Raw genomic sequence first — 56331 nt, 5'->3', positions numbered from 1 at the left:
TGATGGCCGATCGCCAGGCTGTAATAAATCACTTCCTGCGCTTTTTGCGGGCTGCGTTTGCGGGCACTTTTTTCATCAACAAACTTGCTGCTCAGCGAGTAGAAAATGACTTTGTTCTTTTCCGCAGGCTTGCCCGTATACGGCTGATGCCGCGCATAGCGCTGGTCGTTGACGGAGGTCATCACAGGCGAACCTCCCCGCGAAGAACCTGCTGATAAATGTGCTGCAGGTTGCCGACTATCTCGCTGAGGCGCAGATCACCTTGTTCTTCCAGATACGTTGAAACCCGCTGTTCTACCGGCTGCAAACCGGGGGCGGCGACCATATCCATGAACTGGTCGGCAATCTGGCGGCCATAGCGGTAACCGGCCATGCGGCGGGCTTCGCGATCGAGTAATACGCGCAGCGGTTGGGGTAACTCAGGGTGCAGCAGGGCAGCCGGTTCTGCGGCGGCTTCGTCGTGTTGCTGGCCTTTGATTTTTTGATCCAGCAGCCCCAGCGCCATAGCAAAACCATAAATCGTTGCGGCGGGCGTTGGCGGGCAGCCGGGGATATATACGTCCACGGGCACGATTTTGTCAGTACCGCCCCATACGCAATACAGATCGTGGAAAATACCGCCGCTGTTACCGCAGGCGCCGTAGGAAATACAGATTTTCGGATCCGGCGCTGAATCCCAGGCACGCAGCGCCGGGATGCGCATGGCGCGGGTAACGGCACCGGTGAACAGCAAAATATCGGCGTGGCGCGGTGACGGAACAACTTTGATACCAAAGCGCTCGGCATCAAACAGCGGTGAAATCGCGGCAAAAATCTCAATCTCGCAGCCGTTACACCCCCCGCAGTCCACGCGATAAACGTAGGCTGAGCGCCGGATGCTGCCAAGCAATGTGGATTTCAGTTTGGCAATGCTTTCATCAAGCGTGACGGGAACCGGCAGGCCATTTTCATCGCGTGGCCCAAGTAATTTCTGGCTCATGAATGGGCCTCCGTAGTCATATGGCGGCCGATATCAATCCGGTCGGTGGAGGAAATACCGTGCATTTTTTTGCACTCCGGGCAGGTTTCATACTGCACGCGGCGTTCATCGGTCTGACGGTCACTCAGCGCAGCGCTTTCTTGTAACAGGTTCAGTGCAAAGTCGATTTCTTTTTGTACGGCATAAGGTTTACCGCATTCACGACAATGGCAAACAGGGAAGTCTGCCGTTTCAAACAAATCTTCCTTACGCCATACCGCCAGTTCAAACTCCTGCGACAGTTTGATTGCCGCGGTCGGGCAAACTTCTTCGCAGCGGGCGCAGAAAATGCAACGCCCCAGAAACAGCGACCAGCGAATGCTTTCGCCGTCTTCTGCGGTCGTCATGGTCAGTGCGTTAGACGGGCAGGCATTGGCGCAGGCTCCGCAGGCGATACATTGCCCGGCGGTATATTGCGGTTTGCCGCGAAAATGAGGCACCAGATCCAGCGGCTTGAACGGATAAGCCACCGTGGCCGTGCCGGTTTTCAGCACTTTTTTAATCAGTTTCAGCATGATGATGGCTCCTTAAAGCGGCGAATTCTTACGTTCGATGCCGTAACGTTCGATCTCTTTGTAAGGCACGACGAGGGTCGTTTTCTTACGCACATCAACCACTGTCATGCGGTCGGTGCAGGAATAACAAGGATCGAGACTGCCGATGATCAGTGGCGCATCAGACACCGTATTACCGCGCAACATGTAGCGCAGCGTTGGCCAGTTGGCGTAGGTCGCCGCACGGCAACGCCAGCGGAACAGCTTCTGGTTATCGCCCGTCATGCTCCAGTGCACATCATCACCTCGTGGTGCTTCGGCAAAACCAAGTGCGAAACGGTGCGGGATATACTGAAAACCTTCTACGGCCAGCGGGCCGCCAGGCAGGGTTTGCAGGCCGAACTCAATCATATCCAGCGCGTTGAACACCTCGCGGATACGCACTTTCAGGCGTGAATAAACGTCGTTACCGGTTTCGCTGCACAGCTCAAAGGGTAATTTCGCATAACCTGCATACGGGTGATCTTGACGCATATCACGCCGGTGGCCGCTACCGCGCACCATCGGGCCGACATTACTGAAATCGCGAGCTACCTGCGGGTCAAGAATGCCGACACCCACGCTGCGTTGTTCGGTATTTGGCGTGCTGAGCAAAATATCGACCAGCTCGTTAAGGTCACGCCGCATGCTGCCAGCCAGCGCAATGGTCTGGATCATGTCGTCTTTCAGGATGTCCCGGCGCATGCCGCCAATCAGATTCATTCCGTAGGTTTTACGGGCGCCGGTGAGGATTTCCGCCATCTTCATGGACTGTTCGCGTACGCGGAAAAACTGCATAAAGCCGGAGTCGAACCCGACAAAGTGGCAGGCCAGCCCGAGGTTTAGCAAGTTACTGTGCAGACGTTCCACTTCCAGCAGCACGGAACGGATCATCTGAGCGCGTTCCGGCACAACAATGCCCATTGCGTTCTCAACGGATGAGGTATAGGCCACGCTGTGTGTGAAACCGCAGATGCCGCAAACCCTGTCAGACAGGAAGGTGACCTCGTTGTAACCCATACGGGTTTCTGCCAGCTTCTCCATACCGCGGTGCACGTAAAACAAGCGGTAGTCGGCGTCAATAATGTCTTCACCGTCGACAAACAGACGAAAGTGTCCGGGTTCGTCAGAAGTGACGTGCAGCGGGCCGATCGGCACTATTTTGCTGCCTTCTTTGGCTTCGGAAATAAACGGGTAGGTTTCCTCGTCGGTGGTCGGCGCAGGGCGCTGACGATAATCCATCGAATCTTTACGCAGCGGATACAAATCGTCAGGCCAGTCGTCTGGCAGCACCAGACGGCGTTCGTCGGGCAATCCGACCGGGCGCAGGCCATACATATCACGCACTTCGCGTTCACCCCAGACGGCTGCCGGGACGCGCGGTGTCACCGACGGGAATTCCAGAGACACCGGATCCACTTCAGTACGTACCGTGATCCAGCACTTCACGCCTTTTTCCATAGACAGCACGTAATACAGCGCGTAGTTGCCACACAGTGTGCGTTCGTCATTGCCGAACAGCACGGAAAGCCAGCCACCTTGCTGGTAATACAACCATTCGACGACTTCCGGCAGTGCGTTCAGTTTGATGGTCACTGTGGCCTGGGTGTCGGTCTGCCATTCACTGCCTAAAATGGCTGACGGAAACTGCTTCGCCAGCGCGGCCAGATAATGTTTGCCGACCGGGTTTTGATTTAATGCGGTATTGAACTCACTCATTGCAAAGCCTCTTCCCGCCGCAGCGGGATAAGAAAAATGTCAGGTCAGCCCGCGACCAGCCAGGAAACCAGTGCCAGAAACGCCAGACCGAACCCCGCCCATGTGGTGCGGGAAGTTTTAAGAAAGCGTAAACGCGCGACGCTGTTCTCGATGAGGGCGACAAGAAAAACGGCGATCAGTAATTTCACCAGACAAAGCACCACGGCGGTCAGCAGCGCGACAGGGGTGAGGCTGGTCGCCATACCGAACGGGAAGAACAGGCCGAGAAACAGTTGCAGAACAACCAGCTGTTTCAGGCTGATGCCGATTTTCAGCACGCCCAGCGCCGCACCGGAATATTCGGTCAGCGGGCCTTCCTGGAGTTCCTGCTCGGCTTCTGCCATGTCGAAGGGCAATTTGCCCATTTCGATGTAAGTGGCAAAAGCACAGGCCAGACCTGCCAGAACGAGGGTTAATGAAGAGGAAAGAGGCCAGTGCAGGACGCGGGCAGAAATCGCCCCCAGTGACGTGGAACCTGCCACCAGCGCGGCGATCCACAGACCGAGCAACAGAATCGGCTCGACCAGTACGCCTAAGACGGCTTCACGGCTGGCACCAATACCGGTGAAGGTACTGCCGGTATCCAGCCCGGCAATGGCAAAAACAAAACGCACGACGGCGAACAGATAGATGACGGTGATCAGATCACCCGCCGCCCCCATTGGCGAGGCCAGCGTCACCATCGGCAGGGCCGTGGCAATCACCAGTAATCCACCGGTCAGCAGATACGGCATGCTGCGAAACGCCACGCCGGACGCCGCCGGTGCCACACTCTGGCGTTTGAACAATTTGGCGATATCGCGATACTCCTGCAAAACGCCAGGCCCCTGCCGGTTATGCATCCGGGCTCGTAATACGCGGCTTATCCCGGCAAACAGCGGGGCGACGGCCAGCAGCGCCACCGCCTGTATCAGTGCCAGCGGCCACAGTGAGCCGGCAAGCAGGTAGGGAAAGTTCATAATCAGTTCCTCAGGCAAAAGCCACGACCAGCAACACGGCCAGTTCGATGAAAGCCAGACGGCGACAAAAAGCCCCCAGCCAACCCTGATGTAATGCACCCACCAGCGCATCCGGCGTTACGCGCTGACGCAGGCGGTAAAGCGGTGCAAACATAACGCGCAGGGGTTGAGCAAAACCGGTGGCCGTCACCACCATGTCGGCGGAATGGCCGTAACCACAGGCCCAGGCCTCTCCGCGCAAACGGTTTGGCAGGCGGGCACCGCGTAACACACCGGCAATAACCCACGGCACTAACGGCATCGCCAGCAGTAAAATCGCGACCATCGGCGCAGAAACTGCAGAGACCGGAGTCAATGCCGCGCCGTTTTGCGCGGCCTGCAAAGCAGGGATATTCAGCACTGAAGCGGCAACGGCGGCAAAGTGAGGGATAATCCACGGCGAGGCGATACCGAAAATCACGCAAAGAAAAGCCAGCAACACGCTGCTCAACGTCATTGCCAGTGGGGCAGGCGTTGCGTCTGCCGCCGCCTGGCAACGTGGTGCACCCAGGAAAGTGACGCCAAACACCTTCGCTATGCACATCAGCGCGAGTGCGCCGGTCAGTGCCAGGCCGACGGCCAGCACCGGTCCGGCTAAGCGGGCGATAAACACATGGCTGGCGCTGAGCTGGAACAGCGACTGGTACAGTAACCATTCACTGGCAAAGCCGTTTAGCGGCGGTAAAGCGGCCATAGACATCAGTGCAATCAGCATGGCTACGGCAGTCCACGGCATGAGACGCGCAAGGCCACCCAGTTTTTCCATGTCCTTAATACCGGTTTGCATTTCTATTTCACCGGCACCGAGGAATAACGCTGTCTTAAACAGGCCATGGTTGAACAGGTGGAACAAACCTGCCAGCAGCGCGAGGGACGCCAGTACGGGCAGATTTAGCGCGACACCGACCATTGCGCCGCCAATGCCAAGCAGAATAATCCCGACGTTTTCCAGCGTGTGATACGCCAGCAGCCGGCGGATATCGTGTTCCATCAGTGCGTACAAGCCGCCGATAAACGCGGTCAGGATTGCCAGAAGCAACACCACCAGTCCCCACCAGAGTGGCGGTACTCCGAGCAGATCCAGACCGACTTTTAAGATGCCAATGATGCCGATTTTCATCAGTGTGGAAGAGAACAGGGCTGCGGCATGTGCGGGTGCGCTGGAATGCGACTGGGGAACCCAGGCATGCAGCGGAATAATCCCGGCGTACAACCCAAAACCAGCCAGCGCCAGCAGGAACGCCACAGACCGGATACCCGTCGTAAACGGTGTATGTCGCAATACATCGAAGCTCAGACTGCCACCCGCATGATGCAGCAGGGCAAACGCCAGAATCAGGCAAACCGTGCCGAGGCGGCCAGACAAAAACTGATTCAGCCCGGCGCGGCGGCTTTTTACATCATCTGCCTGCACGATCATGAAATAGGCGCATAGCGCGGCCATTTCCATCATCAGGATCAGCTCAGTTGCGCTGGCGGATATCGCCGCTGCGCTCAGTGCTGCCAGCAAGAGATTACATAACAGACCCGTGCGGGCGCGTTTACGCTGATGCGCATTTGCCAGCCATGCACAGGCATACAGGCTGCTGAAGAGGGCCGTCACCGACATCGCCAGTAACAGCAGCGCATTCAGCGGGCTGAGTTCTGCGGTGAAAGGCAATACGGGCAATACGAGCGTGACGGATGTCCCACTTTGCAATATCCGGGTCGCAGCCAAAATGACGGCTGCCGAGGCAAGTATGCCGCCCAGACCTGAAATCAGGCTGCTCACTCTCGCTGCACCGGCCAGGATCCATCCGGCGATCCCGCTCAGTAACCAGACTAACAGTGCCAGCGTCAGCAATGGCGCAGGGGGCAAAGCAAATAAAATCATCATCATTTTGCTTCCTTATCAGAGGAAGGGAATGCCGTCAGTCCGTCAGAAAATACGTTCATGGCATTGAGACGTTTTTGCTGGCTGGCCTGCTCTGACAGGCTGGCCGTCACCAGCGTAATCGCCTGCGTCGGGCAGGTTTTTATGCATGCCGGCCCGTCCGGGCTGAAGCTGCACAAATCGCATTTCACCGCCACTGCGCGCAGCCCTGGTACACAGTCCAGAAACGGGCTGATGCCGCGCGGAGCACGAGGCGCTGGCAGGGCTTTTGACGTATTGCAGTCACGGGGAATATCCAGCGGAGTACTGCCGGAGAAAGTGATGGCACCAAACGGACAGGCAATTCCACACAATTTGCAACTCACGCAAAGGCTTTCGTTCAGATGGATAGCCCCGTTTTCATGGGTGATCGCGTTCACCGGGCAAACCTTCGCGCATGGCGCGTCTTCGCACTGATGGCACATCACCGGAGCGGAAGCCAGACGGTTGCGCATCACCTGCAAACGGGGTGCAGATTGTAAGCCGTGGCGCTGATGTTCCTGCGAGCAACTGGCCATGCAGGTATTGCAGCCGATGCAGAGTTTCGGGTCGGCTATCACATATTGATTCATGGCGGCTACGCGACTCATGAAGTCTCCTCGGTATTTCGTCAAAGGTGACGAAATCGGCACTTAAATTGACATTTCGACATTTATGTCGGAATTGAACCCAGTAAAAAAAACGGCATTCAAAAATATTTACGGTATGCCGAAGTAATAATGTATTTCCGGATATGTATCAGACGTGACTGAGCAATTTCTCAAGTTGAGAATGAATAGGCTGATTACTTTGAAGTGAATCAAAAATGCACTGATAAATCGCCGATATTTTATTAAGGTAATGCTCCATGACGGCATTTTTATCGCGAATATCCACAGTGCTGTCCACTTTGCCTTCTTCACTCAGGGTGGCGTGGGCAAATGCTCTGAAGTCGGGGTCTTCACCGGTGTGCGCCATGTTCAGGCTGTAGATGATATCCTGGCTGTAGAAGTCATCACTCAGGTGGATACTGACAGTAAAGTGATTGAATAGTGTGAAGCGAATATCCTGTTCCTCGCCACAGCTGAATTCATGATTTATCTTTTTATTTGAGTTTGTTACGGCCTGGGTCAGGCTGTTCTGGTACGTGCGCCACTGGGATTTAAGATGGCTATTTTTGCTGGCAATATAGTCTGCTTTACTGGTCAGTTCGCTGAGAGTGCTCATAATCATTACCCGTTATTGAGTTGTGCGTAGGTGCCAATTTCGTCCTCTTTTCCGAAGATGTGGATGACGAAAATACGGCGCATGGGGTTCTATTGGCATAAAGCGTGCCAATAATGATTTCTCTGTAGCATGTTAAATTTAATCAATGAGTTACGTTTGATTTATCTGTGGGCGGATATCTGGTACTGAAATGAATGACATGTCGATGACACCTTATTTCGACAGATATGACGCGGGTGCCGATCTTATTTCGTCACGTTTTTTTATCCTCATTTGAATAGTGTCAAAAAATTCTGGCATTAATATTGCTACTCTCCCTTTATTGATTTCCTGACGGAGGGGAAATAATGCATGAAATTACGTTGTGCCAGAATGCGGTGGAAATAATGCAGCAATTTGGACAGAAAAATAATGCCCGGAAAATTACGGCTGTGTGGATGGAAATTGGCGCATTTTCCTGCGTTGAGCCGGAAGCCGTGCAATTTTGTTTTGAGCTGGCTTGCCGCGAAACGTTAGCTGAAGGTTGTGCGCTGTATCTGGATACGCCTGCTGCGGAAAGTTGGTGTCACACCTGTCAGCAGCACATCACTTTGCTCAGCCCTGCCGTATTGTTGTGCCCGCAATGTGGCGGACGTAATTTGCGGGTTGTTGCCGATGATGGAATGAAAATTAAACGTATCGAAATCGAATAACGGGCGTCCAGGATGCCCAGGGAGAAAGTTATGTGCAGTACCTGTGGTTGTGCCAGCGGCGAGCTTCGCATTGAAGGCGTCAGCAGCGAACACTCTCATCATTCTCACGATCATTCTCACGATCATTCGCATGATCACAGCCATTCGCACGGTTTGCCGTTTGCACCGCGCCGTCTGGTCGACATCGAAATGGATGTTCTGGCAAAGAATAATCATATTGCCGCACACAACCGTGAGCACTTTGCCGCCGCCGGCATTCTCGCGCTGAATCTGGTCTCAAGCCCGGGTTCTGGCAAAACAACATTGTTGACCAGCACCCTGAACCGGCTGGTACAATATTTTGACTGCGCAGTCATAGAAGGCGACCAGCAAACCACCCATGATGCTGACCGGATCCGCGCGACAGGTGTCCCGGCGATCCAGGTGAATACCGGGAAGGGTTGCCATCTGGATGCGCAGATGGTGCACGACGCGCTGCACCAGTTGTCACCGAATAACAACAGCCTGCTGTTTATCGAAAATGTCGGCAACCTGGTGTGCCCGGCGAGTTTTGATCTTGGCGAGTTGCACAAGGTAGCAGTGTTGTCAGTGACAGAGGGTGAAGATAAACCGCTGAAGTATCCGCATATGTTTGCAGCATCGCGCCTGATGATCCTTAACAAAATCGACCTGCTGCCCTACCTCAGTTTTGATGTCGAAGCCTGTATCGCCAATGCGCGGCAGGTTAACCCGCAGATTGACGTGATCCAGCTGTCAGCGACCACGGGTGAAGGTATGGATCAGTGGCTGGCCTGGCTGGAGCAACAACGATGTGCATAGGCATTCCGGGACAAATTGTTGCGCTGCATGAACAGCAGGCCGATCACGCCTGGGCTGAGGTCTGCGGCCTGCGCCGTGAAGTCAATATTGCTCTGGTGTGTGACGGTAAGCGCGAAGATCTGATTGGCTGCTGGGTGTTAATCCACGTCGGTTTTGCCCTGAGCAAACTCGATGAGCAGGAAGCGCAGGAAACGCTGGCAGCATTGCACGCGATGGAGGAAGTGGAAGCCGATGTCGCCATGTTCCTGGGCGCAGGAGAGGCAAGATAATGCGTTTTGTTGATGAATTCCGGGATCCGCAACTGGCTAAAACGCTGATTGAACGTTTGCATCAGCGTGCGGCGTTGTTGCCGTTTTCCGCAGAAAAACCGATGCAGATTATGGAGGTGTGTGGCGGCCATACTCACGCCATCTTCAAATTTGGCCTGGATAAACTGCTGCCGCCACAGCTGGAATTTATTCACGGGCCGGGCTGCCCGGTTTGTGTATTGCCGATGGGGCGTATCGATGCCTGCTGTGAAATTGCGGCACACCCCGATGTTATTTTCTGCACCTTTGGCGATGCTTTGCGCGTGCCGGGAAAACAAGGCTCGTTGCTACAGGCGCGCGAACGTGGCGCCGATGTGCGCGTGGTCTATTCCCCTCTGGATGCGCTGAAACTGGCGCGCGAAAACCCACAACGTCAGGTGGTATTTTTTGCCCTCGGTTTTGAAACCACGCTGCCGGTCACTGCGGTTACGCTGCAACAAGCACGGCGTGAACGCATGAATAATTTCAGTGTGTTTTGCCAGCACATCAGCCTGATGCCTACCTTGCGCAGTTTGCTGCAACAAGACGATGTCCGCATCGACGCTTTTCTTGCCCCCGGGCACGTCAGCATGGTCACCGGCACTGCGCCTTATCATTTCATTAATGAAGAGTTCGGCAAGCCCCTGGTGATCAGTGGTTTTGAACCGCTGGATATGCTGCAAAGCGTGCTGATGCTGGTAGAACAAGTTTGCGAGGCATCGTGTAAAACGGAAAATCAGTACCGTCGCGTGGTGCCCGAAGAGGGTAATCTGCTGGCACAGAGCGCGATGCGTGAAGTGTTCAGGCTCGCCGGCAGCAGTGAATGGCGCGGTCTGGGGCTTATCGAAGAATCCGGTATTTCCCTGACGGAAACCTATGCGGCGTTTGACGCCGAGCTGCGGTTCAGGCCACAGGCGCAGTCGGTTGCCGACGATCCACGCTCCCGCTGTGGTGAAGTCCTGACCGGGCGCTGTAAACCCCATGAGTGCCCGCTGTTTGGTACGGGTTGTACGCCGCATAACGCCTTCGGTGCGCTGATGGTGTCATCTGAAGGGGCCTGCGCGGCGTGGTATCAGTACCGCCATCAGGAAATGGAGTCCGTGGCGCAACCGCAGCAAAAAAATGAACAACAGAGGATGGCAGGATGAGTGATCGTAAAGAAGTCGTCACCATGGCACACGGCAGCGGTGGCCGCGCGATGCAGCAGATGATTGAGCAAATGTTTCTGAGTGCTTTCGATAATCCGTGGCTCAACGAACGTGAAGATGGCGCGCGGTTGTCTATTGCCAGCCTCAGTGCTCAGGGCGATCGCCTGGCATTCACCACCGACAGTTACGTGATTGATCCCATTTTCTTCCCCGGCGGAAATATCGGCAAACTGGCGGTGTGCGGAACGGCCAACGATCTGGCCGTCAGTGGCGCGACACCCGCCTACCTTTCCTGTGGGTTTATTCTGGAAGAAGGGCTGCCGCTTGAGGATTTGCACAGCATTGTCAGTGCCATGGCGCAGACTGCGCGGGACGCCGGTATTGCGATTGTGACCGGTGACACCAAGGTCGTTCAGCGTGGTGCTGCGGATAAGATTTTTATTAATACGGCTGGAATCGGTGTGATCCCGACGGCGGTGAAATGGGCTGCCAGCACGATTGAAGCGGGCGACAAAGTGATCGTCAGCGGCACCCTCGGCGATCACGGTGCCGCTATTCTTAATCTTCGCGAAAAGCTGGGGATGGATCTCGGCGTAGAAAGCGACTGCGCCGTGCTGGCACCGATGATTGCGCCACTGCGGGCGCTTCCCGGCGTACATGCCTTGCGGGATGCCACGCGGGGTGGGGTGAATGCCATTTTGCATGAATTTCGTGCAGCCAGCGGGTTTGGGATTTCTGTTGACGAAAATGCGCTGCCGGTGAAACCGGCGGTGCGGGGGATTTGTGAGCTGCTGGGGCTGGAGCCGCTGAATTTTGCGAACGAGGGCAAACTGGTGGTGGTGGTGTCTGCACAGATGGAAGAGACCGTGCTGAAATTGCTGCGCAGTCATCCGCTGGGTTGCGATGCGGCGACCATCGGTGAGGTCACTGAAAATCCTCAGGTGTGTTTACGCGGTGCGCTGGGGGTTTCCCGCCAGCTAATGTTGCCACATGCGGAGCCATTACCCCGAATTTGTTGATCTCGTCAGGGGGCTGATTGCTACGAAAGGGGTAGACTTTTCTTTATCGCCTTCACTTTAAGATTTTTATTTCTAAGAACCCAGCCTATCCAGAGCCAACGCTATGCAGAGTGCAACAATGAGCACCACAAAACACAAAGGATTACTGGAACTGACGCGCACACTGCTGCTGCAACAGACCATGACATCGCTGCTGGAGACCCTGACCCAGGTGGTTCAGAGTGCCGGTATTGCAGAGGCTGTCACGCTGGTGTTGTTTGACAATAACAGCGAACGTGTCAGTTTTTATGGAATCGATCCCCATCACCAACCGGTCAGCTATGAAGATGAAACCCTGCTGGCGACCGGGCCGGTGCATACCTTGCTTAATAACCCTAAAACGCAGATCTGGCGCAGTGAAGCGTTGCATCTTCGCTATCCGCAACTGGCTGCGCTTAACCTGTACCCGGCATTTACCGATTATTGTCTGGTACCTTTGCTGGCCTCCTCCGGTCTGCTGGGGGGCTGCGAATTTATGCGCCAACATGCGACACCGTTCAGTGAAGAGGACAAAAATGGCCTGCAGGAACTCTGCATGCTGGCTGCCATTGCGGTTGAGCAAATTCAGCTGCGGGAGAATGCGTTATTTCAGCAATCCATGTTGCGCCATGAGCGGGATGATTTTCGCATTCTGGTAGATATCACCAATGCCGTGCTTTCTAAGCTCGATCTGGATGAACTGACGGGCGAAATCGCCAAAACGATCCACCATTTCTTCCACATCAACGCCATCAGTATTGTGTTGTCTGATGCTGATAAGGACAGCGAACAGGCGAGCGTTTACGCGACCCATTACGTCCAGACACATATTGCCGAGCGCGAACAGTCGCGCATGACGCTGGCTGGCTCACTTGAGCAGCAGGTCATGAAAAACGGTGAAATGCTGCTGACCAACGTGCGCCCGTCAGAAGCGCTGGAATGTGATGAAAGCACGTTGTTCCAGCTTTTGTGGCGCGACCAGACCAAAACGCTGTGCATCCTGCCGCTGCGTTTCGGGCATAAAACGCTGGGCGTGCTCAAACTGGCGCAGTGCCAGCCGGATAACTTCAATTCCGCCAACCTGCGGGTTTTGCAGCAAATCGCCGAGCGTATTGCGATTGCCGTGGACAACGCGCTGGCCTATCAGGAAATCAAAAGCCTGAAAGAAAAGCTGCAACACGAAAACCTGTATCTGACCGAGCAAATCAACAGCAATAATCCGGATTTCAGCGACATTGTCGGGCGCAGCCCGAGCATGTCAGCAGTGCTGAAACAGGTTGAGATCGTTGCGAAAAGTGATTGCTCGGTGCTGATCCTCGGGGAAACAGGAACGGGTAAAGAATTGATCGCCCGCGCGATCCATAACCTTGGCGATCGCCGCGACCAGCGCATGGTGAAAATGAACTGCGCAGCAATGCCCGCCGGGCTGATGGAAAGTGACCTGTTTGGTCATGAAAAAGGCTCGTTTACCGGTGCGACGGCTCAGCGCATGGGGCGTTTTGAGCTGGCAGATCAAGGCACGTTGTTCCTGGATGAAGTTGGGGAGATCCCGCTGGAACTGCAACCTAAACTGCTGCGTATTTTGCAGGAGCAGGAATTTGAGCGGGTGGGGGGAAACAAGCTGATTTCAGTGAATGTCCGGATGATCGCCGCGACCAACCGTGACTTACGGCAAATGGTGGCGGACAAAGAATTTCGTAGCGATCTTTATTACCGGCTTAATGTCTTCCCGATTGTGATCCCTCCGCTGCGTGAACGCCCGGAAGACATCCCGCAACTGGTGAAATTCCTCACGTATAAAATAGCAAAACGGATGAAACGTACCATCGACAGCATTCCGGCGGATACCCTGCGTTTGCTAAGCCGCATGCCGTGGCCGGGCAATGTGCGTGAACTGGAAAATGTGATTGAGCGCGCCGTGCTTCTGACCCGCGGAACGGTTCTGGATCTGCAACTTCCTGAACTGAATTATCCTTTACCGATGTCACAATCCGCCGCTGTGGCTTCCGTGCCTGAAAGCGCTCCCGCACCGCAACTGAGCGAAGAAGATGAGCGTGAGCATATTCTTCAGGTACTCAAAGAAACCAACGGTGTGGTGGCCGGGCCTCGTGGCGCAGCGCAGCGTCTGGGGTTAAAACGAACAACGCTGCTTTCGCGCATGAAGAAGTTAGGCATCGCAGCACACTGAGGCACACAGCCCGAAATCCCCTTCCTGCGCATTTTTTGCCGGAAGGGGGACCGCATTTTCTTCAACCAGCCGCTTCTTCACCGGGTAATGAAATATGCCCGATACGATAATGCTGACCGTTTCCGGACTGCACATTTCCCCCGGCCGTAAAACGTATCCTCTTCCAGTTTATTGTGTCCCATGCGGTTACGCTGATAAGCGCCTCGTTGCCGGTCTCTTCAGTGTTTAGCTGCGTGAGATCGCTGTAAGGCGTGATATCCGTAATCTGTCTCCGGGCAAAAATAGCTGCCGCTACATCGTGACTGATTCGGGCGGAAAGCACCGGATAAACCCGGACCTGCGGCCATCCGAAGGCTTTCGCGACGCCCTGAAAACCGGCGCTGAGCAGAAAACGGTGCATGCTTTCCGCGTCCTGCCACAGATAAAACGGCGCGTAGAGATTTTCCTCACTGCCCGTCGCAGTATCATCCCGGCGGGCATACAGATAGGTTTTGAAAATCAGCCCCGGAAAGCCGTCCAGCAAATGCCCGTTATCGGCAATCCGCCGTTCAATAATCCCCATATCGTAATCCGCAGGCAGCGTGAAACTGTATTGCATCGCAATCATGTATTGGCCCCTTATGAGTGGCTGATGCCGGCAATACGGAAGACGTCACCGTGGCTGAATGACCAGTCTTCGGGCTGGGTGAAATTCACCACAATCATGATATCTGCCGGGTCTATGCCGATTTCTGCGTGCAAGTTTTCGTTCAGATAACGGTACAGCGCGCCTTTCTGAGCCACATCCCGGGGTTTCCCCGCCGTGATGTGGAACAGCAGAAAATCGTCAGAGCGGCTGCTGCCCGGCCCTGCCAGATATGTCGGGTTGATCACCCGCTGATCCCGGCTGGCCGGTTCAAACAGCTGGAAGCAATCGTCTTTAGGGACTGAAAATGTCGTGACCAGCGCGTCCTGCAAGACGGTTGAAATCGCTTTTTTCCAGCCTTCGAGACGGTGTTCAGGTAGTGAAATTCGGGTAAAAGGCATGATGACTTTCCTCTGTTATTGCGGGTCGAGCGCAGCGAAACGGGTCAGCGCAGAAGCCGCGGCGGGCCATCCGGCATAAAATGCCAGATGCGTGATCACTTCGCTCAGTTCGCCGTGCGTGACGCCATTTCTGACGGCCAGTTCCAGATGAAACGGCAGTTGTTCGGTGCGGTTCAGCGCAATCAGCGCAGCGACGGTAATCAGGCTGCGGTCGCGCGCAGGCAGCTCGCTGCGTTGCCACAGGTCGCCAAACAAAACCTGCTCAGTCACTTGCGCGAGCTTTGGCGTCAGGCGCGTCATGGTTTCAGGTGGCTGCATGGGGGATGGTTTCGTGGTGCTCATATCAGGCTCCTTTTTGCGGGTGTGAAAAGGAGCATAAGGCGTTATGATTATCCTTAATATCGAAAATATCAGCAGCATTAATCCATAAAAACGGGATGATTAAACGTGGCTAAACGACCGGTAACTTTTGATGCAGAAGCGCTGCGCAGTTTTGTCGCCGGCATCGAACTGGGAAGTTTTGTGCTGGCGGCTGATCGCCTCGGGCGCTCGACGTCGGCGGTCAGCGCGCAGCTGAAAAAGCTGGAGCAGCAGGCGGGCACGGAACTGGTGCAAAAGGCGGGAAGGCATCTGATTTTGACCGCGCAGGGCGAAGTTATGCTCAGCTATGCGCGGCGGATTTTGAGCCTCAACGACGAAGCCAGCGCGGCGTTATCGGCCAGCACGCTGAGCGGCAGCATCAGTCTCGGCATGCAGGAAGATTTCGGCGAGGCGCTGTTACCGGCCATTCTCGGCACGTTCACCCGCGCGCATCCGCAGGTACAGCTTTCTGCCAGCATCACGCGAAACCAGCAATTGCTCGACGGGATCCGGCATAACGAATTCGATCTGGCGGTGTGCTGGCAGGCGGACGACGCCCCGTTTTTCCCCACCAGCCGGTCACTGGGCCGTATTCCGCTGCGCTGGGTTGGGCCGCAAAATTTCTCACTGGCGCATTATCTGCAAACCGGTGAACCGCTGCCTTTGCTGGTGTTTGAAGCGCCATGCCTGATGCGAAATGCGGCGACGACGGCGCTGGATAACGCAGGGATCCCGTGGCGGATTGCCTTTACCAGCCGTAGCCTGGGCGGGATTTGGGCGGCGTTATCCGCCGGTTTGGGCATTACTTTGCGCTCGGATTTTGGCAGGCCTGCCGCCCTGAAGGTTCTGGATGACCTGCCCGCGCCGGGTGACATCGGCATCAGCCTCCATCGGGGACAGATGCAGCCGGGCGAACCGGCGACGTATCTGACTGATGCCATCACCGGCTTTTTCGCCGCCGGGCAGTAACGGTTTTACTTTTTGGCGGGCTGGCTGCGGTAGTGTTCCAGCCGCTCGCGAAAGTAAGGACGCAGATGTTCCGGTTGCTCCATCTCAACTTCCTGTGCGTTGACGGGAAGGTTATTGCGTTCGCGCACGGCGACGGTTCCGGCCGCCAGTCCGGCACTCACTTTTTCCATTTCTTCCTGGGTAAGACCTGCGAGATTGTTATTCATAGCGTCTCCTTTTGACTGAACGCAGTTTAGCATTGTCGGCAGGCAAAAGGGTTTGCTGAGGCGACGGATTGAAATCCAATTTCACAATCAGTTTACAAAAAAGCCAAAAGCAGACCATTATTTAGTCTTCAATTTCCCGGAACGGAGCCTGACGATGACGCGAATGACAGCTAAAGATTTTCCGCCAGAACTGCTCGAATACTTTGATTTTTATGTTCACGGCAAAATGACAAAACGCGAGTTTCTCGATCTCTCGGCAAAATTTGTGGCGGGTGGCCTGTCGCTGGCGGCGCTCTCCACGCTGATGACGCCCAATTACGCCTACGCCGAACAGGTGCAGTTTACCGACCCTGATATTGTGGCGGAATATATTCAGTATCCGTCGCCGAAGGGGCACGGCAGCGTAAAAGCCTATCTGGTACGTCCGGCAAAAGCCGCCGGAAAAGTGCCGGGTGTGGTGGTGGTGCATGAAAACCGGGGCCTGAATCCGTATATCGAAGACGTTGCGCGCCGCGTGGCGAAAGCCGGATTTGTGGCGCTGGCACCGGACGGCCTGAGTTCTGTCGGTGGTTATCCCGGTAACGATGAGAAAGGCCGCGAGCTTCAGCAGAAAGTGGATCCCACCAAACTCATGAATGACTTTTTTGCCGCTGTGGAATTCCTGATGCACCACGAAACGGGCACCGGAAAAGTCGGTATTACCGGTTTCTGTTATGGCGGCGGCGTGGCAAACGCGGCGGCGGTGGCTTACCCGGAACTGGCGGCGGCGGTGCCGTTTTACGGACGCCAGCCAAAAGCCGAAGACGTGCCGCGCATCAAAGCGCCATTACTGCTGCATTACGCTGAGCTCGATAAGCCGATTACCGACGGCTGGCCGGCGTATGAGGCCGCGCTCAAGGCGAACGATAAAGTGTATGAAGGGTATGTTTATCCCGGCGTGAATCACGGGTTCCACAACGATTCGACGCCGCGTTATGACAAAGCGGCCGCCGATCTGGCGTGGGGGCGCACCATCGCCTGGTTTAAAAAGTATCTCGACCCGAAGACTGAGACGGCATAACTGAAAAGGGCAGGAGATGATCCTGCCCTTTTTGCATTCTGGCTTAATCCGACAGGGATCAGGATTTCAGTTTGTCATCAAAATCTGACGCGTCATGGCGCTCTGCCAGTTGCTGATCTGGCTCGCCCCAGGTGCGGTTGACGATACGGCCGCGTTTAACTGCCGGACGACCTGCTACTTCCGCCGCCCAGCGCTGGAAGTTTTTGTAGGACTGGATATCCAGGAACTCGGCGGAATCGTACAGGCCACCCTGCGCGAGGCTGCCGTACCAGGTGAAAATGGCGATATCGGCAATCGTGTAGTCTTCACCGGCAATAAAGCGGTGATCGGCCAGCTGGCGGTCCAGCACGTCGAGCTGGCGCTTGGCTTCCATCGTAAAACGGTTGATGGCGTATTCGATTTTGACCGGCGCGTAATTATAGAAATGCCCGAAACCGCCGCCCAGATACGGTGCAGATCCTTGCAACCAGAACAGCCAGTTAAGGGTTTCAGTGCGTCCCGCGAGATCTTTCGGCAGGAACTGACCGAATTTCTCCGCCAGGTACAGCAGGATATTGCCGGATTCAAATACGCGGATTGGCGGTTTAGCTGAGTTATCCAGCAGCGCCGGGATCTTTGAATTCGGGTTCACATCAACAAAACCGCTGGAGAACTGATCGCCTTCGTTAATGCGAATCAAATGTGCGTCGTACTCCGCGCCGCTTTCGCCCAGCGCCAGCAATTCTTCGAGAAGGATCGTCACCTTCTGGCCGTTTGGCGTGCCCAGAGAATACAGCTGCAACGGGTGTTTGCCGACCGGCAGCGTTTTCTCGTGAGTCGGGCCTGCAACCGGACGGTTTATGTTTGAGAACTTGCTGACTTCGTCTTTATTCCAGGTCCAGACTTTAGGCGGTTGATACTGTTCTGACATGAGGATGCTCCGTCTGCATTTAAGGGTGTTTAAGATTCAAAAGTCTAGCAGGAGATAATGGCGCGTGACGCTGAGAATGTGCCCTGGAGGAGTCAAGGCGATGCCTTTGGGGTGAGAACTTGGGCTTGCCGTCCAAACTGGCCTTAAGGTCAAAATCAAGACCTTGGGTTGCCACCCAAACTGGCCCAAAGGTCAAAACCTTGGGCTTGCCGCCCAAACTGACCCAAAGGGCGCGTAAGCGCGCGCCCTCTGGACACCCGCGCTTTTTTAACTGCGCGCTGCCGCTCGCTGGCACTGTTTCAGCAATATTTGCTAGTGCCGCAAAATCCCGCCGCTGCGCGGTTCCCTTCACTCGGGTTACAAACCGCGCGATAAAGATACGCGTTTTTCCTCCTCTCGCTACGGCGTGATTTTTGAAAGCGGCTGGGGGCTTTTTAGTTCGCAACCTCACTCCTTTTGATCTGAAAATTACACTGCGGCTTTGCCTTTGTTTAAAAGCCAGTGGCCGCTATCAGAAAGCTTGCTGAGTGAGAGTTTCGAGACCGTGGGCTCGAAGACCGAAACGAAGGAACCGCGTAGCGGCAAGTTTTCGCGGCAATAACTGCGGCTGCTGAAACTTAGCCAGCCAGCGACAGCGCGTGTTGAAAAAAGCGGGGAGGGATGCAAGGGAGGAAAAGCACTTTCCTCCCTTGCTCGGTTTCGGCGCGAGCCGCTGAGCGATCACCGTACATGAAAAACCGAAATTTTCTCGATCCGTTGTCAGCCCCTCAATGCAATTGAGAAACTGAAATCTTCTCGAACAAGCCCATCACTGCAAGTGAGAACCCGCCCGGGCAGCGGTATCTGCCCCATCAGTCCTGCATTAACGCACTCCTCCCCCCATCCATCACAATCGTGGTACCGGCGATGAAACCGGCCGCCGGGCTGGCGAGATACAGGCAAAGTTCACCCACTTCTTCTGATGTGCCGATGCGCCCTACCGGGTGTTTGCTGATGGTGTCCTGCCGCGATTTCTCACCGTCTTCGTGCGAATCAAACCACACCTGATTTCCGGCGGTGTCGATAAAGCCGGGTGCAATGCCGACGGTGCGGATGGCTGGGCCCCATTCGATGGTGAGGCTTTGTACCAGCGAGAGCAGGGCGCGTTTGGTGATGTTATACGGTGCGCAGCCCGGCATAGTGGAAAAGGCGTGGTTGGAGGTCATCACCAGAATGACGCCTTTGGATTTTTCCAGAAGCTCGCGACAGCATTTGGCAATGTACCAGTGGGAGCGCAGGTTCAGGTCGAGATTGTGATGCCAGTCTTCCAGCTCACAGCTGATGCCTTTGAAAACATTTTTTCCGGCGTTAGAGACCAGCACGTCAAGGCGGCCAAAGCGGGTAGTCACGCGGCTGATGAATTCTTCGATGCTTTCCGTCCGGGTCATATCGACAGAGTAATAGAAAAATTTATCAGGATATCTTTTGCTGAGATCCTGCGCGTGAGGCGCTTTGTCGGGTGCGGAAAATGCGCAGCCGACCACAATATCGCCCTGATTCAGAAAGGTTTGCGCGATAGCGTTGCCGATGCCCTGGCTGGCGCCGGTGACAATCACCACGCGCGGCGTGCGGGAAGATGTGTTCATAGGAACTCCGAAAAAGTCGTGAGGAAATTGTCGATGGTCTGATGGTCTTGTGCGGTCAGCGTCCAGCCCGGATGGCGGCAGTAATCTGTCGCAATAATCCCGCGCCGGTGCAAAATCGTTTTTTCCACCTGAATGATGTATTCGCAGTGCGTCATCCATGGCCGGATCCACGGCAAAAGTTGCTGATGCAGCGCTTGCGCCGCGTCCGTTTTTCCTGCCTGCCACAGCCGGTAAATCTGCACGTAGATTTCACTGAACGAGCAGCCGGGCATCACACCTTTACCGCCGGCTTCCAGCATTTGCAGCATGTACAAACCGGCGTAGCCGTTGAGCACGCTGGCCTGCGGCGCGCGTTGCAGGAATTCACGGGTGTAGCTGACCGGCGGGTTACATTCGATTTTGAAAACCGCATGCGGGTAGCGTGTCGCCACATCGCTGAGTTGTTCGGGCGTGATCGCAAGCCCTGTTTCCCCCGGCGCGTATTGCACCATCACGGGAATATCCACCGCTTCCAGCACCGAGAAAATGTGATGCGAAATCGCGGCAGCGTCGGGTTGCAGGAAGAACGGCGGCAGTAACATCAGTGCGTCAGCACCGCGTTTCTGATAGTCACGCGCACGTTTCACCGCTACCTCTGTGCTGTGGTCGGTCACGGACATCGCGCGAAAAATGCCGCTGCCTTGCAGGCTCGAGAGAAAACAATCGGCCAGCAGCAGGCGCTCGCTGTCGTCAAGTTTGGGGAATTCGCTGGCGATGCCAAACAGTGTCAGCCCCTGAATGCCGGTGGCCGCAAGGTGTTCCAGCATCCGGTTGAAACTGGCGAAATCCGGTTCACCCAGCCGGGTAAAGGGCATGGCGGCGATCGGATTGACACCGCAAATATCGGAAGAATGAATCATTTTTACTCCTCGTCACGGTCGGCTAAAACGGCGCCCTGTGCGGCTGGTAATGCCCAGCGGCGGTATAAACGCAGGAATCCGCGCGGTACCTGTTTTTCGACCGGCACCCAGCGGGTGCGGCGTTCGGCCAGAATCTCTGTGCTGACGTTGAGCGTCAGTTCGCGGGTGGGAATGTTGATGGTGATGATGTCGCCGTTCTGCACCAGCGCCAGGTCGCCGCCGTCGCTGGCTTCCGGCGAAATATGCCCGACGAACAGGCCGCGGTTGGAGCCGGAAAAACGACCGTCGGTGATCAGTGCGCAGCTGTCCGACAGCCCCATACCTTCGAGGCATTTCATCGGTTTGTACATTTCCGGCATACCCGGCCCGCCTTTCGGTCCTTCATAACGCAGAACCAGCGTGCTGCCCGGCGCAATTTCACCGGAAAGAATGGCATCAACGGATTCCTGTTCGCTGTTAAAAACCACCGCCGGGCCGCTGAACGTCATGAGGTTTTCCGGCACGGCGGCAGGTTTGACCACGCAGCCGAGCGGTGAAAGATTACCGTGCAGCACGGCGACACCCGCTTCGTTACGCACCGGAATAGCCAGCGTGTGGATGACTTCCGGGCGTCGTGTTTTAGACGCGGTTTCCAGCCATTGCGCTTTGGTTTGCCCGCTGACGGTCAGTGCCGAAATGTCCATCAGCGAGCTGATTTCTTTTTCGACGGCGGCCACGCCGCCGGCTTCCCAAAAATCAATCATGTCGTATTCAGACGCCGGATACAGCGAGGCGACCAGCGGAACGTGATGGCTCAGTTTGTCGAAATCCGACAGCGGCAGATGCCCGTACTCGGCTTCGTAATGAATGGCCTGCAGATGCAAAATGGCGTTGGTGGAACCGCCGGTTGCCAGCAGGTAAACCATAGCATTGCGGATTGACGCAGGTGTGATGATCTGGCGTGCATTGACGCCGCGCTTCACTAAATCCACCGCGGTCTGGCCGGTGCGAAACGCGCAATCGCGGCGCTCCTGAGAAATCGCGGGCAGGGTGCTGCTGCCGGGTAAACTCATGCCGAGCACTTCTGAAATACAGCACATGGTGTTGGCCGTGCCGTACATGGTGCAGGAGCCGGGGCCGGGTTCGGCGATATCTTCAATGTGGCGGAATTCCGCTTCGTCGATTTCACCGCGTCGTTTCCAGCCGATGGCCTCGGTGACAATATTGCCGTCCCAGTCTTTGCCGTGATAATGCGCGGGGTACATCGGCCCGCCGTTGACCAGAATCGCCGGAATATCCAGTCGTGCGGCGGCCATCAGCATGGCGGGAACGATTTTGTCGCATGAACCGAGCATGACCATACCGTCGAACCGGTGGGCGCGCATCATGACCTCAATCGAGCTGGCGATCACTTCGCGTGCGGCCAGAATATACCGCATCCCCAGATGCCCCTCGGCGATGCCGTCACACGGCGCGATGGTGCCGAAAACCATGCCAACGCCGCCTGCTTCATCAATCCCTTTGAGCACTCCGGCGGTCAGTTCATTGAGATTAACGTGTCCGGCGGTGGCGTTGGTGTAGCTGTTTACCACGGCAATGACCGGGCGGCGCAGCTGGCCGTCGGTGTGCCCCATCGATTTATACAGCGCGCGTTTCAGTGCGCCGTCGTCACCGCGTAAAACCGGGTTAAAATGGTCGTCTTGCGCGCCACCACAGGTGCCGCACGTTGTACATCCGCTCATACACTGCCTCTTTTTAATGACGATACTTCATCGGTTTCAGCCGGCTTTTCAGCATAGCGGCGGGGGTTGACCAGCCGGGCTGGCAATAAAAAAATCAGGGGTGCGCACAGCAGCAAAAACGCGGCGAGGATATACAGGCCGGTGTTGGTGCTGCCGGTGTTATCTTTCAGCCAGCCAAGTACGGTTGGCCCGAAGAATCCGGCCAGATTGCCCACCGAGTTGACCAGCGCGATGCCCGCCGCTGCCGCCGTGCCCGAAAGCAGGGTGCCGGGCAGGCTGATATACGTGGGGATCAGCGCCAGCGTTCCGGACATAGCAAGGCAAATCCAGGCCATCATCCAGAACGTGGAGCCGCTGCAATACGCGCTGAGCGTCAGCCCGACCGCGCCGATAATGGCGGGAATGGCGATATGCCAGCGCCTTTCGCTGTGAAGATCAGAGTGGCGGCTGTTCCAGACCATAAACACCGCGCCGAAGGCATAAGGCAGGGCGGCCAGCAGCCCGATGTGGAAATCGTCGCTGACGCCCGAGGTTTTGATGATCGACGGCAGCCAGAAATTGATGCCGTAATAACCGATGTTAAAGCTGAAGAAAATCAGCGCGAGCAGCCAGACGTAGCCATTACGGAACATCAGCTTCAGGCTTTGTGGTGGCTTACCCGCGTTGGCGGCCAGGCTGCGCTGGCGGTCGGTGTCCAGGTCGCGGGCGACAATGTGCTTCTCACTTTCCGTCAGCCAGCGGGCGGATTTGACGTCGTTATCGAGATAACGCAGCACCACAAACGCCAGCAGGAAGGACGGAACCGCTTCCACCAGAAACAGCCATTGCCAGTTGTGCAAGCCCTCTGCGCCTTCGAAAGCTTTCAGAATAAAACCGGAAAGCGGGCTGCCGATGATGGTGGAAAGCGGCGTGACCAGAATAAACAGGCCGAGCGTGCGTGCTGACCGCCAGGACGGAAACCACAGCGTGAGATAAAACACGATGCCGGGGAAGAAGCCCGCTTCCGCCACGCCGAGCAGGAAACGCAGCACGTAAAACTGCACGGGCGTGGTGACAAAGATCATCGCCGCCGACAGAACCGCCCAGCTGATCATGATCCGCGCGATCCAGAAGCGCGGGCCGAAGCGTTGCATCATCAGATTGCTCGGCAGCTCAAACAGAAAATAGCCGATGAAGAAGATCCCCGCGCCGACGCCATACACCGTGTCGCTGAAATTCAGCGCGTCCTGCATATGTAGCTTGGCAAACCCGATGTTGACGCGGTCGAGATAGGCGAAGAAATAACACAAAATTAAAAACGGGATCAGGCGGCGCGTGATTTTGCGGTAAACCGCGCCGGTCGCTTTTTCAGGATCTGGGGTTGTCATGTTTTACCTCTTTGTCATCCTATGGGATCAGCGCTGATTGCCGATGCTTCTCAGCGGTAAACCGGCCATGAGATTTTTTTCGATGTTTTCCAGTGAGATATTTTTGGTTTCAGGGACGAAGATCAGGGTCAGGACGATGCAGACCACGTTGAGCGCGGCGTAAAGCCAGAAGGTGCCTGCGCTGCCGATGGTGTCAATGAGCGTCAGGAAGGTCGCGCCGATGATCATGTTGGCAATCCAGTTCGCCATCGTGGAGCAGGTGACGCCAAAATCGCGGCCTGCCAGCGGCTGGATTTCAGAGCACAACACCCAGATCAGCGGCCCGGCGCTCATGGCAAATCCGACGATGAAAATCAGCAGTAAGGTGACGGCGGTGTATTGCTGCGCGAGGCTGGTGATGCCCACGAAGAACATGTAACCCATCAGCGCCATGCAAATCGCCATCACGCTGAAACCCAGTTTGAGAATCGGTTTACGGCCCCAGCGATCCACCAGACCGATGGCGATAAAGGTCGCCAGCACGTTGGTTAATCCGGCAATGACCGTGCCCCACATCTGCTGTTGCGTGGAGGCAAAACCGGCAATCGCGAAGATTTTCGGGGCGTAATACATGATGACGGTCATACCGGTGAACTGCTGCATGAACTGTAAAAGCACACCCAGACAGGTGGTGCGGCGGAAATTGCCGTTGGCGCGGAATAACTGCCAGCCGCGCTGTTTCATCTGCACGCTCTGGCGGATGGCTTCCAGTTCGATGTGTGCTTCGGCTTTGGTCGAACGCAACAGCAACAGCACCTTTTCGGCCAGTTCACTTTTGTTTTTCATCATCAGCCAGCGCGGGCTTTCGGGCAGCGTTAAGACACCGCCGAACAAAATCAGCGCCGGGAACGTAATGATGCCCAGCATCCAGCGCCAGTCACCGCTCTGGCTGAACGCCGTATCCGAAAGAAACGCCGCCAGAATGCCGATGGTGATCATCAGCTGATAAAGGGAAATCATGCTGCCACGGATATGCTCGGGCGCGATTTCGGAGAGATAAAGCGGCGCCACAAATGAGGCCACGCCGACCGCCGCGCCCAGCAGGAAACGCGAGACGATAAGGATTTGCAGATCAGGCGCAAAGGCACAGCCGACGGAGCCGGCGACGAACAGCGCTGCACCGATCAGTAACGTTTTTTTGCGCCCGATGCGCGTACACAGCGGCCCGCTGCATAACGCACCCAGCGCGGCGCCGAGCATCATCACGCTGACCACCATTTCCTGCTGATGACTGCTCAGCCCGAATTCCTGTGCCAGAAACGGTAACGCGCCCGCGATTACGCCCATGTCCAGCCCGAACAGCAGGCCAGCCAGCGCGGCTAGCAGGCACACCAACAGGGTTTGCCGGTTGGTGTGCGGAACCGACCGGGGAATGATATTCGTCGTCATAAGTCACCTTTGAGATTATTTTGATTTTTTATGGGTTTTTACAGGGTGAACAGGGATGCCCGCTGTCCTGCGTAGGGCGTTTCGTAGCGCAACAATGCGCCATCCGTGGCGGACGGCGTTCTGAGCCCGTCGCGCGCCGAAGTGATGTACAAATCCTGAAAATTTCTGCCGCCAAAAGCGCAGCTCGACGGCTGCATGACGGGTAAAGGGAATGTCGTAAGAAATTGCGGTGCGTACTCATTTAGCAGATAAGCCGCCAGACAAGCGCCGCCCCAGCGGGCGTTGAGCAATATGCCTGTACGGGTCACAGCGGAACCGTCGGCGAAAACATCGTCCGGCAGCGGCCAGGTGCGCAGCGTAGGGTGCGTAATAAGGCTGGCCGGGCTTTGGTAAAAGCAGTGCGCGCAGGTATCGATGAACCAGGCGTGACCGCCGTGCCAGACCAGCGTGTTCGGGACATGCTGATCGCCAAGCATTTTCACCGGCTGCACGTCGCCGGTGGCGAAGCGATACCAGCCGCCGAGGGCGTTTTTAGCAGTAACATCCATGGTGCTGAACCACACGGAGCCGTCCGGTGCGACAGCGGCTTCGTTCGGGCGCGTGGCGGCGGTTTCCGGCCAGTCGCACAACGGATAATGGGTCATTGAGTGATAGTCATACAGCCGGATGCCTTCGCCGGTGACCAGCAAAAAATGCTCCGGCCGGTCAGTCAGCAATGCTGCGCTGCACGTAAATGGCAGGGTGTGGATTTCAACGCGATCTTCCTGATATGGCCAGTAGCGCAGGATCCGCTGCCGGACGATATCGACCCAAATCAGCGACTCTGAGCGGAAACACCATACCGGCGTTTCGCCCAGCTCTGCGCGGTAATCACCGATGACCGATAAATTTTGCAGTACGGTGCTTTTCATTTTTGCGCCGCCTGCTGCCATGCCGCCCGATACGCCAGCGCCCGTTCGCGCAGGGCAGAAAGCGGGATGCCGGGCTGATACAGCCCGCCACCCAGGCCAAATCCGTTCGCGCCCGCCTGCAGATAAGCGCGCATTTGCCCGGCATCGGCATTCACGCCGCCGACCGGCAGGCAAACCGCTTCCGCCGGTAAAACTGCCCGCATCGCCCGGGTGACTGCGGGTGTAATTAATTCAGCAGGGAAAAATTTCAGCGCGCTGGCTCCCGCGCGCAGCGCCGTAAAGGCCTCGCCCGGCGTGGCAATGCCCGGCAGGCTCAGCAGCCCGAGTTCCCCCGTGGCGCGGATCACCGACGGCTCCATGTTCGGGGAAATAATCAGCTGCCCGCCAGCTTCCGCGACCTGATGCACCTGATGTTCTGTCAGCACGGTGCCCGCGCCGACAAAGCCGCGTTGCCCGACGGTTTTCGCCATGATAGCGATGGATTCCAGCGGGCGCGGGCTGTTGAGCGGTACTTCCAGATACGTAAAACCGCATTCGAGCAGCGTTTGCGCCACATGCTGCGCTTCCTCCGGCGTAATACCGCGCAAAATGGCAATCAGCGGCAACGTACATTCCTGCCAGCGGCGGGAAAAATTCAGGTAATTCATGCGGATTCTCCGTGAAGACACTGATAAATCTGCGTCATGCCCTGAATGAAGCACGCATTGCCATCGGCAGAAGTGAGGGTGATCCCGAGCTGTCTTGCGGCGCAGGTATAACGTTCCGTTAAGGCGGGGGAACCGACGATCCACGCTTGTTTTCGCACCATGGCGTGTAACTCCGCCCCAATCAGTAAACCGGAAAGATAGCTGGCGACCTGCGCGGGATTGAGCACGCCGTTCAGCCGCAGGGTGCGGGCTGAAAACAATGCATTACTCAGATGCGGTGCGTGCTGCGCGTGAGTGACGCCAAGGGCGAAGGCATACCCGTCTTCCGGCGCCTGAGGCACATCACGCCCAAGCAGTGAATGGCTGAGCATCACCGAATAAATCTCGCCGGTCATGAACGTGCTGAACTGCCGGATCTCACCGTTATGCAGTTCGGCGTGTTTGCTGTGCGTGCCGGGCAGGATCACGTACTGGCTCTCCTGCGACCCGGGATGCAGCGCCGCCAGCCCGATCAGCTGAATTTCTTCGCCGCGCATGACGTCGGGTAAACCGAAATCATTGTTCCCGCTGACGCCCGCAACAATCCGGCAGGGGCTCCCCCACGGTGTTTCCAGCGTGGCGGTACACTGCGCCAGTTGTCGTGATCCGGCGGGCAGCGTCACATAAGGCACTTCCTGCCAGCCCTGTTGCGAACCGACCATGCCCGCCATCAGCAAAGGAAGCTGTGGAAATTCGTCCAGCCAGTGCCGGATAAGCGGTCTGAGCGCGGTGGCAAACTGGCGGTCAGGCACATGCAGCAGTCCGCAGGGCGCGCTGACCGTGTCAATGCATTCGTGTTTTTTCATCAGAAACGCCCGAAAATTCGAGGTTCCCCAGTCGATGGCAATCCAGTGACTTTTCATTCTTGAGTTACAACTCTATTTATCTTGTATGACAAGAATGATGGGGAAAAAATAACCGGATAACTGTGAGGGAGATCGGAAGTTAGTTAATTGGGGAAAGAAAAACCGTTAAAAGAAGTGCTGATATTTTTCGGGGATTTCGCGCCAGATGTGTTTATGGGCGGCGCTCAGCAGGATATGGCGCATGCATTTTCGTGCGGAATCAACCTGTTTAAGGCGGATCGCTTCCAGCAAATCTCGGTGTTGTTGCACGGCTTCCTGCGTCAGTTGCAGGTCATCTTCGAGGGTTTGTTTAAACGATAACAGCATTGCCGCAGACAGTGCGTTACCGACCGACGCCAGAAACGGGTTATGGCACGATTGCAGCACGGCGGTGTGAAATGCCAGATCGCCGCGTTCGAATTCACTGGCTGAATTGTTTTTCTGGCCGGACTGCATGGTCGTCAGGGCATCTTCAATGGCAGCAAGGTCATGACCGGTGGCATTGAGCGCAGCCATGGCTGCCACATCGGGTTCAAAAATCAGGCGTGTGAGCATCAGTTGTTCCACCAGTTCTGATTCGATACCGACATCTTCCAGCCACGACAGCACCTCGGCATCGAGAAAACTCCACTGCTCGCGGGGTGTGACGATACTGCGCCGCTTAGCCTGGATCAGTAACATGCCTTTTGCCCCGAGTACCTGAAGCGCATTCCGCACCGAGGTTCGAGATGCCTCATACTGCTGCGCCAGCTCATTTTCGCCTGGGATCGGTAACCCGACGGCCAGCTCACCGCGAATAATGCGCAGGGCTAAATCGCGGGTAATGGACTCTGAAACAGAAGCAGTGAGTTTGTTCATGACGATCTCGGGGATAGGGGGCCGGTGATGGCGGTAATCGTAACATTTAAATGGGTTTGTTCCAGCAAGACCTTGGGTTGATACCCAAACTGGCCTTAAGGTCAAAATCAAGACCTTGGGTTGCCACCCAAACTGGCCCTAAGGTCAAAACCTTGGGCTTGCCGCCCAAACTGGCCCAAAGGGCGCGTAAGCGCGCGCCCTCTGGACACCCGCGCTTTTTTAACTGCGCGCTGCCGCTCGCTGGCACTGTTTCAGCCACTCCGGCTGGTGCCGCAAACGCCGCCGCTACGCGGTACTTTCGTCTCGGGTTCGAACCAGCTCGAAAACAGACTCTCGCCGTTTCTCACCGCTCGCTCAACGTCGTTTTGAAAGCGGCCAGAGGCTCATAGTTCGCAACCTTGCCCTGTCATTTATTTTTCAAAAACTAAAAAAACACTCGATATTTTTAATGGTGAGATGGCGCGCTCAAAATCCAGCTGAACGGAGCGGCTTCGAGACCTATGGCTCGAAGACCGAGTGAAGGCAGCACGAAGTGCCTGGATTTGCGTCACACGAGAAAGTACCAGAACATGTCCATCGTCCCAGCGGTAGCGCGGAGTAAAAAAGACGCGGAGATTCAAAAGAGGGCTCGTCATAGCCCTCTTTTGTCGGTTTCGGCGCGAGCCGCTGAGCGATCACCGCACATGAAAAACCGAAATCTTCTCGATCCATTGTCAGCCCCTCAATGCAATTGAAAAACCGAAATCTTCTCGATCCATTGTCAGCCCCTCAATGCAATTGAGAAACTGAAATCTTCTCGGTCTGCCGCTCACGGCGAGTGAAAACTAATCATGATCCCACCGGCTGAGGATACAACCCCTTCCGTTTCCACTTCACGTCAGCAACAGAAAGTCCGGTGTGGATTTTCCCCTGTAGCAGCAGGTTGAATTTCGCGCCGCTGGCCCGCGTCAGGCGGCTTTGCAGGATATACACCGCTTCACTGCCCAGTTCACGACAGGGCAGTAAAAGAGAAGTGAAATTCATCGGCGATACGGTTTTCAGCTCATGCTCGAAATCCATACTGACCAGAGAAATATCTTCCGGCACCCTGATGCCCTGCGCCGTCAGCGCCTCCAGCGTGGCGTGCGCAATCGGTGTGCTGCCGCAGATAATGGCTGAAGGCAGCGATCCCCGCGTGTGCTCCTTCAGATACGTTTCAAAGCTTTCCCGCGCCTGCTCTTTTCCATTGCCATGATTAATCAGCAGATGCGTAGCTTCATCGAAAATAATGTGGTGATCCAGACAGGCGCGTTTAAAGCCATCTAACCTTTGCATCATGGTTTCACGCCGCAAATCGGTGAACAGCAAAACCGGACGGTGGCCTTTCAGAAACAAAAAATTCGCAGCGCTGTAACCGATGGAATAGTGGTCAGCTGACACACAATCGAGGCGCATTTCCCGGTCTTTGGCGTTGATCATCACCACCGGTTTATTCGATTCTGCCGCCAGCCGGTAGAGCATGACATCATCAATGCCGATGATAATGATCCCGTCTACATCGGGCTGATTAATTACCTGCATAAAAACGGCGATATCCGGGTCATTCACCTCAAGTGCGCATTTACGGATATGAATATCGAACCGCGCAACTTCCGCCGTTATTTCCTGGATAGCTTCGTAATAATAGAGATCTTCATGCGGGGAAAATGCCGCAGGCGGCGCACAGATTAACAGCGTGTTCATTAACAAACGGCTGGCGGGAATGTCACGCAAAATACCCATTGTTCTTGCATGGGTAAATACTTTTTCTTTTGCCTGCGGGCTGACATTCGCTTTGCCTGCAAGCACACGGGAAACGGTACTCGGAGAAAGCCCGGTTAACTCGGCTATTTGCCTGATTTTTAATTTTCCCGTCATTTTGTGATCAGTGCCTCATTGAGCGATGAACTTATTGCCACGGTTAACTGGTTGTAATTAATGAGCTATTCACCATCATAGCAAATAACAAATAGCGCACTGCAATTCCTGTCACAAATAGCAGTTGTTGGAAAAAAAAGACATTACTACTCTCCTGAATAACAACGTCAGAGAAAATAAATCGTATTTGCCAGCCCTGAATTATTAATGAATTCAGCAAGGTGACGGCCGCCCTTCGGTTTTTATCGGGAGTAGGATAATGCTTAAAATAGCGATTATTGGAACGGGTAATATTTCACATAACCATATTCAGGGATATTTGCAGTTTGCCGGGCGCTGCCAGATTGTTGCCCTGGTGGATATTTATCCCGAAAAGGCGGAAGAGAAAAAACGCCATTACGGGCTGGACGGCGCGAAGGTTTATGCCAGCCATCAGGATATTCTCAATGACCCTGACATTGATGTTTTTGATGTCTGCACACCGCCGTATGTCCATGCCGAAATCTCTGTTGATGCGCTGAATGCCGGTAAACATGTGCTCTGTGAAAAACCGATGGCGGCGTCATTGCAGGAATGCGATGCGATGATCGCGGCTGCACAGAAAAGCGGGAAGACGCTTTCCGTTATTGCACAAAATCGCTTTACCGACGCCTTCTGGCGGCTAAAACAGGTCCTGAGTTCCGGTGAAACCGGCAAAGTCTGCCACGCGCAGGTGGATTCTTTCTGGTGGCGCGGCCATTCCTACTACGATTTGTGGTGGCGCGGAACCTGGGAAAAAGAGGCCGGTGGCTGCACGCTCAACCACGCCGTTCACCATATCGACGCCATTCAGTGGATGCTGGGTTTCCCGTCTGAAGTGGTTTCGATGATCACCAATGCCGCACACGATAACGCCGAAGTGGAGGATCTCTCCGCTGCCATTTTCAGATACGACTCCGGGGCGCTGACCCAGCTTACCGCGTCTGTCGTACATCATGGCGAAGATCAGAAGATCGTTATTCAGGGTGAAAAAGCACGGATTTCTGCGCCCTGGGATAAATATGCCAGCATTTCTGCCCCCAACGGTTTCCCGATAGAAGCGCGCGATACGCAGCGCGAAAGCCGCCTCGAAGATATTTATCAGTCCATTCCCAAGCTCACCTATACCCTGCATACCGGCCAGATCGACAATTTCCTGAGCGCGCTGGAAACCGGCAATACGCCGCTGATTGACGGCCTGCAAGGTAAACGCTCGCTTGAGCTTATCGCCGCGATTTATAAATCCGCCATCACGCGCAGCATCGTCACGTTGCCGATTGCGCCGTCGGATCCGTTCTATCAAACCGGTGGCCTGGTTTCACTGGCTCCGCACTTTTATGAGAAATCCGCATCGGTGGAAAACTTCGCCAATGAAGATGCAATCCCTCTGGGGAAAAACATGGATAAAGGAGCCTGAACATGAGCAATAAAGACGGTATGAATTACGCGCCGGTGGGCAAACCCCGGCCAGTCGTGAATGCGGGCGAATTCGTGATCGCCGCTGCTGCGCTGGATCACGGCCATATATACGGCATGTGCAACGGCCTTATCGAAGCGGGTGCCAGCCTGAAGTGGGTTTACGATCCGGATCCGGCGAAAGTGGCGAAATTCGTCAGCCAGTATCCGCAGGTGGCGGTCGCTGAGTCACTGAACGTCATCCTTGAGGATAACGAAGTACAGCTGGTGGCCGGGGCGGGCATTCCTTCTGAACGCTGCGCGCTTGGGCTGAAAGTGATGGACGCCGGAAAGGATTATTTTACCGACAAAGCGCCACTCACCACGCTGGAACAGCTGGCGGCAGCAAAAGAAAAAGCGGCGAAAACCGGACGTAAATACGCCGTGTATTACAGCGAGCGTCTGCATGTGGAAAGCGCGGTGTTTGCCGGGCAACTGGTGCAGGAAGGGGCGATTGGCCGCGTGGTTCAGACTCTCGGCACCGGCCCGCACCGCGAGGGCGAAGGCCGCCCGGACTGGTTTTACGAAAGGGAAAAATTTGGTGGGATCCTGTGCGACATCGGCAGCCACCAGATTGAGCAATTTCTGTTTTACACCGGCAACCGCGATGCCCGCGTGGTTGCGGCGCAGGCGCTGAATTTCAATCATCCGCACTACCCGGATTTTGAAGATTTTGGCGATACGATGCTGGAAGGTGAAAACGGTGCGCGCGGGTATTTCCGTTGTGACTGGTTTACGCCGGAAGGGCTGAGCACCTGGGGGGACGGGCGTCTTACGCTGCTCGGCACCGAAGGGTATATCGAAGTGCGTAAATATGTCGATATCACACGCGGTGAGCAGGACGTGGTGTATCTGGTGAATCAGGCCGGTGAATTCCGTTATCCGGTATCGGGCCAGGTCGGCTTCCCGTTTTTCGGGCAACTGATCCTCGATTGCCTGAACCGCACCGAAAACGCCATGACGCAGGCGCATGCGTTTAAAGCCGCCGAGCTTTGCGTGCGGGCGCAACTGCTGGCAAACAAACTGCGCTGAAACGGAGGTGTCATGAAAATGATTAATGCCGCCGTCATCGGCTGCGGGGCTATACATTCCTGCCATGTGGCGGCGATAGAACAGGGCCCTGCGTGCACGCTGCGGGCGATTGCTGAAAGTGATGTCGAAAAGGGAAGCGCGCTGGCGCAGCAGTATGGTTGTGATTTTTATGCCGATTACCACGAAATGTTGCGTGACCCGCAGATTGATGTTGTGCATATCTGTCTGCCGCATCATCTGCATCAGGAAGCGATTCTCGCCGCGCTGGCGGCGGGAAAACATGTGTTCACCGAAAAACCGGTAGCGCTGAACTCCGGTGAAGTGAAAGTGATTAAACAGGCGGTGGCACAGTCAGCAGGGCTGTTGGGCGTGTGTTATCAGAACCGCCTGAACCCTTCCAGCCAGAAGATTAAAGCGCTGCTCGAAAGCGGGCAATTCGGCAAGATGCTAAGCATAAAAGCCGTGCTGACGTGGTCGCGCAGCGGTGCCTATTACACCGAAAGCCCGTGGCGCGGGCGTTTCGAAACAGAAGGCGGGAGCCTGCTGATCAATCAGGCCATCCACACGCTGGATCTCATGCACTGGTTTGGCGGCGGCGTGCTGGCGGTAAAAGGCGTGGTGGACAGCAGTTTTCTCAGTGATATCACCGAAAATGAAGATACCGCGATGGCCAGTTTTAAACTCGGCAACGGCGCGCGCGGGCTGTTTTATGCGACCAACTGCCACAGCACGGATTCTCCGCTGCTGCTGGAAATACATTGTGAAAAAGGGCTGTTGCAGTTGCATCACAATGCGTTGTGGCTTATCGAAGGGGAACGTAAAACGCTGCTGGTCAGCGATGACAATCCGACGGGCGCGGCCAAAAGCTACTGGGGCGATAGCCATCGCCAGGCTATTTTCAATTTCTATTACGCTATTCACCATCCTGAATATAAAAATTATTCCTCTCTTTATGAGGCCGGAATCTCTCTGATTATCGTCGGGGCAATTTATCGCTCCTCACAATTAAGAAAATGGATAACGCTTACCGATTAAATCATTTTAATAATAACCCTACCTATACAGGATAATAAAAATGAAACCAACTGAACGCAGAGTCGGTTACGGCACCGCTATTGGTTATGGTGTGACAGACTTATTTGGTGGCGGTGCATTTGCCGTTATTGGTACCTGGCTATTATTCTTCTATACCACTTATTGCGGCTTATCTGTTTTCGAAGCCGGTTCTATTTTTGCCATCGCCCGCGTCATTGATGCAATATTAAGCCCGATTATGGGGTACATTACCGACAACTTTGGCAATACCTGGCTGGGTAAAAAATTTGGTCGTCGCCGTTTTTTCCTGCTGATCAGCGCTCCTCTGATGTTTCTGTATGCGCTTATCTGGGTGACGGACATGAGCTACTGGTATTACCTCGGCACTTATCTTTCAATCGAGCTATTATCGGCGATGGTGCTGGTTCCGTGGGAAACGTTATCTTCTGAAATGACCAACCGCTTCAGTGAACGCACCCGGCTTTCGGGCGTGCGCATGATTTGTTCCCAGTTCGGTGGGTTGCTGGCCGTGTCAATTCCGGGGGTGATTATGCAGTTCACCGGCAAGGATAATTCGCTGACTTATACCTACACCGGCCTGATTTTTGCCTGTATTTTCTGTGTTGCGGTGTTCACCACCTGGATGTGTACCTGGGAGGCGAAAGATGTGCGCGAAGAGTTTGAACCCTAGCCTCTTACCGGACGCCACGGAGGGCTTTGGCATCATTTAAAAAGTCTGGTTCTCGATCTCTTTTCATCCTTTAAAATCCGTATGTTCCGCCAGCATATTATTATCTATATCTTTTCCTTTACCGCACTGGATGTCTTTGGGGCGGTATTTACTTATTACGTCGTCTATGGATTACATCAGGATGCGGTATCGGTTTCCGGGTATTTGAGCGTTGCGGCTTTAGTTTCTGTCCCCTCAACATTTGTTTTTATGATGTTGCTGGAAAAACTCAATATGTCACCGTCTGCCGCGCTTCGTCTCTCTTATGGGATTATTTTTTGCGTGCTGGCATTCTTATTTTACGTCTACGTCACAGAAATGGCCGTTTCCATGCTGTTGTTCTCGGCGATATTCGCCATATTCGGTTTCGCCCGTTCAGGCCTTTATTATATTCCGTGGAATATCTACAGTTTTATTCCTGATGTTGATGAGATCGTCACTAAAAAACGCCGCGAAGGGATCTTTGCCGGCGTGATGGTGCTGACCCGTAAAAGCACGGTCGCACTGGCGATCATGCTGATCGGTGTCGTATTGCAGGAAAGCGGTTTTGTTAAAGGGCAGGGAATGCAACCCGTCAGCGCGCTGCATGCAATTATCGGGTTGATGATTTTCGCCACAGGAATATTACTGGCGGTCAGTTTCTATATGACTTTCAAATTTAAATTGACGCGCGAAACCCACAAAAAACTGATCCAGGAAGTCGCACGTTTGAAACTGGGCGGTGATCTTGAAGATTGCACACCAGAGAGCCAGAAGGTGATTAAAGATCTGACCGGCTACGACTACAAAGATGTCTGGGGCGGGAGTGCGACGCGTAAAACCATCCGGGGAGAATTGCCGGCAAGTTCAGGCGACGTGGTCGGGTTGTAAGGTGTGAGCAGCCGTTGCTGCTCACATACCGATAGCTTTATTGCCTTTGCAGTTCGGTATAGCTCACCGCCCACGCCCTGACGGCATCACAAAACACTTTCAGCGCAGGCGGCTGATGGCGGTTTACCGGATAATAAAGGCACACCTGGCTCATGCGGGGGCTCCATTCAGGTAAAAGTGCGATCAGGCGTCCGCTTTTGAGATGCGACTGGACCAGATAGTCGGGCACCCAGGCAATACCGATACCGGCGAGGGCGCTGTCAACCATCAGATTAGTATTCCCCAGTGTCATCGGGCCATCCACGTTCATTGTCGTACTTTGACCACGGTGCTCAAAATCCCAGTGATAAAGGGCACCGCTGGCAAAGCGAAAGCGTATGCATTGGTGGTTTTTCAGGTCTTCGGGGGATTTTGGTTTGCCATTTCTTTCAAGGTAATCAGGTGATGCAACGGCAGAAAAACGCATTTCGGCACCAAAAGGAATGGCGATCATGTCCAGCGGGACGTCTTCATACAGACGGATCCCTGCGTTAAAGCCGTCCGCGACAATATCGACATATCGTGTATCGACAACAAACTCGATATGGATATCGGGATACGTTTTAAGAAAATCCGGCAAAAAATGCTGAATCAGCGGTCTGGCTCCCGATTCGGCAGAGCTTATCCGCAGCGTACCTGATGGCCTGACCCGCGATGACATCAGCTCATCGACCGCCTGCTCAAGGTCATTTACCGCAGGCACAGCCCGGCGAAAAAGCTGTTCTCCTGCGTCCGTCAGGGCAACGGATCGCGTGGTACGGATGAAAAGCTGAACGCCTATCCGCTCTTCAAGTTTACGAATTGAGTGGCTCAGGGCTGAAGTTGAAACCCCCAGTTCCCGTGCCGCAGCACTGAAATTAAGCTGCTCGGCGACGACAATAAAAACACTCAGTTCCGGTAAGGCTATCCGCGGCATCGGTTGAAATCCTGCAAAATGGGAATCATTCAGATCTGATAGTTTACCATTATTGAAAAATTCTCAATACAACAGGATTTATGCCGATGATTGTACGGTAATTTTAATTAATCATGTTCCCCGCCGGGCGTGGTCTGGTTTCCTTCCCCCAGCGCACGTTGCATAAACACCGTGTCCAGCCAGCGCCCGTGTTTGAAACCAACGGAATGCATTGTACCTTTCATCTGGAAACCGGCAGCAAGATGCAGACTGATTGACGCGCTGTTTTCACTGTCGCCGATGTTTCCGACCAGTTGCCGGAAGCCATTCGTTTCGGCCCAGTCGATAGCGCGGCGAAGCAGCGCTTTGCCTGCTCCGCGTTTCTGAAAGCCGGGATCAATGTAGATGGAATCTTCCAGTGTATACCGGTACGCAAAGCGTTCGCGATAGCGGCCAAGATAGCAATAGCCCTTTACCTCTCCTTCATGCAATACCACCAGCCAGAGCAGACCGGCATCTTTAATTTTTTTAAGACGTGCTGACATCTCATCTTCACCGGGGGGCTGCGTTTCAAAAGAGGCTGTGCCATGCAAAACGTGGTATGCATAAATCCGCTGTATCGCAGGGATATGTTGTTCATCCGCTTCAATAATTTCCATTATTTCTGTTCCGTGAGACATTTCGCTATAGCCTACTCTTTCCGAAAAGTAGCAGGGAGGGCAAACTGTTTATTACCGGTATAAGGAAAACTTTGAGATGCCCAGCCTTAATCTTGATCATCTGGCCACCTTTAAACGGGTCGCCAGCAGGAAGAGTTTTTCCGCCGCTGCCGATACGCTCGGGCTTTCGCAACCTGCGGTCAGCCTGCAAATCCGGCAGCTTGAGCAAACCTTGCAGGCGCGTTTGGTTGAGAGAACCGGGCGAGGTATCCGGCTGACTGCCGCCGGGAAAACGCTGTTATCACATATCAGCAATATTGATCAGGCCGTCAGCATGGCGGTGAATTCTGTTGCGGCGACGGCACATGAAATCAGCGGAACCGTCACATTAGGCACTGGCGCGACGGCGTGCATTCACCTGCTGCCACCTGTTTTAGAACAATTACGCCATGAACATCCGCTCCTGACGGTGCGCGTCATAACGGGAAATACGCAGGATATTCTGCGCGCCGTCGAGGATAACCGCGTGGATATTGGTCTGGTCACGCTGCCCGTGGTGGCGAAAAATCTGCACATCAGCCCGGTGACTGAAGATGAGTTCAGGGTCATTACTAAAGGCGGCGCTAATGCGTCAGGCAGGGCGCTGACCGCCACAGAGCTCCCGGTGTTGCCGCTGATTGTGTTTGAATCCGGCAGCGGAACCCGCGCACTTATCGACGGCTGGTTTCACTCGCAGGGCATTGCATCGCAGCCGGTCATGGAACTCGGCAGCATCGAGGCAATTAAAAGGATGGTACAGGCGGGCCTCGGTTACAGCATCGTGCCGGGGATTGCCGTGGCGTCTCAGGGAGACAGCATCGGGCTGAGCGTGGCCGGAATGGAGCCTAAACTGTGCCGCACATTGGGCACTGTGATGCACCCGAATAAGGTTTTAACCAAAGGAATGCGCGAAGTGCTGACGTTAATTGGCGCGTAGCCTCGCGGCATCACCGGTGGTTTCAGGGTTATGCTTTTTTCTTCTTATTGATGCTTTTTTCGTTTTTTAAGCCGCTGCCTTTACCCTGTTATAGTCAGCTTCACTTTGGATTAGGGCTTATTTTTTAAGGAAAAAACGTGAAACTGACAATGTCTCATTTTCGGACGGGCGCTTTCGTATTACTCGCAGGATTGTTGCTGGCCGGTTGTGATCAAAAAGGCAGCGATGCGAAACACATCAAGGTCGGTGTGATTAACGGCGCGGAGCAGGATATCGCCGAAGTCGCCAAAAAAGTCGCAAAAGAGAAATACGGGCTGGATGTCGAGCTGGTCGGGTTCAGCGGTTCATTGTTGCCGAACGACGCCACGCAGCACGGCGAGCTGGATGCCAACGTTTTCCAGCATCGCCCTTTCCTCGAACAGGATAATAAAGCCCATGGCTATCATCTGGTTGCGGTGGGAAATACGTTTGTTTTCCCGATGGCCGGTTATTCGAAAAAAATCAAAACGGTCGATCAATTGAAAGACGGCGCAACGGTGGCGATCCCCAACGATCCGACCAATCTTGGCCGCGCGCTTTTACTGCTGCAAAAAGAAAAACTGATCACTCTGAAAGAGGGGAAAGGTTTGTTGCCGACGGCACCGGATATCGTTGAGAACCCGCATCATCTGAACATTATGGAGCTGGAAGGTGCGCAGTTACCGCGTGTGCTTGATGACCCGAAAGTCGATGTGGCGATCATCAGCACCACTTACATTCAGCAAACCGGATTATCGCCGGTGCATGACAGCGTATTTATCGAAGATAAAAACTCGCCGTACGTGAACATTCTGGTCACACGGGAAGACAATAAAGATGCGGAAAACGTGAAAGAATTTCTGAAATCTTATCAGTCGCCGGAAGTGGCAAAAGCCGCGGAGAAAATCTTCAACGGTGGCGCGGTTCCGGGCTGGTAACAGGCTTTAACGGGATGAATAAAATTTGACGCTTTTGCCTGACAGCATGTCACCAGGCAAAAGCGTTTTTACTTTAAGGTCTTATAAAATTTACGACTTATGCTGTTTCGCAAACTCGTCTTTGGCTTTCTGCAATTGCTGCTGGAAAGCGGTATTGGTGTGCAACGTGGCGACGACCGCCGAGCCGACAATACGCGCCGCATCGACATCGCTCTGCCAGTGATATCCGCAAATCACGCGGCTCTGGCCTAAATCGAAACCGCGCTGAAGGATTTGATCCTGACGTTGCGGGTTAATTTCCGTCAACACCAGCGCCGTCGCCCAGCCGATGGAGGTGTGACCCGACGGATAAGATCCATTCTTAGACAGCTTATCCTGCTCGGTCGTGTTGCACGTCGGTACGCCGTAGAACGCGAACGGACGAATGCGCATGTACTTCTCTTTCGCCGAACGGGTGGCGAGATCGCCCGCATCTTCAATCATATTGGTCAGCAGCTTATGCAGCTCCGGCGTATCTTTCGCCGTAATCGGTGAACCAAACGCCGTAGAGAATGCATTCGCAACGCCGCCCGCGCTCAGGTTGGCATCTTCAGCCGCCAGCTTGCCGCGTTCCGTCGAGCGCAGAAGACGCCCTTGTTCGTACATCGCCTGATCGTTGAGAAACGCAATGCTGCCCACGGCCGGTGGTGGCGGAAGCAGCGCCAGGCTATTGATTGCCTGGTCATTTTTCAGATAGTACAAGTCTGGTTTGGTGGTCGCATCGTTGCCGGTCAGGGCAAAGGCATTGACAGAGAAAAGTCCCGCGAGACAGAAAGTAGCCACAATTTTCATGAAAGTTTCCTTACAGACAGCTGAATTTTCATTACGAACTCATTTTCGTAACATTTATTAACATGTGTAAGTAAAACAAATTTTCCATCAAAAAAAATGTGCGAGGTCTCAAAATTGGGAATTTGTGGGTATGAGGGATTGGGTAAAAACCGAGGAAGTTTGTTGAATAAATCTGCATCTAAATCAAGCCTATAGTTATCCTGTTCGTCAGAAATAGTTCTCAATTTTTAAACATTGAACCACACCGGTTGGGAACTAAATTGAGTGATTATATTTGTCAAAGTTAATGGTTGAAGTTGTTAAATTCTATTCCGAATAGTAATTACTATTTAAAAATTAATTAATAAGAAAACATAACTAATATTCATCTTGTTGTTTTGTATGGGGAATGAATATTTTCAGGATTTATGGCTCCTTTTAAAGAACATATCTATGGGGTATAGTTCTTTCCACGGAATATCCGCATTACTTGTTTGCTGCCTCTCCGTTTAAATAAATAAATCGCGTCAATTTACTCTCTGAAATATGAGTAAATTATTTTAATTATTAAGTCTAAATAATAGTCTGTGTTATAAGGAAATATACATATGTCTTTCAAGAAAAGTTTAATCGTTTTAGGTTTATCTGCACTGGCTTTCTCTTCTGTCAGCATGGCTGAAGATGTACCAGCAACCCCAAGCTTTGGCGTTTCAAGCGGTACCGTTGATTTCGTGGGCAACATCGTTAACACCCCATGTGCAATCACTGCAACCAATCAGAACCTGAAAGTCAATTTGGGTAATGTAAAAGCATCTGAGTTTGCTGCTGGGAAAGGCAGTGTTGGCGATCAGGCTGCTGTCCCGTTCACTATCGTACTGAGCAACTGTACTGTTTTACCAGACCCGTATAAAGCAACCGTTACTTTCGGTGGCCTGGGTGCTGATACAGGTAAAACGGCTTTAGCCGTTAATGCGGGCCAGGATACTTCCGGCCAGCCAGTTGCTACAGGTGTTGGTATTCAGATCGTTGATAACTCAACGACCAACCCAGTGGTGCTGGATACAGCTGGTAGCGCTGTTGCGATTACTCAAACAGAAATGCATCTGAACTACGGTGCTAAATATATTTCTGTTGCTGACACCGTCACTGCCGGTGTTGCTAATGGCCACGCTGACTTTACTGTTTCCTATGAGTAATTAATCAGTTTTCTGATTAGTTAAATGAATTATGCCGCAGAGCTGTTCAAACGCAGTGCTGCGGCCTTTCAACTCATTAACTTCTTAACGAGTATTTAAAGGTTTTATTAATGAAAAAGCTCACTCTTCTTTCAGTATTATTTTCCATGTTAACCTGCTCAGGGGCAATGGCTGCCGAAACAGGCGGTATCGCTGTAGGGGCTACGCGTGTTGTTTATAATGCTGACAGCAGGGAAGCCTCACTCGCTGTTATTAACCACAGCGGCGCACAGTATTATTTAATCCAGGCCTGGGTTGATGACAGTAAAGGAGATAAAAAAGTTCCGTTTACCATTACGCCTCCATTATTTCGCCTGAATGCCAATAAAGAAAATATGCTGCGCATTATTAAATCCGGTGAGGGTTTACCTCTGGATCGTGAATCTGTGTATTGGGTCAACGTGAAAGCGATTCCCCCAGCGCCAGAAGGTGAAGGGCAAAATACCCTACAACTGGCAGTGAAAACGCGCATAAAACTGTTCTATCGCCCGATAGGTCTGCCGGGTAATTCAGCTGAAACGCCGAAAAAGCTTGAATGGCATCAGCAAGGAAACGATCTGGTTGTGAAAAACCCGACGGCTTACTCGGCATCATTTAACGATCTCAGCGTCGATGGTAAGGCTATTAAAGATGCCACGTATGTACTTCCGCAAAGTGAAGTGCATTACAAAATAGATACGGCGCATGCCAGTAAAGTGTCTTACCGATGCATTAATGATTTTGGTGGTTTAACAGAAGAAATTTCTGGTTCTGTCAATTAATAAATTCTGTTTTACATGCGAAGCTGGTAAAAATAATGTTCTCAGAAAATAAGCATAATTTAATTAATGCCGGAAAGTCACGCTCATTTTCTGAAGTGGCATCACCCCATTATTTTAAAATTAAACTATTGGCTCTGCTGATCGGCTATTCCGGGCTGAGCTTTGCCGATCCGGGTTTTAACCCGGCGTTGCTGGAAAACTCAGAATCAGGTGAAGTCTCTGACCTGTCCGTATTTACGAAAGGAAATAACCAGGCACCCGGAAAATATACCGTTGATATATTTGTTAATAATGACCCGGTTGACCATAAAGAAGTCATTTTTTATGCCGACAAGGACAATATTAATCCTGAAGGCAGCGGGCTTATCCCTTGTCTGACGTTGGAGCAATTAAAACAGTATGGCGTTAAACTGGAAGCTATACCTGAATTAGCCGCGCTGGCTAAAAAGGCCAGTGAGCAAAAAGCATCACAAGATCCGGCTGCGGCCACGCAAAGTGAAAATTCTGTCTCAGCGGCAGATGAATGTATTAATTTTATCAAGATAATTCCTTCATCCTCAGCGGCATTTGAATTTGATAAACAAGCATTGAATCTCAGTTTTCCTCAGGCGGTGATCGCTCAGTCTGCACGTGGTTACGTTGACCCTGCGCTGTGGGATGAAGGTATCAATGCTTTATTGATGGATTACAACTTCACGGGTTCTAATAACACCAGCAAATACGGTGGATCGGATAAGTCACACGACGACAGCTATTACCTGAGCTTGCGTAATGGCATTAACTTCGGGCCGTGGCGTCTGCGCAATTATTCAACCATGAACGACAACAACGGCAGCCGCGAGTGGCAGAACATTAATACCTACTTGCAGCGCAGTATTATTCCGTTGAAATCGCAGCTCACCCTAGGCGACGGTAACTCCGGCAGCGACGTTTTTGACAGTGCCCAATATCGTGGTGCGCAGATGGCTTCTGACGATCAAATGTTGCCGGACAGCCAGCAGGGGTTTGCCCCTGTCGTGCGCGGGATTGCAAAAACCAATGCCCAGGTCACGATCAAACAAAATGGCTACACCATCTATCAGGGCTATGTTTCACCGGGCGCGTTTGAGATTAACGATCTCTACGCCAGCGGTGACAGCGGCGATCTGGATATTACCGTTAAAGAAGAAGATGGCAGTCAGCAGCACTATATTCAGCCTTATTCCGCGGTGCCAATTTTGCAGCGTGAAGGGCATCTGAAATACAGCCTGACGGCGGGTCAGTATCGCGGCAGTTACGGTAGTGGTGATAAACCGAATTTTGCTCAGTTCACGTTAATCCGGGGTTTCTCACACGGATATACGCTCTATGGCGGTTCGCAGAGCAGCAAAGACTATATGTCTGCAGCGCTGGGGGTGGGTAAAAATTTAGGCGATTTTGGCGCTGTGTCTGTAGACGTGACACAGGCGAAAACAGACATGCCTGATAGCCAAACCTCCAAAGGGCAATCCTACCGTTTCCTTTACGCAAAATCTTTTGTCGATAGCGGAACAGACTTCCGTTTGCTGGGCTATCGCTATTCGACCAGTGGATTTTATTCCCTGCAGGAAGCTGTGGATATGAATAATCAGGATACCGATGACACTGACTATAACCGCAGCCACCATAAACGCAGTCAGGTCCAGGGATCTGTCACCCAAACGATGCCCGAAAATTGGGGATCGTTCTATTTATCACTCAGCCTGCAAGATTACTGGGGTGTGAGCGGCAAAGAAAAATCCCTGCAAGCTGGTTACAATAACAGCTGGAACGGTATCAGTTACAGCATATCGGCCACCCAAACCAGTAACCCTAATGAACCGACTGACAAACTGATTTCATTCAATATCTCGGTTCCTTTAGACCGGTTCATGAAAAGTGCGTATGCCACTTACGGCGTAAACCGCGACAACAACGGCCATGTGACCCAGCAGGCCGGGCTCAGCGGTCAGGCCATGGGAGAGAGACTGGATTACAGCGTCAACGGGAATACCGGAAATCAGGGCGACACCACGGGCGGCAACGGCAGCCTTAATTATCGCGGTGATCACGGTAACAGCAACGTGGGCTACAGCTATACGCAAGATTCACAGCGCTGGAACTACGGGATATCCGGTGGGGTGATTGCCCACGCGAATGGCGTAACGCTTTCTCAGCCCCTGGGGGAAACCATGGTACTGGTCGCCGCACCGGGTGCGAATGACGTGACTACCACCAACGACAGTACCGTGGGCACCGATTCGCGGGGCTACGCAGTATTACCTTATGTCACCCCTTATCGCCGGACCAGCGTTGGGCTTGATACCACCACGATGGGCAGCACCATTGATATCAGCGATAACATCAAAGATGTGATCCCCACGCGTGGGGCTATCGTGCGGGCAAAATTTAATACTCACGTCGGTTACCGGGCATTAATGACGCTGGTGCGTTCTGAGGGCAAACCTGTGCCCTTCGGCGCAACGGTTGTTCTCAAAGCGAGTGAGTCTGAAGTGGATAACACCGCAATTGTCGGTGACGGTGGCGAAGTTTACCTCAGCGGTTTACCTGAATCAGGGAAGCTAATCGCCTCTTGGGGTAAGCAAGAAAACCAAAAATGTATGGTGACCTACAAGCTGAATATCACCCAACAAGAGAATGCCTTAATGACCCTGCAAGCGAAATGCCTGCCAGTGGCTGGAGTGAAATAAAGAACATGGCCAAATTAAAGTATGGAATAGCCGCGATAATCAGTGCGCTAGCTATTTTATTTATGCAGGCAACATATGCAGGGACATGCTCAATTCCCCCGGTACATATATCCGGAGTGATAACTCTTCATATTACAAAATACGGCATGAACTACCCTTTAGTCAGAGACGATTATAAGTTTTCAACGGGGATTACCCGTCTCACGTGTCCAGATGGCGTGGCAATTAATGACTTACGTATTACCGGGTCTAAATCGCTATCAAAATCAGCAGATATTCAAGGTAATGAAGCATGGGTTTTACCTTCTACAGGAGAGCAACAACCTCAATTTGCCATTGAGCCATCCATGCGAACGACCAGTAGCCCTGATTTTGTCTATGCGGATAATGTTTACCATGCCGGAACGTTTTCAGGTTATGTAGATGTTGCCGCAAATATAGATTTGGTGACATTGGCCGACGCCTTTCTTCATAAGGATGGGAGTAGCATGACATTTAGTGTTCCTGATCCTGTCATGTATATGAGTGTTCAAGGTGATAATTTTAGTACAGATTACCCTCTGGCATATTTAGATAATTTATCAGTCAATTATATTGAAACCTCGTGTGGTATCAAATCAAAGCAAGGTTCAGTGATTAACTGGCCTGCTTTATATAAATCAGACATTGTTAATGGAACGGCGGAATCAAAACCTTATAGCTTGGCATTAATTTGTGGTGATGAGTCAGCGCCACCCTTACCGATCGATATTAGCTTCAGCGCCTCTAATGGTGTTGCCGATGCAGCTAATGGTATTGTGAGAACCAATCTTCAAAATTTGGGTTTGAAACTCTCGTGGGCCAATCCGGCATTACCTCCGCTGGTATTGGGTCAGGTTAATCACAGTACGCTGGCAGGTGTCGGAGATTATTCTGTTCTGGCACAACCGGTTAAAATAGGCAGTTCGGCGGGTACTATACAGGCTGGCCAGTTTGATACTACCGTTACCATGAATATAGAGTTTCAGTAGATATGAAAAAAATTATATTAGCTACCGCACTACTGCTGTCTGCCGTTTTTTCTACTCAAACTATTGCCGATGTTCCTAACCAGGTAGCGCTTCATTATACAGGATCCGTTATCACCAAACCTTGTGAAGTGTCTATTGGTAGCACGACGACGCTCGATATGGGGGATTTGGATATTGCAACGCTTTCAACCGCAGGGGCGTTCAGTCCATGGCTGAACTACAATATCCATTTTTCTAATTGTGATGTTTCGACAAGCATTTATCTTTATACGGCTAGCAGCGCTGTGCGCGGACCTTCCAAAGGAAATATAGAAACCTTCGCGACTTACGACAGCCAGTCGAACCTGCTAAAAAATATCGGTCTTCAGGTGATGGTGAATAATACGGACATGTCCAGCAATATTGTATATGTCACTCCCCCTCAACCAGATAACCAGCAACAACCCAGTTACGATATGCCGATGAAGTTCAGATTCAATAACGTGACGGGCGCGGCCCCTGAGTCTGGAAAAATTACAGGTGTTTATACTATGACTGTTGAGTATTACTAATGATGAAAAAATCTCTTTATAAATATACTCTGTCTGGTGTTTTGTGTTCTGTTATATCGGCAGGCTTGCTGTATCCGTTATCGGTATATGCCACTAATGATTATACTTTTAATATCACCGCGAATTTAACGGCATCATCTTGTACGGTAGACACTGAAAACTTAACGTTTAACTTTTATATGAACGCCCTCGATTTAGAATCGGCGGGCAGCAGTTCTGACTGGGAGGCGCTGCCGGGGCAAGCGATTCATTTATCTAATTGTTTTGCTGGCACCCATAGTGTGGATGCCACCGTGAGTGGCGTCACGGATGATGATGATAAAGACGGTTTTAAAAACCAGAGTGCAACGGCGAGCCCGGCACAAAATGTCAGTGTGCAACTTAAAAGCGGTGAGCAGATGCTGCATAACAATGATGTGATCACGGCGGATATTGCAGATGACCATACCGTTGATATTCCTCTGGCAGCACGCCTTTACACCGCCAAGGGGAGCGTAATGGCCGGCGACGTGTATTCGGTGATTAATCTGACGTTAACGTATAAATAGATTCTGGAAATGACAATAATGAAAAGCTTAAGGCCATTGCCAAAAAACGTTTTTTTAATACCGCTGATGTTGGCGCTAATCTCAACGTCCGGCTCAGTGCTGGCGGTAAATTCCAGTAACGTTCAGATTACGGTTAAAGGCACTGTCGGCGGTTCAAGCTGTACCGTTGTCGGTGGCCCTTCGCAGACAGTGGATCTAGGCGTTGCCAGTCCGGCGATACTCAACTCTTCGAATTCAGCCTGGGTGTGGAAAACGTTCCCGATAAGCCTCGAACACTGCCCGACTGGTATGGGCAAAGCAACCATAACGTTCAACGGTGAGCCTGATGCAGATAATCCGCTGTACTACAAAAACACGGCGGTGGCGTCGGAAGGTAACCCGGTTGCCGATCACGTGGCTATCGAACTGACTCCGTATCCCCAGGGTGACGATTTAAGTACCGGCTCACAAATGGTCACGACGGTAAACGGCACCACACATCAGGCGCAGTTTAACGTGCAGGCAAGAATGATAAGTCCCACCGGTCGGGCATCTGCCGGTAAGGTTGCCGGGCATATCGATTACACCGTTGAGTATCAGTAATGTTGCATCAGAGGAAAGGGATGACCCGGGATCAATGGTTAATGGTGTTAAGAAAATGCCAAAGTATGGAAACATTGGATCGGGTTATGGAACACCGGCGTTATGCTGAAAATTATTTTCTGGATGCCGAGGCGTTTAACTCCGCCGCCGATCATCGTCTGGCAGAGTTAACGGTGAATAAACTGTTTGATAAAGTCCCTGCAGCGGTATGGAAACTCATCACGTAGATTTTATGTTTATACATTTACATATTCATTGACAGTTATCGTGCCTCTTCCCCAGCCATTTTTTCAATAAAGTGCGATTTTATTTTTGTGATTATTTTTAAAAAGTTTTCATTGCTCAATGCACTCTTATTGTAATTAATATAAAGATCAACGGGATCAATCTCGAAACTACTCTGTAGTACGGTTAATCCCATTGCTTCGGCAAAATTATCTGCATACCATTTAGGCACAAAACTGATACTGTCAGTTTTAGCTGAAATAGCGGCATTCACAAATATAGAGCTGCTGTTAAATGTAAAACGACGAGTCCTGATATTCTCATCAATATTCCGCTGTACTCTCTTAAGCCCTTCGGTATTTACGTTGAGAAAAGTCGCTGACTCACTCTCCAGCATCTCCTGGGTCAACAACCGGTCAATTCGCGGGTGGTTTTTCCTGCACACCGGAACGACGTGTTCTTTCATACAACGTCGTGAGACAACTGAAGCGCTGTAATAAGGATGGGTATCGAGCACAATATCGGCCTTTCTGTAAGCGAGCACATCTTCCCCGTTGTTCTGTAAAGCGTCGGCAGACAGGTGTACGAGCTCGCAGGAAATATCACTTTGTTCAATGTCAGCACAAAGATCGGGCAACATCCGCAAGGCGAGATAAGGTGAAGCATAAATAACAATACGATGAGCCGTAGTTTGTGTTGAAAAATTAATAACCGAATCAATAAGGTTACCGAAGTTTTGACTTATTTGCGCGTGAAGTTTTATAGCCACTGTGGTGGGGGCTATTTTTTGCCCTGTACGGACAAATAACGGGTCTGAAAAATGTGTACGTAATTTACTTAACGATTGACTGACAGCAGAACCGCTGGAGTTTAATGTCTCAGCCGCCTTTTTTACACTGCAGTGAATAAATATCGCCTCAAAGACCAGCAACAAATTGAAGTCGAAATGATGGATGCGTTCAAAATTTGAAAGGTTATTTTTATTCGTCATGGTGTTTAATGATCCTAATGGGAATAATAAATATTCCTTCGGCTAATGAAATGAATCTATATTTTCAAGTGACTCATTAGACTTATGAAGTAATCAAATAATGGATGAAATATTTTTCATTCCTATATGACTTGAATATAGTTCAAAATTGTCTGTCTTGCAGACTATTATTTTAAAATGGAAACTCATACAGTCTTAGAGAATAACTAATGCTAGTCGAAAGGAAAAACACAGTGTCATCTTTGCTTTAAGTTTACAAAAAAGTGTAGGTTTTTGCGTTGTGCAGATTTTATTCTCAAGATTTCAATGCAGTAAGTGGTGTCCCCTACAGGAATCGAACCTGTAACTAGCCCTTAGGAGGGGCTTGTTATATCCGTTTAACTAAGGAGACACGGGCGCCAGTGGAAAGCGCCCGCGTAGTATACCCGTTTTTCTCTCAATAATAAGGCGTTAGCTTGCCGTTTGGTCGTTTCGTCGCCAATTCTGCGCTTTTATCCCTCTTTACGGTTTTGCGGCTTCCTTCTTCGCCGCTTCCTGTTCTGCTTTTTTAACTTTGGCTTTCTTCTGATTACTCATGTCGTTACGGATTTGTGCGTGGCTGATCAGTGCGAAGATAAAGGTGCCACCGGCGATGTTGCCTGCCAGCGTCGGCAGGGCAAAGGGCCAGATGAAGTCAGTCCACGGGATTGCGCCGGAGAAGACCAGATAGAGAACTTCTACCGAGCCGACGACGATGTGCGTCAGGTCGCCGATCGCCACCATGTAGGTCATCAGCATAATCACCCACAGCTTGGCGGTGCCTGCGGAGGGGATCATCCAGACCATCGTAGCAATCAGCCAGCCGGAAACCATGCCGCCGACAAACATCGCTTCCGGGCCTTTTTTCATGATTTCCATGCTGATGTTGTGAAATGCCTGATCGGTGGCCGTATCGAAGAATGGAACCAGATGAAACGCCAGCGCCGCAAAGCCGCCGCCGATGATATTTCCGATCAGCACCAGCCCCCACAACCGCAGCAAGAGCGCGACGTTTTTGCCGGTCAGTTTTTGCATGACGGGCAACACGGCGGTGACGGTGTTTTCCGTAAAGAGCTGCTGGCGCGCCATGATGACAATAATGAACCCGACGGTATAACCGATGTTTTCAATAAAAAACCGTTCCGGTGAGTCGGGCAGGCGGGCGTGGAGAATGCCTTTCGCCATCAGCGAGGCGCTGATGGAAAGCCCGGCGGCAATGGCTGACCAGAGCAATGCCTGGCCGTCGCGTTCCAGCTCTTTCTCGCCTTCCATGCGGATAACTTCATGCACGGCGGCTGCTTTGGAGGGCAAGTTATCTTCGCCAGTTTCAATCTCTTTGCCCTGGGCATGTTCATCACTGTCGACGTCATTATTCCCCGGGTGTTTTTTTTCTTCAGTCATCACGTTCCCCACAGGCACGGTAAAGTGGTTTTAAAGTGTCCAGAAATAAGCATAGGTGAGCGGGGGGATTTATGAGCAGGCATACAAAAAAGTTACAAATCGTTAACCCATGAACCTTATGGGACATTTTGCGGATTGTTTGCTGGATTTCAGGGTTTTCAACCCTGTAAACTGTGGCACCCTAAGCTGCGTCGCACCTGACGCCTGTGATATGATGCGCGCTTGTGAAAAATAAGAGACATCGCCATGTTTGAAGCCCTTAACCTGAGTTGCGTACGCGATGAGCGAACCTTGTTCAGCGGCTTGAGTTTTACGGTCTTACCGGGCGAAATCGTGCAGATCGAAGGCCGTAACGGTGCCGGTAAAACCAGTTTACTGCGCATTCTGGCCGGGCTTTCCTCTGCGGATACCGGTGAAGTCCGCTGGCAGGGTGTCAGCACCCGCCGGCAGCGCGATGTTTTTCATCAGGAACTTCTGTATCTCGGCCATCAACCCGGCGTAAAGTCAGTGCTTACTGCGTTTGAAAACCTTGCCTTCTATCTGTCAGTCAGCAGCCAGCCTGCCCGTGATAACGCGGCGGAGGCCATTTATCAGGCGCTGGAAAATGTCGGCCTGCTCGGGTACGAAGATGTCACGGTCGCGCAGATGTCCGCCGGGCAACAACGGCGCGTGGCGCTGGCGCGTTTATGGCTGAGCAATGCGCCATTATGGATCCTCGACGAACCGCTGACGGCCATTGATAAACAAGGTGTGGCAACGCTGATTACGTTGTTTGAGGATCATGCTGAGCAGGGCGGAATGGTGCTGCTGACCACGCATCAGGATTTGCAGGGCGTAAACCGCGATGTGCGAAAAATTCGCCTGACCAGCGCAGAGCTGGCGTGATGCGAAAGGGAAAGAGACGGAATGTTCACTAAAGTTCTGAGCCGCGAACTGAAAATTGCTTTTCGAAAAAGCGCCGAAATTATTAACCCGCTGTGGTTTTTCCTGATTGTTATTACGCTGTTCCCGTTAGGGATTGGCCCGGAGCCTAAACTGCTGGCGCGGATTGCGCCCGGTATTGTCTGGGTCGCTGCGCTGCTTTCGTCTTTGCTGGCGCTGGAAAGGTTGTTCCGCGATGACTATCTCGACGGCACGCTGGAGCAACTGCTGTTATTGCCTTCACCGCTGGCACTCACGGTTCTGGGGAAAGTATGTGCTCACTGGGTGGTGACCGGTTTGCCCTTGCTGATCCTCTCGCCGCTGATTGCTTTACTGCTTTCGCTGGATTTTGAAACCTGGAAAGCTGTCGCGTTGACGATTTTACTGGGGACGCCGACGCTGAGTTTTATCGGTGCCATCGGCGTGGCGCTGACCGTCGGGCTGCGAAAGGGCGGCGTGTTGCTGAGTTTGCTGGTATTGCCGCTGTATATCCCGGTGCTGATTTTCGCCACCGGAGCCATTGATGCCGCGTCAATGTCGATGCCCGTTGGCGGTTATCTGGCGATCCTCGGGGCGATGCTGGCGGGCAGTGCGACATTAGCCCCGTTTGCTACGGCAGCCGCATTAAGAGTCAGTGTTCACTAACCCGGTTGTGTCTGCGAACGCTATAACACAGAATTATTTTACGTGCCGTTACAATAGAGAAGAAAAATCGCAACCTTTGACTAACATCACACTTCTCTATAGTGAACAATAGAGATGCCAACAATAAGTGCGGGTGATTTCAGGCTGACCGCACAAGAGCCCACCGAGGCTCCACGGCAACCCACACAGTGACATTTTAAAGTGAGCAACGATAACAATGTGGAAATGGTTACATCAACTCGCGCGGCCTGAACGGCTTTACCACGTTTGTGGCCGGTTCATTCCGTGGCTCGGGCTTATTGGTATTGCCTGTCTGGCGATCGGCTGGGTATGGGGTTTTGGCTATGCGCCGCCCGACTACCAGCAAGGTAACAGCTACCGGATTATGTATATTCATGTCCCTGCGGCAATCTGGTCGATGGGGATTTACAGCGCGATGGCTGTCGCGGCGTTCATCGGCCTGGTGTGGCAGATGAAGATGTCCGATCTGGCCGTTGCCGCCATGGCACCGGTCGGTGCCGTTTTCACATTTATCGCGCTGGTCACCGGCTCTGCATGGGGAAAACCGATGTGGGGAACGTGGTGGGTCTGGGATGCGCGTCTTACCTCAGAACTGGTGCTGTTGTTCCTGTATCTCGGGGTGATTGCGCTGTATAACGCTTTTGACGATCGTCGTCTGGCGGGGCGCGCCGCCGGTATTCTGGTGCTGGTCGGCGTGGTGAACATTCCTATCATCCATTACTCCGTTCAGTGGTGGAACACGCTCCATCAGGGCTCCACCAACATGCAGCAGACCATCGACCCGAGTATGCGCTATCCGCTGCGCTGGGCGATTTTCGGTTATCTGTTCTTCTTTATTACCCTCACGCTGATGCGTTTACGTAACCTGATACTGGTTCAGGAACGTCTGCGTCCGTGGGTGGCGGGTCTGTTGAATAAGGAGCGTCGCGGATGAGCCCTGCATTCCAGAGCTGGCATGATTTCTTTGCGATGGGCGGCTATGCCTTTTATGTCTGGCTGTCGGTCGCCGCGACGTTGATTTCCCTGATTGTGCTGGTGGCGCATACCGTTGTGCAGCACCGGCAGATCCTCAATGAAGTTCGCCGCCGTCAGGCACGCGAAAAACGCATTAGTCAGTCCCAGTCTAAAAAACAGCCAGGCGCGCAGACGTCACCGCTGGAACCGGACACTTCCCCGGAGAAGTTATTGTGAATCCACGTCGTAAAAAGCGTTTGTCGCTGGCGCTGGTGGTGCTGATTGGCCTTGGTCTGAGCATTTCACTGGTGATGTATGCGCTGCGCTCCAACATTGATTTGTTCTACACCCCGAGTGAAATCTTGCAGGGCAAAGGCGAAAACCACGAAATGCCGGAAGTCGGCCAGCGTCTGCGGATCGGCGGCATGGTGATGCCCGGTTCGGTGAAGCGTGATCCGAAAAGCCTGCAGGTGAGTTTCAAGATTTATGATGCGCGCGGCGCGATTGCAGTGACCTACAACGGCATTCTGCCGGACCTGTTCCGTGAAGGGCAGGGCGTGGTGGCGCAGGGAGTGATGGAGCCGGGGAATGTCGTGAATGCGATCCAGGTTCTGGCTAAACACGATGAAAAATATGTGCCGCCGGAAGTTGCCGACGCCATGAAAGAAAACCATAAAGGACCGGCTTCGGCCTATGTGGGTAACGATAAAGGAAACAACCGCTCATGATGCCGGAACTGGGAACATTTGCACTCTGTCTGGCGTTAGGTCTGGCGGTTTTACTGAGTATTTATCCGCAATGGGGCGCGGCGCGGCAGGATAACCGGATGATGGCGATGGCGCGCCCGTTGTCGTACGGCATGTTTGCCTGCATCGTGCTGGCCTTTGCGATTCTGGTTCACGCGTTTGTGGTGAATGATTTCACCGTCGCGTATGTCGCTAACAATTCCAATACCCATTTGCCGGTGTATTACCGCGTGGCGGCCACCTGGGGCGCGCACGAGGGATCGCTGCTGCTATGGGTACTGTTGCTCAGTTGCTGGACGCTGGCCGTCGCGCTGTTCAGCCGCCAGATGCCACAGGATGCCGTGGCGCGCGTACTCGCCGTAATGGGCATGATCACCGGCGGTTTCCTGCTGTTTATTCTGCTGACGTCGAATCCGTTTATCCGCTCTTTGCCGAATTTCCCGGTGGACGGCAGTGACCTGAATCCGGTGCTGCAGGATATCGGCCTGATTTTCCATCCGCCGTTGCTGTATATGGGTTACGTCGGTTTCTCCGTGGCGTTCGCGTTTGCGATTGCCTCGCTGATGGCCGGGCGTCTCGATACCGCGTGGGCGCGCTGGTCGCGTCCGTGGACCACGGCGGCGTGGGTGTTTCTGACCATCGGCATCGTGCTCGGTTCCGCGTGGGCGTATTACGAATTAGGCTGGGGCGGCTGGTGGTTCTGGGATCCGGTCGAGAATGCGTCATTTATGCCCTGGCTGGCCGGTACGGCGCTGATCCACTCGCTCGCCGTGACCGAAAAACGTGGGACATTCAAAGCCTGGACCGTTCTGCTGGCGATCACCGCGTTCTCGCTGTGTCTGCTCGGGACTTTCCTGGTGCGTTCCGGCGTGCTGGTCTCGGTTCACTCGTTCGCCTCTGACCCGGCGCGTGGCATGTTTATCCTCGCATATTTAGTGATTGTTATCGGCGGGTCCCTGCTGTTGTATGCCTTTAAAGGCAACTCGGTGCGCGCGCCGAGCCGTCATGAGCTGCATTCGCGCGAAAGTTATCTGCTTGGCAACAACGTGTTGCTGGTCGCCGCCATGCTGGTGGTTTTGCTCGGCACGCTGTTACCGCTGATCCATAAACAGCTCGGGCTGGGCAGTATTTCCATCGGCGAACCGTTCTTTAATACGATGTTCACCTGGCTGATGGCACCGCTGGCGCTGTTGTTAGGCATCGGCCCGCTGGTGCGCTGGCGTCGTGACGAGCCGAGCAAGCTGTGGCGTCGTCTGGGCGTTGCGCTGGTGGTGACGCTGGTTCTGTCGATTCTTCTGCCGTGGCTGTTGCAGGATAAAATTGTCGGTATGACCGTGGTCGGCCTGCTGATGTCGGTATGGGTGATTGTGCTGACGCTGATGGAATTGCACGAGCGCGCCACGCACCGTCATTCGTTCTGGCGCGGCCTGACCAAACTTTCCCGCAGCCACTGGGGCATGGTACTCGGGCATCTGGGTGTGGCGGTGACGGTGATCGGCATTGCCTTTAGCCAGAATTACAGCGTTGAACGCGATGTGCGCATGAAATCTGGCGATACCGTCGATATTCATGATTATCACTTTATCTTCCGTGATGTTCGCGACATCACCGGCCCGAACTATACCGGCGGCGAAGCCAATATCGACGTCACGCAGAACGGCAAAAAAGTCACCACCTTGCACGCGGAAAAACGCTTCTACAGCGTGGCGCGCAGCATGATGACTGAAGCCGCAATCGACGGCAATCTGGCGCGCGATTTGTACGCCGCGCTGGGCGAAGAGATGGATGACGGCTCGTGGGCGGTGCGTTTGTACTACAAACCGTTCGTCCGCTGGATCTGGCTGGGCGGCATCTTCATGGCCGTGGGCGGCGTGCTGTGTATCCTCGACCCGCGCTACCGCATGAGTAAAAAACTCAAGAAACAGGGCAACGCGGAGGCTGAGGCATGAACCGTAAGCTTCTCTTTATTCCGCTGGTTCTGTTTCTGGCGCTGGCAGCGGCATTTTTAGTCCAGCTGACGCGCAACGCCAACGGCGATGATCCAACGTTGCTGGAATCTGCACTGATCGGTAAACCGGTGCCGGTATTTAAGCTGGAATCGCTGGCGCAGGCCGGAAAGACTTACGATCAGTCGGTGCTGCGCGACGGCAAACCGATGCTGCTGAACGTCTGGGCGACGTGGTGCCCGACCTGCCGCGCGGAACATGATTATCTGAATACCCTGGCCGCCAAAGGCGTGCGCGTGGTCGGGCTCAATTACAAAGACGATCGTCAGAAAGCGGTTAACTGGCTGAATACACTGGGTAATCCGTACATGCTCAGCCTGTACGATGGCGACGGAATGTTGGGGTTAGATCTCGGTGTGTACGGCGCGCCGGAAACTTTCCTGATCGACGGCCAGGGCATTATCCGCTATCGCCATGCGGGCGATTTGAATGAGAAAGTCTGGCAGACCGAAGTGTTGCCGCTGTACAAAAAATACGGAGGTAACGCATGAAAATCTTACGTGCATTGCCTGCGTTAATGCTCGGCATGCTGCTGAGCGTCAGTGCTTTCGCGGCTATCGACACCTACCAGTTCAAGTCACCACAGCAGGAGCAGGATTACCGCGAGATCACCGCGCAACTGCGCTGCCCTAAATGCCAGAACACCAATATTGCGGCGTCCGATTCGATTATTGCGGCAGACATGCGCACCAAGGTGTTTCAGCTGCTGAATGAAGGGCAGGATCGTCAGCAAATCGTAGCCTATATGGTGGCGCGTTACGGCAACTTCGTGACCTATGAACCGCCGGTGACGCCTTCGACCCTCATCCTGTGGCTCGGCCCTGTGCTGGTGGTGATTATCGGCGCCGGAATGATTTTCATGCGTTCCCGCCGCCGTGCCGTAGTGAACGAAACCGGCTCAGAAGAAATGTCAGAACAAGAGAAACAGCGCCTGGCGCAGTTACTTAAAGACAGCGACAGGACAGGATCATGAGTATTTTTTGGCTGTGTATTTTGGTGATGCTGGCAATCGCGCTGGCGCTGTTTATTGTGCCGGTTATTCGTGGCGATCGCGCGGAACATACCTCACGCGATGCGCTCAATAAAGCGTTTTACCATCACCGTTTAAGTGAGCTGGAACAGGACGAAGCGCAGGGCGTGGTGGATGAACGTCCGGCGCATATTCAGGAA

General features: G+C 53.3%; 58 protein-coding genes, 1 tRNA gene and 1 pseudogene (2 of these 60 running past the window's edge). 31 read left to right on the top strand and 29 right to left on the bottom strand.

Annotated features, from left to right (window positions below; all coding sequences use genetic code 11):
- The 8 genes from CWS43_RS07115 to hycA all read right to left on the bottom strand — a co-directional run.
- On the bottom strand, positions 1-182 hold the start of the coding sequence (locus CWS43_RS07115) for a formate hydrogenlyase maturation HycH family protein (RefSeq protein WP_101076215.1). Its footprint begins 298 nt before the window's first position; 182 of the gene's 480 nt are visible here — the first part of the coding sequence; it begins with the start codon at positions 180-182; its stop codon lies off the left edge, out of view.
- A complete protein-coding gene (locus tag CWS43_RS07110) occupies positions 182-979 on the bottom strand; it encodes an NADH-quinone oxidoreductase subunit B family protein (protein WP_101076214.1) in 798 nt (265 codons plus the stop codon). Before CWS43_RS07110 ends, CWS43_RS07115 begins: the two co-directional genes overlap by 1 nt.
- On the bottom strand, positions 976-1533 hold the full coding sequence (locus CWS43_RS07105) for a formate hydrogenlyase complex iron-sulfur subunit (RefSeq protein WP_101076213.1): 558 nt from the start codon (positions 1531-1533) through the stop codon (positions 976-978). Before CWS43_RS07105 ends, CWS43_RS07110 begins: the two co-directional genes overlap by 4 nt.
- A gap of 12 nt (positions 1534-1545) precedes the next feature.
- A complete protein-coding gene (locus CWS43_RS07100; RefSeq protein WP_101076212.1) occupies positions 1546-3270 on the bottom strand; it encodes an NADH-quinone oxidoreductase subunit C in 1725 nt (574 codons plus the stop codon).
- Positions 3271-3314: 44 nt separating this feature from the next.
- Positions 3315-4268, bottom strand: coding sequence for a respiratory chain complex I subunit 1 family protein (locus tag CWS43_RS07095; protein WP_101076211.1), 954 nt, complete (start codon positions 4266-4268; stop codon positions 3315-3317).
- A 10-nt stretch (positions 4269-4278) separates the two neighbouring features.
- Positions 4279-6180 (bottom strand): proton-conducting transporter membrane subunit, encoded by a 1902-nt coding sequence (locus CWS43_RS07090; protein ID WP_101076469.1) that lies wholly within the window; start codon positions 6178-6180, stop codon positions 4279-4281.
- A 2-nt stretch (positions 6181-6182) separates the two neighbouring features.
- Complete coding sequence (locus tag CWS43_RS07085; protein ID WP_101076210.1) at positions 6183-6809, bottom strand: 4Fe-4S dicluster domain-containing protein; 627 nt, start codon at positions 6807-6809, stop codon at positions 6183-6185.
- A 148-nt stretch (positions 6810-6957) separates the two neighbouring features.
- On the bottom strand, positions 6958-7425 hold the full coding sequence (gene hycA, locus CWS43_RS07080) for a formate hydrogenlyase regulator HycA (RefSeq protein ID WP_101076209.1): 468 nt from the start codon (positions 7423-7425) through the stop codon (positions 6958-6960).
- A 347-nt stretch (positions 7426-7772) separates the two neighbouring features.
- Between hycA and hypA the strand changes: the two genes are divergently transcribed.
- The 6 genes from hypA (at position 7773) to flhA (ending at position 13596) form a co-directional block, all read left to right on the top strand.
- A complete protein-coding gene (hypA, locus tag CWS43_RS07075) occupies positions 7773-8117 on the top strand; it encodes a hydrogenase maturation nickel metallochaperone HypA (protein WP_101076208.1) in 345 nt (114 codons plus the stop codon).
- A 30-nt stretch (positions 8118-8147) separates the two neighbouring features.
- Complete coding sequence (gene hypB / locus CWS43_RS07070) at positions 8148-8936, top strand: hydrogenase nickel incorporation protein HypB (protein WP_101076207.1); 789 nt, start codon at positions 8148-8150, stop codon at positions 8934-8936.
- A complete protein-coding gene (gene hypC / locus CWS43_RS07065) occupies positions 8927-9205 on the top strand; it encodes a HypC/HybG/HupF family hydrogenase formation chaperone (protein WP_101076206.1) in 279 nt (92 codons plus the stop codon). Before hypB ends, hypC begins: the two co-directional genes overlap by 10 nt.
- The gene (gene hypD / locus CWS43_RS07060; RefSeq protein WP_101076205.1) at positions 9205-10371 is read left to right on the top strand and encodes a hydrogenase formation protein HypD; all 1167 of its coding nucleotides are present in this window, start codon (positions 9205-9207) and stop codon (positions 10369-10371) included. Before hypC ends, hypD begins: the two co-directional genes overlap by 1 nt.
- Entirely contained in the window at positions 10368-11390 is a 1023-nt protein-coding gene (hypE, locus tag CWS43_RS07055; RefSeq protein ID WP_101076204.1) for a hydrogenase expression/formation protein HypE, read from the top strand. Before hypD ends, hypE begins: the two co-directional genes overlap by 4 nt.
- A gap of 118 nt (positions 11391-11508) precedes the next feature.
- The gene (gene flhA / locus CWS43_RS07050) at positions 11509-13596 is read left to right on the top strand and encodes a formate hydrogenlyase transcriptional activator FlhA (RefSeq protein WP_369825849.1); all 2088 of its coding nucleotides are present in this window, start codon (positions 11509-11511) and stop codon (positions 13594-13596) included.
- A gap of 61 nt (positions 13597-13657) precedes the next feature.
- Here flhA and CWS43_RS07045 read toward each other — a convergent pair whose 3' ends face one another.
- From CWS43_RS07045 to CWS43_RS07035, 3 genes are read right to left on the bottom strand one after another with little or no spacing between them, the layout of a single operon-like run.
- On the bottom strand, positions 13658-14203 hold the full coding sequence (locus CWS43_RS07045; RefSeq protein WP_101076202.1) for a DUF4865 family protein: 546 nt from the start codon (positions 14201-14203) through the stop codon (positions 13658-13660).
- 11 nt (positions 14204-14214) lie between these two features.
- Positions 14215-14622: a tautomerase family protein gene (locus tag CWS43_RS07040; RefSeq protein WP_101076201.1), complete on the bottom strand. Its 408-nt coding sequence runs from the start codon at positions 14620-14622 to the stop codon at positions 14215-14217.
- Between the two features lie 15 nt (positions 14623-14637).
- A complete protein-coding gene (locus tag CWS43_RS07035) occupies positions 14638-14964 on the bottom strand; it encodes a carboxymuconolactone decarboxylase family protein (protein WP_101076200.1) in 327 nt (108 codons plus the stop codon).
- 105 nt (positions 14965-15069) lie between these two features.
- Between CWS43_RS07035 and CWS43_RS07030 the strand changes: the two genes are divergently transcribed.
- Complete coding sequence (locus CWS43_RS07030) at positions 15070-15951, top strand: LysR substrate-binding domain-containing protein (protein ID WP_101076199.1); 882 nt, start codon at positions 15070-15072, stop codon at positions 15949-15951.
- A 5-nt stretch (positions 15952-15956) separates the two neighbouring features.
- On the opposite strand, the gene CWS43_RS07025 is transcribed toward CWS43_RS07030, so the two are convergent.
- On the bottom strand, positions 15957-16157 hold the full coding sequence (locus CWS43_RS07025) for a DNA polymerase III subunit theta (protein WP_101076198.1): 201 nt from the start codon (positions 16155-16157) through the stop codon (positions 15957-15959).
- A 154-nt stretch (positions 16158-16311) separates the two neighbouring features.
- On the opposite strand from CWS43_RS07025, the gene yghX reads away from it, so the two are divergent.
- Entirely contained in the window at positions 16312-17217 is a 906-nt protein-coding gene (gene yghX / locus CWS43_RS07020) for a YghX family hydrolase (RefSeq protein ID WP_101076197.1), read from the top strand.
- Between the two features lie 58 nt (positions 17218-17275).
- Here the strand turns inward: yghX and yghU are convergent, their stop codons facing one another.
- The 11 genes from yghU to CWS43_RS06960 all read right to left on the bottom strand — a co-directional run bounded on the left by yghU (position 17276) and on the right by CWS43_RS06960 (position 30363).
- Positions 17276-18127, bottom strand: coding sequence for a glutathione-dependent disulfide-bond oxidoreductase (gene yghU, locus CWS43_RS07015; RefSeq protein WP_101076196.1), 852 nt, complete (start codon positions 18125-18127; stop codon positions 17276-17278).
- Between the two features lie 851 nt (positions 18128-18978).
- Positions 18979-19752 carry an SDR family NAD(P)-dependent oxidoreductase gene (locus CWS43_RS07005; RefSeq protein WP_101076194.1) on the bottom strand — a complete coding sequence of 258 codons (774 nt, stop codon included), beginning with the start codon at positions 19750-19752 and terminating at the stop codon, positions 18979-18981.
- Positions 19749-20651 carry a dihydrodipicolinate synthase family protein gene (locus CWS43_RS07000; protein ID WP_101076193.1) on the bottom strand — a complete coding sequence of 301 codons (903 nt, stop codon included), beginning with the start codon at positions 20649-20651 and terminating at the stop codon, positions 19749-19751. Before CWS43_RS07000 ends, CWS43_RS07005 begins: the two co-directional genes overlap by 4 nt.
- Before the next feature lie 2 nt (positions 20652-20653).
- Complete coding sequence (ilvD, locus tag CWS43_RS06995) at positions 20654-22372, bottom strand: dihydroxy-acid dehydratase (RefSeq protein ID WP_101076192.1); 1719 nt, start codon at positions 22370-22372, stop codon at positions 20654-20656.
- Entirely contained in the window at positions 22369-23739 is a 1371-nt protein-coding gene (locus CWS43_RS06990; protein WP_101076191.1) for an MFS transporter, read from the bottom strand. The genes ilvD and CWS43_RS06990 overlap by 4 nt, the downstream gene beginning before the upstream one ends.
- A 27-nt stretch (positions 23740-23766) precedes the next feature.
- Positions 23767-25167, bottom strand: coding sequence for a sugar porter family MFS transporter (locus tag CWS43_RS06985; RefSeq protein ID WP_101076190.1), 1401 nt, complete (start codon positions 25165-25167; stop codon positions 23767-23769).
- Positions 25168-25205: 38 nt separating this feature from the next.
- Entirely contained in the window at positions 25206-26078 is an 873-nt protein-coding gene (locus CWS43_RS06980; RefSeq protein WP_101076189.1) for an SMP-30/gluconolactonase/LRE family protein, read from the bottom strand.
- Positions 26075-26725 (bottom strand): 2-dehydro-3-deoxy-6-phosphogalactonate aldolase, encoded by a 651-nt coding sequence (locus tag CWS43_RS06975; RefSeq protein WP_101076188.1) that lies wholly within the window; start codon positions 26723-26725, stop codon positions 26075-26077. The genes CWS43_RS06980 and CWS43_RS06975 overlap by 4 nt, the downstream gene beginning before the upstream one ends.
- Positions 26722-27570, bottom strand: coding sequence for a 2-dehydro-3-deoxygalactonokinase (locus CWS43_RS06970; protein WP_232776719.1), 849 nt, complete (start codon positions 27568-27570; stop codon positions 26722-26724). Before CWS43_RS06970 ends, CWS43_RS06975 begins: the two co-directional genes overlap by 4 nt.
- Positions 27571-27735: 165 nt before the next feature.
- The gene (locus CWS43_RS06965) at positions 27736-28467 is read right to left on the bottom strand and encodes a FadR/GntR family transcriptional regulator (protein WP_101076186.1); all 732 of its coding nucleotides are present in this window, start codon (positions 28465-28467) and stop codon (positions 27736-27738) included.
- Between the two features lie 828 nt (positions 28468-29295).
- Entirely contained in the window at positions 29296-30363 is a 1068-nt protein-coding gene (locus tag CWS43_RS06960) for a LacI family DNA-binding transcriptional regulator (RefSeq protein ID WP_101076185.1), read from the bottom strand.
- A 259-nt stretch (positions 30364-30622) separates the two neighbouring features.
- Between CWS43_RS06960 and CWS43_RS06955 the strand changes: the two genes are divergently transcribed.
- From CWS43_RS06955 to CWS43_RS06940, 4 genes and pseudogenes are all read left to right on the top strand, one after another.
- On the top strand, positions 30623-31798 hold the full coding sequence (locus CWS43_RS06955; RefSeq protein WP_101076184.1) for a Gfo/Idh/MocA family protein: 1176 nt from the start codon (positions 30623-30625) through the stop codon (positions 31796-31798).
- Positions 31799-31800: 2 nt separating this feature from the next.
- Positions 31801-32868, top strand: coding sequence for a Gfo/Idh/MocA family protein (locus CWS43_RS06950; protein ID WP_101076183.1), 1068 nt, complete (start codon positions 31801-31803; stop codon positions 32866-32868).
- Between the two features lie 12 nt (positions 32869-32880).
- Entirely contained in the window at positions 32881-33903 is a 1023-nt protein-coding gene (locus CWS43_RS06945) for a Gfo/Idh/MocA family protein (RefSeq protein ID WP_101076182.1), read from the top strand.
- A 40-nt stretch (positions 33904-33943) separates the two neighbouring features.
- A pseudogene (locus tag CWS43_RS06940) lies at positions 33944-35503 on the top strand (MFS transporter).
- Positions 35504-35540: 37 nt separating this feature from the next.
- Here CWS43_RS06940 and CWS43_RS06935 read toward each other — a convergent pair.
- Positions 35541-36458 carry a LysR family transcriptional regulator gene (locus tag CWS43_RS06935; protein WP_101076181.1) on the bottom strand — a complete coding sequence of 306 codons (918 nt, stop codon included), beginning with the start codon at positions 36456-36458 and terminating at the stop codon, positions 35541-35543.
- Between the two features lie 107 nt (positions 36459-36565).
- Positions 36566-37096 carry a GNAT family N-acetyltransferase gene (locus tag CWS43_RS06930; RefSeq protein WP_101076180.1) on the bottom strand — a complete coding sequence of 177 codons (531 nt, stop codon included), beginning with the start codon at positions 37094-37096 and terminating at the stop codon, positions 36566-36568.
- A gap of 97 nt (positions 37097-37193) precedes the next feature.
- Here CWS43_RS06930 and CWS43_RS06925 point away from each other — a divergent pair, with 97 nt between their 5' ends.
- The gene (locus CWS43_RS06925; protein WP_101076179.1) at positions 37194-38072 is read left to right on the top strand and encodes a LysR family transcriptional regulator; all 879 of its coding nucleotides are present in this window, start codon (positions 37194-37196) and stop codon (positions 38070-38072) included.
- Between the two features lie 137 nt (positions 38073-38209).
- Entirely contained in the window at positions 38210-39028 is an 819-nt protein-coding gene (gene nlpA, locus CWS43_RS06920) for a lipoprotein NlpA (RefSeq protein WP_101076178.1), read from the top strand.
- Between the two features lie 90 nt (positions 39029-39118).
- Here nlpA and phoC read toward each other — a convergent pair whose 3' ends face one another.
- Positions 39119-39859 (bottom strand): acid phosphatase PhoC, encoded by a 741-nt coding sequence (gene phoC / locus CWS43_RS06915; RefSeq protein WP_101076177.1) that lies wholly within the window; start codon positions 39857-39859, stop codon positions 39119-39121.
- Between the two features lie 587 nt (positions 39860-40446).
- Here phoC and CWS43_RS06910 point away from each other — a divergent pair.
- The 8 genes from CWS43_RS06910 (at position 40447) to CWS43_RS06875 (ending at position 47460) form a co-directional block, all read left to right on the top strand.
- Positions 40447-41034 (top strand): fimbrial protein, encoded by a 588-nt coding sequence (locus CWS43_RS06910; RefSeq protein ID WP_101076176.1) that lies wholly within the window; start codon positions 40447-40449, stop codon positions 41032-41034.
- A gap of 110 nt (positions 41035-41144) precedes the next feature.
- Complete coding sequence (locus CWS43_RS06905; protein ID WP_101076175.1) at positions 41145-41834, top strand: molecular chaperone; 690 nt, start codon at positions 41145-41147, stop codon at positions 41832-41834.
- Positions 41835-41962: 128 nt separating this feature from the next.
- Entirely contained in the window at positions 41963-44542 is a 2580-nt protein-coding gene (locus CWS43_RS06900; RefSeq protein ID WP_232776716.1) for a fimbria/pilus outer membrane usher protein, read from the top strand.
- Entirely contained in the window at positions 44449-45552 is a 1104-nt protein-coding gene (locus CWS43_RS06895; protein WP_101076173.1) for a fimbrial protein, read from the top strand. Before CWS43_RS06900 ends, CWS43_RS06895 begins: the two co-directional genes overlap by 94 nt.
- 2 nt (positions 45553-45554) lie before the next feature.
- Positions 45555-46103, top strand: coding sequence for a fimbrial protein (locus CWS43_RS06890; RefSeq protein WP_101076172.1), 549 nt, complete (start codon positions 45555-45557; stop codon positions 46101-46103).
- The gene (locus CWS43_RS06885; RefSeq protein WP_101076171.1) at positions 46103-46651 is read left to right on the top strand and encodes a fimbrial protein; all 549 of its coding nucleotides are present in this window, start codon (positions 46103-46105) and stop codon (positions 46649-46651) included. Before CWS43_RS06890 ends, CWS43_RS06885 begins: the two co-directional genes overlap by 1 nt.
- An 18-nt stretch (positions 46652-46669) precedes the next feature.
- A complete protein-coding gene (locus CWS43_RS06880) occupies positions 46670-47233 on the top strand; it encodes a fimbrial protein (RefSeq protein WP_157825355.1) in 564 nt (187 codons plus the stop codon).
- A gap of 20 nt (positions 47234-47253) precedes the next feature.
- Complete coding sequence (locus tag CWS43_RS06875; protein WP_101076169.1) at positions 47254-47460, top strand: Hha/YmoA family nucleoid-associated regulatory protein; 207 nt, start codon at positions 47254-47256, stop codon at positions 47458-47460.
- Between the two features lie 35 nt (positions 47461-47495).
- On the opposite strand, the gene CWS43_RS06870 is transcribed toward CWS43_RS06875, so the two are convergent.
- The 3 genes from CWS43_RS06870 to CWS43_RS06860 all read right to left on the bottom strand — a co-directional run bounded on the left by CWS43_RS06870 (position 47496) and on the right by CWS43_RS06860 (position 49868).
- A complete protein-coding gene (locus CWS43_RS06870; RefSeq protein WP_101076168.1) occupies positions 47496-48449 on the bottom strand; it encodes a LysR family transcriptional regulator in 954 nt (317 codons plus the stop codon).
- 316 nt (positions 48450-48765) lie between these two features.
- Positions 48766-48840 (bottom strand) — tRNA-Arg (locus CWS43_RS06865).
- A gap of 110 nt (positions 48841-48950) precedes the next feature.
- Positions 48951-49868: a formate/nitrite transporter family protein gene (locus CWS43_RS06860; RefSeq protein ID WP_101076167.1), complete on the bottom strand. Its 918-nt coding sequence runs from the start codon at positions 49866-49868 to the stop codon at positions 48951-48953.
- A 246-nt stretch (positions 49869-50114) separates the two neighbouring features.
- On the opposite strand from CWS43_RS06860, the gene ccmA reads away from it, so the two are divergent.
- From ccmA to ccmI, 9 genes are all read left to right on the top strand, one after another.
- Positions 50115-50753, top strand: coding sequence for a cytochrome c biogenesis heme-transporting ATPase CcmA (gene ccmA / locus CWS43_RS06855; RefSeq protein ID WP_101076166.1), 639 nt, complete (start codon positions 50115-50117; stop codon positions 50751-50753).
- Positions 50754-50774: 21 nt separating this feature from the next.
- Positions 50775-51434 carry a heme exporter protein CcmB gene (ccmB, locus tag CWS43_RS06850; protein WP_101076165.1) on the top strand — a complete coding sequence of 220 codons (660 nt, stop codon included), beginning with the start codon at positions 50775-50777 and terminating at the stop codon, positions 51432-51434.
- Between the two features lie 217 nt (positions 51435-51651).
- Positions 51652-52389: a heme ABC transporter permease gene (locus tag CWS43_RS06845; RefSeq protein WP_101076164.1), complete on the top strand. Its 738-nt coding sequence runs from the start codon at positions 51652-51654 to the stop codon at positions 52387-52389.
- Positions 52386-52646, top strand: coding sequence for a heme exporter protein CcmD (gene ccmD, locus CWS43_RS06840; RefSeq protein WP_101076163.1), 261 nt, complete (start codon positions 52386-52388; stop codon positions 52644-52646). The genes CWS43_RS06845 and ccmD overlap by 4 nt, the downstream gene beginning before the upstream one ends.
- Positions 52643-53137 carry a cytochrome c maturation protein CcmE gene (gene ccmE / locus CWS43_RS06835; RefSeq protein ID WP_101076162.1) on the top strand — a complete coding sequence of 165 codons (495 nt, stop codon included), beginning with the start codon at positions 52643-52645 and terminating at the stop codon, positions 53135-53137. Before ccmD ends, ccmE begins: the two co-directional genes overlap by 4 nt.
- Entirely contained in the window at positions 53134-55104 is a 1971-nt protein-coding gene (locus CWS43_RS06830; RefSeq protein WP_101076161.1) for a heme lyase CcmF/NrfE family subunit, read from the top strand. The genes ccmE and CWS43_RS06830 overlap by 4 nt, the downstream gene beginning before the upstream one ends.
- Positions 55101-55652, top strand: coding sequence for a DsbE family thiol:disulfide interchange protein (locus tag CWS43_RS06825; RefSeq protein ID WP_101076160.1), 552 nt, complete (start codon positions 55101-55103; stop codon positions 55650-55652). Before CWS43_RS06830 ends, CWS43_RS06825 begins: the two co-directional genes overlap by 4 nt.
- Positions 55649-56134 (top strand): cytochrome c-type biogenesis protein, encoded by a 486-nt coding sequence (locus CWS43_RS06820; RefSeq protein WP_101076159.1) that lies wholly within the window; start codon positions 55649-55651, stop codon positions 56132-56134. Before CWS43_RS06825 ends, CWS43_RS06820 begins: the two co-directional genes overlap by 4 nt.
- Positions 56131-56331 carry the beginning of a c-type cytochrome biogenesis protein CcmI gene (ccmI, locus tag CWS43_RS06815; RefSeq protein ID WP_101076158.1) on the top strand. 1014 nt of this gene lie beyond the right edge of the window, so the window shows 201 of its 1215 coding nt (coding positions 1-201); the start codon lies at positions 56131-56133; the stop codon falls past the right edge of the window. Before CWS43_RS06820 ends, ccmI begins: the two co-directional genes overlap by 4 nt.

The organism is Rahnella sp. AA, from assembly GCF_002834385.1.
Classification (GTDB): Bacteria; Pseudomonadota; Gammaproteobacteria; order Enterobacterales; family Enterobacteriaceae; genus Rahnella.
The sequence above is the reverse complement of the archived record's forward strand: the minus strand, read 5'-3'. Positions and strand labels throughout refer to the sequence as shown.

Coding starts and splice junctions, on each gene's coding strand:
- CWS43_RS07110 (WP_101076214.1), bottom strand. CDS start 979: ATGAGCCAGAAATTACTTGGGCCACGCGATGAAAATGGCCTGCCGGTT.
- CWS43_RS07105 (WP_101076213.1), bottom strand. CDS start 1,533: ATGCTGAAACTGATTAAAAAAGTGCTGAAAACCGGCACGGCCACGGTG.
- CWS43_RS07100 (WP_101076212.1), bottom strand. CDS start 3,270: ATGAGTGAGTTCAATACCGCATTAAATCAAAACCCGGTCGGCAAACAT.
- CWS43_RS07095 (WP_101076211.1), bottom strand. CDS start 4,268: ATGAACTTTCCCTACCTGCTTGCCGGCTCACTGTGGCCGCTGGCACTG.
- CWS43_RS07090 (WP_101076469.1), bottom strand. CDS start 6,180: ATGATTTTATTTGCTTTGCCCCCTGCGCCATTGCTGACGCTGGCACTG.
- CWS43_RS07085 (WP_101076210.1), bottom strand. CDS start 6,809: ATGAGTCGCGTAGCCGCCATGAATCAATATGTGATAGCCGACCCGAAA.
- hycA (WP_101076209.1), bottom strand. CDS start 7,425: ATGAGCACTCTCAGCGAACTGACCAGTAAAGCAGACTATATTGCCAGC.
- hypA (WP_101076208.1), top strand. CDS start 7,773: ATGCATGAAATTACGTTGTGCCAGAATGCGGTGGAAATAATGCAGCAA.
- hypB (WP_101076207.1), top strand. CDS start 8,148: ATGTGCAGTACCTGTGGTTGTGCCAGCGGCGAGCTTCGCATTGAAGGC.
- hypC (WP_101076206.1), top strand. CDS start 8,927: ATGTGCATAGGCATTCCGGGACAAATTGTTGCGCTGCATGAACAGCAG.
- hypD (WP_101076205.1), top strand. CDS start 9,205: ATGCGTTTTGTTGATGAATTCCGGGATCCGCAACTGGCTAAAACGCTG.
- hypE (WP_101076204.1), top strand. CDS start 10,368: ATGAGTGATCGTAAAGAAGTCGTCACCATGGCACACGGCAGCGGTGGC.
- flhA (WP_369825849.1), top strand. CDS start 11,509: ATGAGCACCACAAAACACAAAGGATTACTGGAACTGACGCGCACACTG.
- CWS43_RS07045 (WP_101076202.1), bottom strand. CDS start 14,203: ATGATTGCGATGCAATACAGTTTCACGCTGCCTGCGGATTACGATATG.
- CWS43_RS07040 (WP_101076201.1), bottom strand. CDS start 14,622: ATGCCTTTTACCCGAATTTCACTACCTGAACACCGTCTCGAAGGCTGG.
- CWS43_RS07035 (WP_101076200.1), bottom strand. CDS start 14,964: ATGAGCACCACGAAACCATCCCCCATGCAGCCACCTGAAACCATGACG.
- CWS43_RS07025 (WP_101076198.1), bottom strand. CDS start 16,157: ATGAATAACAATCTCGCAGGTCTTACCCAGGAAGAAATGGAAAAAGTG.
- yghX (WP_101076197.1), top strand. CDS start 16,312: ATGACGCGAATGACAGCTAAAGATTTTCCGCCAGAACTGCTCGAATAC.
- yghU (WP_101076196.1), bottom strand. CDS start 18,127: ATGTCAGAACAGTATCAACCGCCTAAAGTCTGGACCTGGAATAAAGAC.
- CWS43_RS07005 (WP_101076194.1), bottom strand. CDS start 19,752: ATGAACACATCTTCCCGCACGCCGCGCGTGGTGATTGTCACCGGCGCC.
- CWS43_RS07000 (WP_101076193.1), bottom strand. CDS start 20,651: ATGATTCATTCTTCCGATATTTGCGGTGTCAATCCGATCGCCGCCATG.
- ilvD (WP_101076192.1), bottom strand. CDS start 22,372: ATGAGCGGATGTACAACGTGCGGCACCTGTGGTGGCGCGCAAGACGAC.
- CWS43_RS06990 (WP_101076191.1), bottom strand. CDS start 23,739: ATGACAACCCCAGATCCTGAAAAAGCGACCGGCGCGGTTTACCGCAAA.
- CWS43_RS06985 (WP_101076190.1), bottom strand. CDS start 25,167: ATGACGACGAATATCATTCCCCGGTCGGTTCCGCACACCAACCGGCAA.
- CWS43_RS06980 (WP_101076189.1), bottom strand. CDS start 26,078: ATGAAAAGCACCGTACTGCAAAATTTATCGGTCATCGGTGATTACCGC.
- CWS43_RS06975 (WP_101076188.1), bottom strand. CDS start 26,725: ATGAATTACCTGAATTTTTCCCGCCGCTGGCAGGAATGTACGTTGCCG.
- CWS43_RS06970 (WP_232776719.1), bottom strand. CDS start 27,570: ATGAAAAAACACGAATGCATTGACACGGTCAGCGCGCCCTGCGGACTG.
- CWS43_RS06965 (WP_101076186.1), bottom strand. CDS start 28,467: ATGAACAAACTCACTGCTTCTGTTTCAGAGTCCATTACCCGCGATTTA.
- CWS43_RS06960 (WP_101076185.1), bottom strand. CDS start 30,363: ATGACGGGAAAATTAAAAATCAGGCAAATAGCCGAGTTAACCGGGCTT.
- CWS43_RS06955 (WP_101076184.1), top strand. CDS start 30,623: ATGCTTAAAATAGCGATTATTGGAACGGGTAATATTTCACATAACCAT.
- CWS43_RS06950 (WP_101076183.1), top strand. CDS start 31,801: ATGAGCAATAAAGACGGTATGAATTACGCGCCGGTGGGCAAACCCCGG.
- CWS43_RS06945 (WP_101076182.1), top strand. CDS start 32,881: ATGAAAATGATTAATGCCGCCGTCATCGGCTGCGGGGCTATACATTCC.
- CWS43_RS06935 (WP_101076181.1), bottom strand. CDS start 36,458: ATGCCGCGGATAGCCTTACCGGAACTGAGTGTTTTTATTGTCGTCGCC.
- CWS43_RS06930 (WP_101076180.1), bottom strand. CDS start 37,096: ATGGAAATTATTGAAGCGGATGAACAACATATCCCTGCGATACAGCGG.
- CWS43_RS06925 (WP_101076179.1), top strand. CDS start 37,194: ATGCCCAGCCTTAATCTTGATCATCTGGCCACCTTTAAACGGGTCGCC.
- phoC (WP_101076177.1), bottom strand. CDS start 39,859: ATGAAAATTGTGGCTACTTTCTGTCTCGCGGGACTTTTCTCTGTCAAT.
- CWS43_RS06910 (WP_101076176.1), top strand. CDS start 40,447: ATGTCTTTCAAGAAAAGTTTAATCGTTTTAGGTTTATCTGCACTGGCT.
- CWS43_RS06905 (WP_101076175.1), top strand. CDS start 41,145: ATGAAAAAGCTCACTCTTCTTTCAGTATTATTTTCCATGTTAACCTGC.
- CWS43_RS06895 (WP_101076173.1), top strand. CDS start 44,449: ATGTATGGTGACCTACAAGCTGAATATCACCCAACAAGAGAATGCCTT.
- CWS43_RS06890 (WP_101076172.1), top strand. CDS start 45,555: ATGAAAAAAATTATATTAGCTACCGCACTACTGCTGTCTGCCGTTTTT.
- CWS43_RS06885 (WP_101076171.1), top strand. CDS start 46,103: ATGATGAAAAAATCTCTTTATAAATATACTCTGTCTGGTGTTTTGTGT.
- CWS43_RS06880 (WP_157825355.1), top strand. CDS start 46,670: ATGAAAAGCTTAAGGCCATTGCCAAAAAACGTTTTTTTAATACCGCTG.
- CWS43_RS06875 (WP_101076169.1), top strand. CDS start 47,254: ATGACCCGGGATCAATGGTTAATGGTGTTAAGAAAATGCCAAAGTATG.
- CWS43_RS06870 (WP_101076168.1), bottom strand. CDS start 48,449: ATGACGAATAAAAATAACCTTTCAAATTTTGAACGCATCCATCATTTC.
- CWS43_RS06860 (WP_101076167.1), bottom strand. CDS start 49,868: ATGACTGAAGAAAAAAAACACCCGGGGAATAATGACGTCGACAGTGAT.
- ccmA (WP_101076166.1), top strand. CDS start 50,115: ATGTTTGAAGCCCTTAACCTGAGTTGCGTACGCGATGAGCGAACCTTG.
- ccmB (WP_101076165.1), top strand. CDS start 50,775: ATGTTCACTAAAGTTCTGAGCCGCGAACTGAAAATTGCTTTTCGAAAA.
- CWS43_RS06845 (WP_101076164.1), top strand. CDS start 51,652: ATGTGGAAATGGTTACATCAACTCGCGCGGCCTGAACGGCTTTACCAC.
- ccmD (WP_101076163.1), top strand. CDS start 52,386: ATGAGCCCTGCATTCCAGAGCTGGCATGATTTCTTTGCGATGGGCGGC.
- CWS43_RS06830 (WP_101076161.1), top strand. CDS start 53,134: ATGATGCCGGAACTGGGAACATTTGCACTCTGTCTGGCGTTAGGTCTG.
- CWS43_RS06825 (WP_101076160.1), top strand. CDS start 55,101: ATGAACCGTAAGCTTCTCTTTATTCCGCTGGTTCTGTTTCTGGCGCTG.
- CWS43_RS06820 (WP_101076159.1), top strand. CDS start 55,649: ATGAAAATCTTACGTGCATTGCCTGCGTTAATGCTCGGCATGCTGCTG.